Origin of the sequence: Burkholderia sp. CpTa8-5, assembly GCF_017815045.1 — a bacterium.
GTDB lineage: Bacteria > Pseudomonadota > Gammaproteobacteria > Burkholderiales > Burkholderiaceae > Burkholderia > Burkholderia sola.
Genome location: NZ_JAGIQD010000030.1, coordinates 1 through 57,671, shown reverse-complemented (window position 1 = coordinate 57,671; position 57,671 = coordinate 1). Strand labels below are relative to the sequence as shown.

Genomic DNA, 57,671 nt, shown 5'->3' with positions numbered 1-57,671 from the left:
ACGACCGGCACCTGCGCAAGCTGCGCGGCGCGCTGCACACGCAGCTCGACCGGATGGACGACGCGCTGCGGCGCTGGCTGCCGGCCGGCGTCGAATGGGTGCGGCCCGACGGCGGGTATTTCCTGTGGCTCGCGTTTCCCGACGCGATCGACGCGATGGAGCTGCATCGCCAGGCGATCGCACGCGGTATCAGCTTCGCACCGGGCCCGCTGTTTTCGGCCGCGCACGGCTTCGAGCGCTGCGTACGCGTGAACTTCGGCCATCCGTGGAGCCGCGACATCGAGCGCGCGATCCGCGTGCTCGGCGAACTGGTCGCGCAGCCGGCGATCCGCAAGGCAGGCTGATCGCGCAACGCGCGCTGCGCCGGCCACGTCACGGCCATGCAGACGATCCGTACGCGGGTTACATTGCAGGTCCCGCCGCCCCTTCCCGATTGCCCATGAGCCAATTGCCTTACCTCGATCACGACGCGCTGCTGAAACTGACGGCCGAAGCGGCGCACGTCACGCTGCCGTGCACGTGCACGAAGACCTCGCTCGCCGGCTGGACGACCCTGCCGCTGTCGCTGCCGGACACCCAACTGATCGAAGTGGCCACACTCATCCCGCCGGGCGAACCCGAGCCGACCTACGCGGAATATCATCCGGCCGGCACGCGCTACGCGTCGGACGACGCGCCGATCGCGCCGCGCCATTTCCCGTACAACCGCTGCGCCGTCAGCCGCTGTCGCGCGTGCGGCCGCCTGTTCCTGCGCTACCAGGAAGGCGGCGGCTACTTCATCGACCAGCGCATTCGCGCGCTCGATCCGGCGCTCGTCGTCGACGCATGACCTCGGCCACGGGCATGCGCGCATGCCCGGCCCACGCCGGCGCCCCGCCGGCCATCTGCTGCGCCTTTTTCGTTCCGATCTGCTGCTTGTCGCGCCGCATCGCGTTCCCTACGCTGTCTTCCGTTGCCTGACATCCGTCGCAACGCCTTCCCGCGCCGCGCGCCATTCGCCGTGGCGCCTCTCGCGTATCACGTCATGTATCGATATACCGATTTCGACCGGGCGCTCGTGCACAGCCGCGCCGCCCAGTTCCGCGACCAGCTCGAACGCTGGCAGCAAGGCACGCTCGGCGAGGACGCGTTCCGGCCGCTGCGCCTGCAGAACGGCTGGTACGTGCAGCGCCACGCGCCGATGCTGCGCGTCGCGGTGCCGTACGGCGAGTTGTCGAGCGCGCAGCTTCGCATGCTCGCGCGGATCGCGCGCGACTACGACGTACCCGACGACGCCGCCTACCGCGCCGCGTGCGACGCCCAGGCGTTGCTCGGCACGTTGCGCCTGCCGACCCGCAGCGCGCACTTCACGACGCGCACCAACGTGCAGTTCAACTGGATTCCGCTGGCGAAGGCGGCCGACGTGATGGACCTGCTCGCGACCGTCGACATGCACGGCATCCAGACGAGCGGCAATTGCATCCGCAACATTTCGTGCGACGAACGCGCGGGCGTCGCGCCGGACGAGATCGCCGATCCGCGCCCGTTCGCCGAAGTGATGCGCCAGTGGACGACGCTGCATCCGGAATTCGCGTTCCTGCCGCGCAAGTTCAAGATCGCGATCACGGGCGCGACCGAAGACCGCGCGGCGACCGACTGGCACGACGTCGGGCTGAAGCTCGTGCGCGACGACGCGGGCGCGCTCGGCTTTCGCGTGAGCGTGGGCGGCGGGATGGGCCGCACGCCGACGATCGCGATGCTGCTGCGCGCGTTCCTGCCGTGGGAGCACGTGATGAACTACGTCGAGGCGATCGTCCGCGTGTACAACCGCTACGGGCGGCGCGACAACAAGTACAAGGCGCGGATCAAGATCCTCGTGAAGACCGAAGGGCAACGCTACATCGACGACGTCGAGGAAGAGTTCCGCCAGATCGTCGTCCACGACGGCGGCCCGCACACGATCCCGCAGGCCGAATTCGATCGCGTCGCCGCGTCGTTCGTCCCGCCGCGGTTGAAGCCGCGCACGCTCGACCTCGCGGACGCGAACGCGCGCGTGTCCGCGCAGGCGAGCCGTCATCCGGCGTTCGCGCGCTGGCTCGCCCGCAATGTCGCCGATCATCGCGACCCGGCACTGCGCATCGTCACGCTGTCGTTCAAGCGCCGCCTGCAGGCGCCCGGCGACGCGTCGCCGGACCAGCTCGACGCGCTCGCCGATCTCGCCGACCGCTTCTCGGCCGGCGAGGCGCGCGTCACGCACACGCAGAACGTCGTGCTGCCGTGGGTACACGTCGACGACCTGTTCCTGCTGTGGAAAAACGCCCGCGCGATCGGGCTCGCGAGCGCGAATGTCGGGCTGCTGACCGACATGATCGCGTGTCCGGGCGGCGATTTCTGCGCGCTCGCGAACGCCCGCTCGATTCCGGTCGCCGACGCGATCGCCGAGCGCTTCGACGATCTCGACCTGCTGCACGACATCGGCGACATCGACCTGCACGTCAGCGGCTGCATCAACTCGTGCGGCCATCATCACAGCGGCCACCTCGGCATCCTCGGCGTCGACAAGGACGGCGCGGAGTGGTACCAGGTCACGCTCGGCGGGTCGGACGGCTCGATCGCAAGCGGCCCCGCGCGGCCGGGCAAGGTGATCGGCCCGTCGTTTTCGGCGGACGAGATCGTCGACGTCGTCGACGCGATCGTCAATGCGTATCTCGACGCGCGCGTCGACGCGAACGGCCGCTGCGAACGATTCATCGACACGGTGCGCCGCGTCGGAACGGAGCCGTTCAAGGCCGCCGCGAACGCCGCGCGTCATCAGGAAGAACCCGTATGAACCACGAGATCGCGAACGCAAACGAACGCATCCGGCTGCTGACGCCGGCCGACCATGCCGACGATACAAAGCAGCACGGCGCGACGACGCTGACGATCGGCAACGACGAGGCACTGCCGCCGCTCGCCGCGCGCATCGCGCAGGCCGAGCGCATCGACCTGCAGTTTCCGTCGTTCACCGACGGCCGCGCATACAGCCAGGCCTACCTGCTGCGCAAGCGCTACGGCTTCGCCGGCGACCTGCGCGCAACCGGCGACGTCCTGGTCGACCAGTTGCTGCTGATGGAACGCACGGGGTTTTCGAGCGCGGTGCTCGGCGACGACACCGACCTCACGGCCGCACGGCGGCAGCTCGACCGGTTTCCGGGCTTCTATCAGCGCGATGCGAGAACGACGATGCCGCCGCAGGACGCGGCAGCGCAGCCCGGAAAATGAAACGGGCGGCTCGCTGGCCGCCCGTACGATGAACCGGAAGCAAAACCGGCCGGCGCCCGCCGTCACGCGGGCGCCGCCGGCGTTCAGCGCGCCGCCGCCGGCTTGCCGAACCCGCCGAGGATCTTCTTCTCGAGCGCGATGTAATCGCGGCCGAAGTGGTGATCGCCCTGCGTCTTGATCACGTCGGCACCCGTGTTCGCGAGCGCCGGGCACATCGTGTCCGTCTCTTCCGCGCCATAGAAGCACTGCACGAGCGCCGGCGGCACCTTCGCGATTTCCGGCGCGACCTTCAGCGCCTTGTCGCTCGCGGGCATGCCGAGCCAGCCCGTCACGCGGATCTGGAAATCGGCCGACGGCGCGAAGCCGAGCAGCGACATCACCGCGACCTTGTCGCGCAGGTCGGCCGGCAGCCGGTTGTACGCGAACGGCATCACGTCGGCACCGAACGAGTAGCCGACCAGCGCCACGCGGTTCGCATGCCAGCGCGCCGTGTAGGTGCGCATCACGCGGGCCAGATCGCGGCTCACCTGCGCGGGCGGCTTCTCGCTCCAGAAGTAACGCAGCGCGTCGATGCCGACCACCGACACGCCGTCGCGCTGCAGCGCCTCGGCGATCGTCTTGTCGAGATCGCGCCAGCCGCCGTCGCCCGAGATCACGATCGCGAGCCGGTCGCTGCCGCCCTTGGCGGGCAGTTCGACGAGCGGCAGGTCCGACACGTCGAGTTCGTCGCTGCTGCTGGTGTCGCGCAGGTGCGACGTGACGAGCGATACGAGCTTCGCGGTGTCGCCCGCGGCAGCCGTTTCGACGAAACCCGGCATCGCGCGGCGCACGATCGTCGAATCGGGCGGGCACGGCTTGAAGCGCGGATCGAGCTTCGCGGCCGGACCGACCGCGACGACGCCGGCGATCGTGTTCTCCGGCGCCATCGACAGGATCTGCTTCGCGATCGCGCCGCCCTGGCCCACGCCCGCGACGATCGGCGTGAAATAGCGCGACGACTGCGCAAGCCGTTCGAGTTGATGGCTGACCGCCTCGGCGTCGCCGTCGAGGTGGTGGCAGGCCTCCTGCTTCGCGGCGAGATTCGCCGCGTAACGCCCGGAATCGACGCCGACCGTCATCGCGCCGGCTTTCGCGAGCGCGTCGGCCGCCTGCTGATCGGCGGCATGCCAGCCGGCCTCACGCGAGAACAGCACGACGAAACCGCGCAGCGGCCCGCTCGGCCGGGTCACGGTCACGGGCCCGTAGCGGCCGCCGGAGACGGTTTCGGCTTTCACTGCGGCCGGCTGCGCGGCGCACGCGGCGCCGGCCAGCATCATTCCCGCGCAGGCGGCTGCCGCCCGCGCGATTAACTTCTTCGACATCATGAACGCCGACCTCCAGCCAGCAATGACAGATCCGCGAGCGTGACGAACACGCCGACCGAGCCCGAGGCCGCGAGATAACGCGGCTCCCAGTGCGGTTCGAACTTGCTCTTGAAAGCGCGCAAGCCGCGGAAGTTGTAGAAGCGGCCACCGAAGCGCCAGACCATCAGGCCGAGCCGGTGGAACGGCGACGGCATCTTCGCCGCCCCCATCCCCGAGAACGGCGCGATGCCCAGGCTCAGCTTGCGGAACCCCGCTTCCTTCAGATGCAGCGCGAGCTGCGTAAACAGATACTCCATCGCGTACGGCGATGCGTCGGGCAGATGGCGCATCACGCCGACCGTCGCCTCGGTGTTGAGGTCGGTCGTCATGAACGTGACGAACGCGATCGGCTTGTCGGCCTGACGCACCAGCATCACCGACTGCGTCGACAGATAGCCGTCGTGGAACGCGGCCACCGAGAAGCTCTTCTCGCGCGCATCGCGGCTGTCGAGCCAGCCGTCGGAGATGTCGCGCAGCGCCGGCAGCGCGGCCGGCACGTCGCCCGGCGCGATCACCTCGACCGTCAGCGCATCCTTGTCGCCGCGGCGCAGCGCGTAGCGCAGGTGCGACCGGTTCGATCCCTTCAGGTCGAACTGGTCGAGCGCGATATGCGCTTCCTCGCCGAGCTTCATCAGCGTGAGCCCCGCGTCGAGATACAGCGGCAACGCGTTCGCGCGCACCTGGTAGAACGCCGCGCGGCCGCTGTGCGCGTGTGCGAGCGCGATGAACTTGCTGATCAGCGCCGGCCACTCTTCACGCGGGCCGACCGGGTCGTGCAGCGCGGCCCACGTGCGGCCGTTCTTCGCGTACATCAGGAACGCGCGACGCGATTCGGAAAACAGGAACGACTTGTCGCCCATCAGCGCGAGGCCCGCGTCGCTGCACTCCTGCGCGCGAATGATCTGCTCCGCGTCGATCAGGTCCTGCTCCGCGGGTTTCACGAAACGCCCGGGCGCCGGGCGCAGCAGTTGCCACAGCGCGAACAGCGCGACGAACACGCCGGACGCGAGCGTCGCGCGCAGCGCCCGCGGCGCGCGCGCATCGAACGAGAAATGCGACCACAGATCGCGCGTGTACGGCACGTCGCGAAACGCGAAGAACAGCACCCACACGGCCAGCATCAGCACCATCGCCACCGACACGAACCAGCTCACCGTGAAGCGCTCGGCGAGCAGCGACGAATGACGGTTGAACCGGCGACGGCTGACGAGCAGCAGCACGAGCAGCGTGCCGAGGACGCCGGCCTCGACGAACGCGAGGCCCTTGGCCAGCGACAGCGCGAGGCTCGCGAGCGTCAACGCGAAGGTCATCCACCACGCGCCGTCGAGCCGGCGCAGCAGCCCGCGCGCGACGAACAGCAGCGCGACGCCGAGCACGCTGCAGATCACCTGCGAGCCTTCGAGCACCCACAGCGGCACGATGTGGCGCAGGATCGCGATCCGGTGCCAGAACGCGGGCGTCGCGCTCGAGATCACCAGCATCCCGCCGACCGCGAACGTCACGAGGCTCAGGAACACCGGCGCGAGCTGCGACACGCGCACGGCCTGCCGCGTCACGAGCCGGCGCCGCAGCGCGCGGCCCTCGAAACCGGCCAGCAGGCCGGCCGACAGCACGAGCGGCACGCCGAAGTAGATCGCGCGATACGCGATCAACGCGGCGACCATCGCGTGCGCGGGCACTTCGCGACCGAGCGTGAAGACCATCGCCGCCTCGAACACGCCGATCCCGCCCGGCGTATGGCCGATCATCCCGAGCAGCAACGCGGCCGCGTAAACGGTAATGAAGGTCGGGAAGCCGACGGGCGCCGCCGGCAGCAGCACCCACAGCGTGAGGCCTGCGGCAACGACGTCGAGCACCGCGTAGACGACCTGCGCGACGAGATCGCGCCGCGCCGGCACGTCGAACGACAGCCATTTGAAGCGCGTGACGACCGGGCGTGCGGTGTTGCCGCACAGCACGACCAGCGCGGCGAGCGCGACGAGCAACGCGGCGCCCGTCCACGTGAGCACGCCGGGCGCGACGTGCAGCATCGCGGCGAGCGCCTCCGGCACGCAGACCATGCCGACCGCCGTCATCAGCACCATCGCGAGCGCCAGCGTGCCGCTCGTGAACACCGTCATCCGGCCGATCTGGGCGGGCGTGACGCCCGACACGCCGTACACGCGGGCGCGCACCGCGCCGCCCGTCAGCGCGCCGAAGCCGGTCGCGTTGCCGAGCGCGGAACCGGCAATCGCGCCGATCCACAACGCGACGCGCGGCACCTTGGCCGCGACATAGCGCAGGCCAACGGCATCGCGGGCGACGAGCGCGAGGTAGCTGAGGGCCGTCGCGGCGAGCGACGCGCCCCACTCGCCGACGGACATGTGACGCAACTGGCGGATCACCGAGCGGTAGTCGACGGATTCCGACAGATGCTGGAAAACCACGATCAGCAGCAGGCCGATGCCGAGCGCGAGCAGCGGCGACAGCACGCGCTCGTGGCGGATCAGCGCCCGGGCACGGGCGATCACCGCCTCGGCACGGCCGGGCGAACCAGGGTGGCGGGAAGACATAACGTGTTCAGTGGTGGTGCATAGCGTGTCGCGGCGCGGGTTGGCCGGGCGGCGACCTGCTGGTTGTTCTGCATGGGCGGCCGGCCGAAGACGGGCGTGGCGCCTGGATCAGAACTTACGAGTATACGGAACTTATATTACAGAATCTTTCACGTCGCCTTTGTGCGGATTTGTGGTTTCTCGCGCATCGAAACGCATAAAGAAACCGTGCGTCCCACGAACGCAAGGTGCGCATCATACCGGCAACGGAGGTAGTTTTTTCATCGGATGAATGACTTGTGATGCATTTCGGTGGAATTTACCGCGCCGAGCCCACCGGGTGAGGACGAAAACGCGAGGGCGCGGCGCGGTGCGGAATGGCGGCGGGCCGATTCGCTGCGCCCCTCCGCGGCGCACCGCCGGTACGGACATACGCCACCGCGCGTTACTTCGCCCGCTCATGCTCCCCCATCCCGATCGCCTTGTAGTCGTATGTCGGGTAGAACTCCGTGCGGTACGCGCCCCAGGCCGTATCCTCGAGCACACGATTGACCTCGCGCACCCGCGACGCCGGCAGCCGCAGCACGACGATCTGCCCGATTCCCATCGTCACCGTCCAGCTCACCACCTCGACGCCCGGCGGCGGAAACGCCTTGTAGAACCCCTGCTTCGCAAGCTGCGCATTCAACTCGGCGAGCGGGCGCGACTGGTCGTGTTTCAGGAACACGGTCAGCAGCACCGCGTTGTCGGGCGTTGCGACAGCCGTGCCGGCCGGCACCGTCGACGTCTGGCCGATGGCCGCTGCGCTGCACACCGCGGCGGCCGCCAGCGCGGCGGCAATCACGAACGTTCGAATCGGAAAATGCGGGAATACGGTCATCACGCGACTCCATGGCTTCGTGGGGGGAGCCGCCATCATGCGCCGCCGGACCCATTGCTGCAGCGAGCGGCCGACGCGCTTACGCCGCACCCGCGCCTTCGCGCTCGCGCAGCACGTCGATGAACGCGCGCAGCTTGGCCGGCATGTGCTTGCGATTCACGTAGTACAGCCACATCGGCGGCAGCGTGCGGCACGCGCCCGGCAGCACCTCGACGAGCGTGCCGTCGCGCAGGTCCTGCTCGATCCGCTCGCGCACGAACGCGAACGCGATGCCGACACCGGCGCGCGCCGCGTCGATCACCGCATCGTCGTCGTTCGTCACGAACACGCCGTCCGGATCGAGATCGACGTCGCGTCGCCCGTCGCGCAGCAGCCATTTATGCAGGCGTCCGCTTTCCGAGAACCGGAAACGGACGCACGCATGATGCTCGAGCTGCGCAATCGATTCCGGCGCACCGTACCGCGCCAGATAGCCGGGCGACGCGACCAGTGCACACGTCAGCGCAGGCGCGATCCGCACGCCGATCATGCCCGGCTGCAATCGATCGGCCAGGCGAATCCCCGCGTCGAAGCCGTCCTTCGCGATGTCGACGAGTTCGTTCTCGTAGCGAATTTCGAGCCGGACTTTCGGATAGCGCTCGCGGAACGTGGCGAGCACCGGCGCGATCACGAGCAAGCGCGCGAGCGGCAGCGCGGTCACGCGCAACAGCCCGTTCGGCTCGCTGCGCGCATCCTTCAGTTCGTCCCGTGCCTGCATGACCTGCCGGTATGCCGGCTCGGTCTGCCGCCGGTAGCGTTGGCCGGCTTCGGTGAGGCTCACGCCGCGCGTGCTGCGGTTGAACAGCTTCACGTTCAGCTCGCCCTCGAGCTGCCCGATCGCCAGGCTGACGGCCGCCGGCGTCAGGCCGAGCGCGGCGGCGGCCCGCGTGAAGTTGCCGGCCGTCGCGACGGTCACGAACACGTGCAGGCCGGCCATCGGATCGCGTCTGCTCATCGTCTGTTCATCATTAGAAAAACTTGAAACTGCTTCGAGCGGAATACGGATTCTCCCATATACCGCAACTGCCTACACTGGCGCTGTCGTCCCTCGGAGCCTCGCATGAACCCGCTCACTGCCTCACTTCCGCTGCCGCTCGCCGTCGCCCGCCGCACGATTGACGCTGCGCTCGCGCATGCCGCGTCGCTGCAGGTGGCCGGCGTCGCGATCGCCGTCGTCGATGCCGGCGCGAACCTGCTCGCGTTCGTGCGCACCGACGACTGTTTTCTCGGCGCGATCGACCTCGCGCAGCGCAAGGCGCTGACGTCCGTCCGCTTTCGCACGTCGACCGGTGCGCTGGGTGCGATGTCGAGCGACGGTCCGCTGCGCGGCATCGAACACAGTCACGGCGGGCTGGTCACGTTCGGCGGCGGCGAGCCGCTCGTCGACGGCGACGGGCGCTGCGTCGGCGCGATCGGCATCTCGGGCGGCAGCGTCGACGAAGACGCCGCGATCGCGCAGCACTGCCGCGACCTTTTTCAGGCAACCCTTCACTCCACGAGGTAAGCACATGACACGGAAACGCATCTTCATCACCGGCGCGGGCACCGGCTTCGGCCGCGAAGTCGCGCTGCGGCTCGCCGAACGCGGCCACGACGTGACGGCCGGCGTGCGCACGGCCGTCGAGATCGACGCCCTGACGGACGCCGCCGCGCAGCGCGACACCGCGTTGCGCGCGGTGAAGCTCGACGTCACGTCGGCCTACGATCGCGCGCGCGCCGCCGAACTCGACATCGACGTGCTCGTGAACAACGCGGGCGTCGGCGAAGCCGGCGCGCTCGTCGACCTGCCGATCGAGATCGTGCGCGAGCTGTTCGACGTGAACGTGTTCGGGCCGCTCGAACTCACGCAGCAGATCGCACGCGGGATGCTCGCGCGCAAACGCGGCAAGATCGTGTTCGTGTCGTCGATCGCGGGGTTGATCACGGGGCCGTTCACCGGCGCGTACTGCGCGTCGAAGCACGCGGTCGAATCGGTGGCCGAGGCGATGCACGCGGAGCTGGCGCCGCACGGCATCCGCGTCGCGGTCGTGAACCCGGGCCCGTATCGCACCGGCTTCAACGACCGGATGATGGAAACGACGCGGCGCTGGCACGATCCGGCCGTGCATACCGTGACGCCCGAGCGGTTGACGTTCCCGCTCGAACAGCACGACCCCGAGGAAATGATCGCGAAGATGGTCGACGTGATCGACAGCGACGGCGGCGCGTTCCGCAACCTGCTGCCGGCCTCGTCGGAAGCGTTCGTGCGCGCCGAGCAGGCGCGTGCGTGGGAACGGCAGCAATAAGAAACGCCAATGAGATGAAAGGCCGGGGGCTGTTTGAATGTGTCAGGGTCCTCAAACAGCTCCCACTACATGAGCCCCTGACTTCTCCCTCCCTCGGCGAGAAGGTAGTCGGTGACTGGGCCCGCGAACACGGCTGTGCCCGTGATCTTGCTGGACATGCACTCGTCGCCTGCTCAGGGCTGAAATTGTCGCTCGCAATCGAACGTCAATCCGTAATGGTCACTTCGACACGACGATTTCTCGCCCTTCCGGACGCGGTAACGTTGTCCGCCAGCGAATCGGCATCGCCATTTCCCTCGACGATGATGCGCGGCGCCGGCACGCCTGCCGCAGCGAGAATCTGGGCGACGTGCCGGGCACGTGCTTCGGAAAGCGCGTAGTTGGATGCTTGACGTGCCGAACTGATCGGTGTGCTGTCCGCATATCCTGCCACTCGGACGGTCGCGTCCTTGGTCACGGTCGCGATTTCCCGGCCTGCCGAAGCCGCGACCGAAGCGCCCCACGGCGCCACCGTTGCGTCGCCGGGCCCAAACATTCCGCTGAATCGGAGCGTCACGGCGTGGCGCCCGGCGTCGCGAATCAGTTCGACATTCCCTGCCGCGACTTCATCGCGCAGCCGCAGTTCCAGATTGCGAACCAGTGCATCGAGCGTCGACGCCGGTCGCCTCGATTTCGCGTGAACCCACCGGTCCACCGCGGCGTAGCCCCCGGCCCCCAGCAATAACGCGACGGCGAGACCTCCGGCGAACCTCGCTCGCGATCGACGCACCGAAACGGGACGTACCCACGGATCGACCGTCTGTCGCTGACGTTTCGGCGGCTTGCTGACGCGATTCACGCCGTGTCCCCCCGTCGTGACCACGTCGTGTACGTGTTCGCGAATGACCTGCAGGCGCTTTTGCCCCCCGGCTTCAAACCGGTAGCGCCCACGAAAGCCGAGATCGAGTACGTTCTGGTATAGCTCGATCAGATCGAGGTTCGCACGCGGATCGCGCATTGCCTCGTCGATCAGTCGGAAAACACGGTCGCCGCCCTGACGATCATGTCCGAACGCACTCGCCAGGCAGTTGTCCTGCCATTCGACGCCGGTTGCTTCGCCCTTTCCCCAAGACGTCTGCATCGCCGCCTCGTCGAGCGCGGAGCACAGACAATAGCTTGCGGAACGGACATGCTCGGGTCGGACCGGGAGCGCATTGCAGATCCAGGTAAAGAGGCGAACTTCGTGCCCCAGCCATCGACGCCGCTGTGCGATCGCATCGGCATCGAGCGTTTCCGGCGTATCGGCCAACGCCTGCAACAGGACGCGCGACGCTTCGAGTAGCGGGTTGATCGCTTGCCGGGCAGCCTCGAGACGTGCGGCAACAGGCAACGACGCCACAGCCCTTGCGTCGCCCTGCGGACAAGATGTCGAAAGAGTCATCGATCGATTCCTTCCGATTCAGCGGGAGGCGCTTTCCGTGCTCACCGGCAACATGCCTCGCGGCAACCCCGGCGGCGGGCCGCTGTCCGGCAGGTTGAACGTCGACATCGTGCTGGGGCACCGGAACGTCTTCAGCACGTCGCTCGTGAGCGGATTCGCGACGCTCCCGGCGCTCACGACGTCGAGCGCCGCTTGTCGACCGTCGAAACTGAACGCGATGCGCGTACGGCCCGGCGTCGCCGTGTCCACCACGCGACCTTTCTGGAGCAGGCGCATCAACGCCCACGGTCCGTCCGCTGCGATCGTCGACGTGTCCGGCCGAATCCGCGGGCTGGCCGTGATTTCCGTGTGGACGCCACCGCGCGGCCCCGGCCACGTGACCGTGAAAGGCGCGACCGGACCGTGTTGATAGAGCGCAGTCTGTCCGTCGATGTCGAGCGACAGACTCATGATCGTCGGGTCAAGCTCGGGAATCCGGATGTCGACCTTCCATGTCAGTTGCTTGTGGCCGGGATCGTTGAAAAAGACATCGCGAATGGCCTTCGCATGCTCGAACGGCTCCAGGTCCGGCCCCCGCATGGGTTCGGTTGCGCCAGGCAGCGTCCGGTAGCGCCACGGCTTCGCGGCCGTGTCGACGAACGGGGCAAGCGTTTTCGTGAAGAAGTCGTCGATCAAGCCGCCCTGCGCAAATATCCGCGTGAAATCATCGATGCCGACGTCCCGCGTGCTGTCCGGTGAAAACGGATAGTTGCCCTCGACGATCAGCCGGCACGTATCGCCGACCACCGCCTGCATCTGGCGCGACAGCAGGTGGCCAATCCCCTGATTGACTTCGCGCGAGCCGTCGGCCGAGAGCTGCAGCAATACCGCGCGGAACGGCGCGGGCATCGTGTCGGCCGTCATTTTCAATTTCGCGGCGACGTCGCTCGCCGGTGGCATGCTGTTGTTCGACAACGCATTGTCGGCGACGGTGAGCGCCGTGTAATAGTCGTTCAGCAGGTTGGTGACGCCATCCAGCCCCGTCTTGTCCGCCCGCGCGGCGACAGGCTGCGTATCGGACTGCGCATCCACGCTCCCCGTCACGACCTCGCGCAGCGCCGCGAAGTGATTGTCGACGAGTTCCCGTTCAACGCGCTCCGACGCCCGAATACCCGACGCCTTGTCCGCCTTCTGATTGAGCTGGTCGGCGGCCCGCTGCAGCAGCGAACCGTCCGACGCAGCGAGCGGCTGCGTGAGCGTCGTCTCGCGCACGGCCGCGCGGGCCAGCCGCACGAGCGGCGAATCGGGCGCCGCGAAGCTGCGCAGCACCTTCAGATTGAACGCAAGGCTCGTACCGCTCACGGTGCGAATGTCGTCGAGAAACGCGTCCCATTGCTGCGCATATTCCATCAGGTATTCGCGGCGGACCGCGTCGGTCAACGCATCGTCCGCGCCGGTCGCGCTGCTCACGATCTCAGCCGTTTTTTTTTGAGCCGAATCCGACGAACCCGCCAGATACGAGCGCCCCATCACCCACGCATCGTCGTCTCGCGCGATTTGCACGAATTCCGGTAATCGCTTGTCGAACAGATTCCGATAGCCTTCGAACGTGAAGAGCCCCGACACGCCGCGCGACAACGGTGCATCGCTCGCTCGCGTGAACACCGTGCCGGCCTGCGGGCCGATCGCGCGCAGCAACGTAAATTCGTCGGGCGCCTCCTTGAGCATGGCTGCCTTCGCGCGCTGGTAAAGGCGATCGGTTGCGTTGCTGCCGTCGAGAAACGCGCGCGCCTGCTGCACCAGCGCATCGTTGCGGATGAGCGGCGACTGCACCACGCGCGCTCCGGAGAAAAGCTGCTGCACGTGGTCGATCATCGACACACGTCCACCGAAAACCGCCGCGCTGTCGGTCTTCGCCCAGTCGTCGAGCACCCATGCCTTGACGTCATCCGCGTTGAACTTCGCCTTGTCGTACAGCATCAGGTAGACGCGCAGCGCATCGTAGGCGGCCTTCGGGTCCTTGCTGGCGATCGCCCGGGACATGACGTCTTCCAGGCGGTGCACGATCTGCGGCAGCAACAGGTTGTCCTCCAGCACGTCATACGCATGGCGGCTTTCGGTGGCAATGTCCGCCGACGTGTAGAGACCGTAGCGCCACGTGCTGTCCGGATTCGACAGGTCCAGACCGGGGAAGGTCGGCAGATCGCGCGCGTCGGTCAGCGTGTCCGGTACGGCCTCCGGTTTGGGTGCCTTGTAGAGCTGGGTGACGCGCGCCGCAAGCGCCTGCACCTTGCGGTCAACCGCATCGAGATAGTCGCTGTTGTGGCCGAAGCTCGCGCGGAGTCCGATTGCCAGCCACACGAACAACACCAGCGCCAATGTGTGGCCGATCAGGCGCGAGAGGCGGTAACGATATTCCCAGCGCAGGTTGGGGCTCACCAGATGCGCTTCAGGGAACACGACGCGAGTCAGGAGATCGTGCAAGAAGAAACCCTGATTGCCCTCGGCGCGCGCGGGTGAAACGGGCGCGTGTTTCTGAGTCGACAGAAGACGTTGAACGACTGTGTTGCGCTTCGCAACGAGCTCGCCATCCCGTTGCCGCGCACTCGTGAAATACACGCCGCGCAACGTCGAATGGAGCTGGGTGTCGTCGTAACGCGAATCGAGGAACACGCGGTCGATCATCTCGAGCAGCGGTCCGAGCAGCGCGGCGAACTCCTCGGGCAACGCGGCAAGCGATCGGCGCTTGTGCGATTCGTATTCGTCCTGCAAATGCGTATCGATCGAAGCGCTGAGCCGTTGCGCAAGTTCGGCGAGTTCCGTATGGCAGCGCGCGCGCAGCCCTTGCTTCGCAACGGTTTCCTTGCCATACGGAAGCGCGAAGCCCCATGCCTGCGCCCGCCCCTCGGCTGTCAGCGCGCCGAAATACTCGGCGAAGCCTGTCAGACGATCCATCTTCGTGACGACCACATAAACAGGAAAACGAATACCCAGCTCCTGCCTCAGTTCCGCCAGCCGCGCGCGCAACGCGGCAGCCTCCGCCACGCGCGCCTGTTCGTCGGCGCTTGCCAACGTCGCAAGATCGATCGTCAGCAACGCGCCGTTGATCGGTGCGCGAGGACGATGCCGGCGCAGCATGCCCAGAAATCCGAGCCACTCCGCACGATCCACCTTCTGTCGGCGTTCGCCCGTACCCGGGCCAGGCGACACGACATGGCCGCTGGCCATCGACGTTGCAGCGGCTTTCGAGTGCGACGCCTCGTTCTGCTTCTCATCTTCTCCAGCACCATCCGCAGCCGGCTCGGCATCGGCGCCGGCCTTGCCCGGAACGCGGGTTGCGGGCTTTCCCGTTTCCTCAGTGGGCGCGCCGACGTCATCAGCCGTCGACGTGCCATGACGCGTGTAATAGCCGGCCGTGTCGATCAATACAGCTTCGTTGGTCAACCACCAGTCCACCGCGGTGGCGTCGCCGACAGGCGTCCCGGCCGCGCGCTGCATCTGCTCGGCAACGGGAAACGCCAACCCGCCGTTCATCAGTACGCTCGTCTTGCCGGCCCCTTGCGAACCGAGCGTGATGTACCAAGGCAACTCGTACAAATAGCGCTTGCCCTGGAATAGCTTGCCAAGACCCCGCGCGCCGGTACGCATCGATTGCAGGCGCACGAGCGCGCTCGTCACGATCCCTTCGATTTTCCGCAGGCGGGAGGCAGCAGGCGACTCATTCTTGCGGCGATCCATGCGCAGCATCTTCTTCATGAACGCATCGTCTTCGCGCATTTTTTGCCACACGCGGACGATCCAGAAGAGGACAAAAGCCGCCACGATCAGTGCGATCGAGGTGAGTCGGGCCGACACGGGCTCGAACGGCGTTGCATGGCCAAGCGACAGCAGCGGCCCCGCATACCAGATCAGCAGGCACAGCAACGCGACAAACACGACGCTCGTCGACAAGCCCACGAGCCAGAGCAGCACGCCGGCGAGCAACAGCGCGATCAGCAGCACGCGCATGCCGGCGCCGGCGAGCGGCTTGAGCCCGCCGAACGCGAAAAACGGGCCGACGAACCAGATCACCAGTGCGACGACAATCAGTGCGAGGAACGCGAGGAACTGGCGCGAGGCCAGAAACGACAGGAACTGGAACTTCTTCATGTGTTATTCCGGAAACGGATCTGGCTTAGCGCGCGACGTCGATCTCGACGCGCCGGTTTTGTGCGCGCCCCTGCGCGGTGCGGTTGTCGCCAACCGGATCGGCATCGCCCTTGCCGACGGCTTCGAGCCGGTTCGCCGGCACCCCGGCGGTTTGCAGCATCTGCATGACCTGGGTGGCGCGCTCTTCCGACAGCACCTGATTCGATGCGAAATGCCTGCTGCGAATCGGCACGTTGTCCGTGTAGCCGATGATCGTTACCTTGCCGGGCACCTTGGCGATCTCTATGGCGATCTTTGAAATCAGCGGATTCATCGATGCCTGAACAGAAGCGCCGCCGGGCTTGAACATCGCGTCGCCGCGGAACGTGACGGCGCTGTGGCGGGCATCTTCATCGACGCTGACGGTGCCGGCAGCGATTTCATCCTTGAGCAATTGCTTGAGGTGCAACTGTGGCGGCGACGCAGGCGGCGGCGTCATACGGGCGATGTCGGCAATCTGCTTCTGGACGTCGGCGCTGCGACTGAACAGCTCGTATTTGAACCATCCGAACAGGCCGAGCAGGATGACCGACAGGACCGTGACGGTGATCCATACCGGAAAATCGGTGAACGACAAGCGTTTGCCTGTCGCGGTCGATTTCCAGTGGGGCGATAACGGCAGCGGCACGGGATCGCGCTGCGATGTAATCACGTTGTAGAGCCGCTGGCGAATCGCGTCGTGCTTGCGCTTGCCGTCGGTCACGTCTCGGTAGCGACCTTCGAAACCGAGACTGAGGACGCGGTAGATCACTTGAAGGAGGTCCCGGTGCTCATCCGGATCCTCCAGCAAGCGGCCGATCAGAAGATAGACCTTGTCGCCGCCCTTGAGATCTCCGTGGAAAGTGGTTGCAAGACCGCCATTGATCCATTCGATCGCCGATGAGCCATTCTTGCCCCATGCGGTTTGCGCTACCGCTTCGTCGAGTGCCGTACACAGACAGTAGCTCGCGCCAATCATGTGATCGCGTCGAATATTGGCCCGTTCGCATAGTCTCTCGAACGCGCGGACCTCTTCCACGAGAAGCGTACGTAACAACACGGTTGCATCTTTCGATTCGAACGTTTCGGGCATGTCGGCCTGCGCACGCAGCAAGACGCGCGATGCCTCAAGCAACGGGTTCGGTGCGGCCAGAATTGCATTCAGTCGCTGCGACTCCACTTCTCCCGGCGGGATGACGTAAGTCTTCAGGTTTCGATCGGGGTCGACGGTATCGGCAAACGTTGGAGCATCGACGGGAACCGATACGTCCTGCTTCTGGCCACCCAGATATTTCGCACGATCCATCATCCGATCCTCGCAACGGTATTGCTGACTAGCGCACATCCACACTCGGTGCGATGCCCGTGCAAAGCCACTCGAATTCCACCGACCATCAGCGTCGGGTGAGCTTCGATAATCCTGTTTACTCCGTGCAGACGACCATCCGGATAACGTTGGGGACAATCAACCAGATCGTGAAGTCGCGCGACAGGCTTGCCGCTGACCGTGTGTGTGGCGGAGCCTGTAATGATCCGGCCTCCGTGATCGGTGCCGTCTCCTAATACTGCAATGGGAATAGACATAATTTTTCCTCGCTGCACGTTTTTCATCGTTATCGGGATTTCTTGGCTCGCGGCCATCGCAATCGCAGAAGCAACATGAGCAACAATGAATATCCAAGCAAGAGTCGTGGACTGGCCAGCCAGCTGCATCTGTCAAATAAGCTCGGCGCTGCTCTTAGAGCCTCCCCGGAAATGAACTCGCTCAATTTAAATTTGGCTCTCCTGTCTCCCGCACGATGATCCGCATAGCTTTCGTCACTATCGAATCTAATGCCATCGGCCAATGCACGAAATTGATCTGGAAATCTGCCGCGCAGGGCCAATTCAGCGACAACAGCCATATCACGAGTTGCTGTCTCGTCTATGGCGGTGGTACGCAGCATGACCATATCGCGTCGACCAAGTGTCAGACTGTTGTAGTACGTTTTAGGCTCGGGTCGCCCAATAGCCTGCAGTGCTGGCTCGCCTACTTTGTTCACGTCAAGGCTTCCATCGAGGAATGGGAAAACCATATATGCCCAATCGACCCGGTGACGGGATGCATCCCATGACGGATGATCAACCCAAAAGACGTCGGAGACGACGTGGAATGGCATCTTGCCGGTTTCATTTTCTCGTATTACCAGCCTCACACTTTCAAGATCAAACGTGGCATTATCGTTTATAAATTCGTTCGCCGGGATATATCCCGGCCTTTTCACAACGAGTTGTGCCGTCCAACTTCCGTCCTCAGGGCCGATCGATGCATGTAGCGTATCGATTTTGCCAACGCTCTCGCCTCGCTTTCCTGGAGAAAGTGATCGAGCAGCCTTACCTGGCGGAAGATAGCGGTATCCGGGAGGCAATTCGATACTTGCAGAACCATCTAACCGGATAAGCGCCGGTCCGTACTGCCATCCTGCAACATGGCCTTTTCCTGACATCGACTCGTTTTCACGTATTGATTGCACCCTGAGAATGGACATCGAATCATCGTTCTCCGGGGTGACATTCTCAGTTTCCTCATAAATTTCACTCAATACGGATGATCGATATGAATTGAGATCGGAAGCATGGGAAGAATCATTCAGATTGCAACCGAGCACAATGAAAAGCAACGCAAAGCACAGCCAAACTCTCATGATGTATTTTCCCACCCTGAAGGCGACCTGCAGTTGACGAGGCACTTCCTTGAGCAGAATCCCGTGTAGCCAATTTCAGTTTCCAGTCACAACGCATCAATCAAACATTTTCAAACAGGTTCCATTGGAATTTTCTCCGGATTGCGTGACGCATCGCGCAGATACGGATCAAAAAAATCTACCTGGCACGCAGCCTCAATTTCCGTCGGCCATTCCGGAATCTTGCTTGTACGCATCGCGAACCATCGTCCCAGCGATCCCACAAAGAAAACAGGAGAAAGCAATATCTGTCCGATAGGTTGACCATTCAGCGAAAAGAACATATACCTGAGACCGACCTTATATTTTTCACGTCGCTTGGCAATATCGTGGCACCAGTAGACATCGCGATAGACCGAAGCCGGGCCTTCCTCCATGTATCGACGGATGAATTCCCAGCCGTGCTTCAACTGATCCACCAACATCGTGTCGCCGGGCAAAGCAAATGTCTCTCGGACCGTTTCTCCATCCATGTCGAGTACATGGGCGCGAACATCCCAATTTTGCCAACCGGCCATTCGTTCACAACGACCGAGAGTGAAAAATATATCGTCCCACTTAGCTTCCATCACCGTTCCATTTCGCCGGAACACATACACCATTCTATTTTTATAATTAAATCTTATCGGGAAATGCGTCCATGAAAATGACTCTTTCAAAAGCAGCCATATCATCAGCATCCAGTACGGGATAGATACCCCCAAAAAGATCAACAGCCCCAAAAACTCCACCCCAACCGTCAAAATAAGCGGAATAAAAAATGAATAAATCGGGACCATCACACCAATTAAACAGACAGCCGTCATCGCCCCCCCTATAAATAAACCATCGATCAACATACTCCAGATATGTTGAATTAATTTTCACAACTGAGATGTTATAAAACGGCAGAATATCGATTCGCATCTTTTGGCGAAATTGATTGGATCGCTCCTCATCTGTCAGCTTTCGATTGACGCGATATTTTTTTGCATAGAGTCCCGTGTAGTCCATGTCAGTTCTCGCTTGCAGTCACTAGGCCGCGCATTTTGTTTCCGAATCTAGATAGTGCCTTCTAAGTCAAGCTGCCACTTCACATCGGCTCCATCGGAATTTTCTCGGGGTTGCGCGACGCATCACGAAGATACGGATCAAAAGGATCCACCTGGCACGCAGCCTCAATTTCAGCAGGCCATACCGGAATCTTGCTCGTGCGCATCGCGAACCATCGGCCCAACGACGCCACAAAGAAAACGGGAGAGAGCAATATCTGGCCGATAGGCTGACCATTTAGCGAAAAGAACATGTACCTGAGGCCAACCCTGTATTTTTCACGCCGCTCTGCAATATCGTGGCACCAGTAGACGTCGCGATAGACCGAGGCCGGACCTTCCTCCATGTATCGCCGGATGAACTCCCAACTGTGCTTCAACTGATCCGCTAGCATTGTGTCGCCGGGCAGAGCGAATGTCTCTCGTACCGTTTCTCCATCTGCATCGAGTATATGGCCGCGAATATCCCAATTTTGCCGACCAGCCATTCGCTCACAACGCCCAAGGGTAAAAAATATATCACTCCATTTCGCTTTCAAAATCGAACCATTCGGCTTAAAAATATACACCATACGATTTCTATAATTAAATCTAATTGGAAAATGTGTCAACCCAAATGACTCCTTGAACAGCCCCCACATAAGGAGCAGCCACAATGGAGCCACAAAAGGAAGAGCAAAAAACATGAAACTAAAATCCGATATTTTCGGAATTAAATGCACCGGCGAGAGCATGTACAACGGCATTGCAATCACGCTCGCAGTTATTGAAAAAAAATACAGACATATAGCCGTCATGAATCCCCGATGAATAAACCAACGATCAACACATTCGAGATACGTCGAATTCATTCTGACCACGGAAATGTTGTAGAACGGTGAAATATCGAGCGACATTCCTTGACAGAGCCGATTGGACCTCTCCTCATCAGTCAGTTTTCGATTGATACGGTATTTCTTCGCATAAAGTCCCGTGTAGTCCATGTCACCCCCCAGTCGCGATCACCAAGTCGCTCATTTCAGCATCTACATTTTGATAGCGGTCTTTCGCGTCCAAGACTCCCCAGTAGCAACGCTTCAGCCACTTGTCGATCTTGTCGTCCTGCAGAAATGTGGCAATCACGCCCGATCCAACGAAAACCAAAATCGCAAAAATCGACCAAAGTACAGAACCGACTGCGATCAGGAGTGCGGCAGCCATTCCCGAAAACGCCGAAACAAAAAGTGCTCCCGATAGCGCGAAGTTTTTCTGCTGATAAGCTTCAAACGCATTCTTCCCATCCCAAAATGCGTTAATTCCAGCAGCCAAGATTCCCAGACCTTTCGATACAACCCCGAACACACGTCCGACGACCTCCAACATCACGGCACGCCCTCTTAGCAAAGTCGTCTCAGCCAAACTGCCAGCAGCCCTCGCTATGGAGTCGGCCACCGTGGAGCCCAACGCGATCACTGCGCTGCCCAACCGGAACTGACTCTCCAGCATGTCGCCTTTCATCGAACCCGCCAGATCTTTCGACACCTTTTGATATGCAGCCCACTGAAATAGTCCCGCTAGCATGTTGCCGACAAACGGTATCGCTTTACCCGCGGTTGCTACCCTCTGCGACAGATTGATCCGTTCCCGCCAAGCCGACAGATTCAGTCTCTCGATCTCCTCGGCGGAACGAATTGAGTTCGCGAGCCATTTGGCCTGTTCGGTCTTGCTCCGTCCTTTTGGCATGCCTTTGATCGACTCCTCGTCGATCATCACCAGGAACTTCGACGAGACGACCGTACTCATCGGCTCCCCCCGAATCTGGAGACGGCGCAAGGCGAGCGACACCTCTCTCTGGAGAGCATTTTTGCCAATATCCTTACTGCCCGATGATTGCAAGAGTTGACGGATAAGCGACGCGCGATATGTCTTGTACGAGCCAGTCAACGCGACCGGCACGACCGCTCGGCCGCTAATCACGCCGCACGCGACCAGGGCATGACGAACCGGCCCATCCGCCGCACTTTGCAGCACCTGGGTGATCGACCCGCCGAGCGATGCCAGCAATTTACCCAGCACCTCCGGCGCCTGCTTGGCTACACCATCGATGGAATTGTTGAACGCCAGCATCAGACCGTCCCAGCCGACAGCCTGCCACGTGACCTCTGGCTTGAGGCTTTCCGAAAATTTCCTCTTGTTGCTTTCAAGATTCAGAACGATGCCGCGCAACACGATATTCTTGTCATCGGAAATCACGCCGTTAAGCCAGCGCCCATACAACTGCGCGCAAGGCTTGAATTGCTCCGTGCCTTGGATGCACGCGGTGAGAATGCGAGCGTAGACGAGCCCAACTTCGGCCGAAGTGTCGTCGTGTGTGCACTCCAGATAGTTCCGCATCTGGTTGCTTGTCATCCACTGAACGTGAGACGCTGCCAACGGATGCAGCGTCTCGTCGCGGAACCGACCATACTCTTTGTTGAACTCACCCTGCCATTTACCACGCGCATCTTCGTCGTAGTCGAGCGCATACTTCGCCCACGATTTCGATGAAACTTTGCGTAGATCCGCCACCGTGGTATCAGGAAGTTTCGGTGGATTGGCCACGTAAGTGATACGCCCAAGCCCATCCGGAACGTAATGTCCGTCTTCCTCAAGTTCGTCGCCCGCCACAATCTCATTCATCTCCGCCCGATCGGCGACTGCACCCTGAAGGCTCAGAATTGCGGTAGAGACGCTCAGTTTTCTGGATCGGTCGGCAACGGCCATAAAGCTGTCATGAAGCTCGATGGTTCGAGCGCCGATCTCTGCAGCCATGCTTGCTGGATCATCTACGACCAGCATGGCAGCAGGTTGTGGCCCCAGTGACGAGGCGGCGCGCAACAGGCCGTCTGTTGTCGATGCCCGGGAGTTGAACCCGTAGGGTGAAAAAGCAAAGGTTTCGACCTTTGCTTTCGGCGAATACTCCGCCACAACGGATGCCACGTCGTTCAAGGTCTCGGCGTGAGATGCCTTACGGTTTCCCATCCACTTTTTCACATCGAATACGCGCATGTGGCGGCTACGATACCCCTCGTCCTGATGGAGTTGAAGCACGCGCATCGTCCATTCCGCATCGGAATAGCCAACCCAGATTCGCCTCGCGCTAGTTGGGTTTTTTACCGTAATGCAGGCCGCGATTTCCCGATGCCCTGTCTTGTCGCAAGGTTCACGGCCCACGGCATAAGCACCATTCAACGGCACGCCCACCGGCACCTTCATCAGATAGCCATGCTTGGTAATCCAGTACTTCTCCCACACCCCGCGTTCGTCGTACACGTATAGGAAGCCACTGCGCAATGTCCGGCCCGTATAGGCGGCCGCTCCTTTCAACGGAAGATTCTTTCCCCCATCACTATCAACGGGATGCAGATTGTCAGGCAGCTTTGGTGCGCCAGAATCGGGATGCATGACTGCTGCGCGAATCGGGAGAATTGCAAGGCCTGATTTTCGGCAAAACTCGCAGTCGCCCAATGCAGTCTCTTTTGCCTTAGCCAATGATGTCGATGAAGAACTTGCGTTGGTCACGGTGCCTCCTGCTTCTGGCTAATCCGTTCGATGTCTGCGATCAAGTTGTTCCATTCTTTCTCCGAGAACAATGCCGTCGCTTGTGCGTAGAGTCCGGGCGTTGCGACCGCATCTCGGAGATGAGGCACCAGCTTCGGGTGGTTGCTGAAACCGCGGCCGAGAAGGTAACCGTGCCGCGCAAAAGCCACGCAGTCGTGCGCATTCACCAGACCGAACTCGCTCTGAGCCACGCCCAGCCATTGATTTATCTCCTGACTGCGGCGCCACATCCTCTTTATGTCTAGGGGTTCCGGCATTGTCGCGAGCGCATCATTGACCAGCCCCACGTTGGTCAACGCAATCGATTGGAACTCGTCGAGCTTGCTCCACCGGGCTTCCGGTCTGCCGCTGAACTCGAGTTCATACCAGAGGCCCTGAAAGGGCAGCCACCAGCGACTCGCGCCGTCGCAAAGCGAGGCAAGATGCGGAAGTGGCAACACCCACAGCAGATGAACGAACACGGCAGGGTCTGCAAAGCGCAGCAGCGCACGCGAGTCATCGTCCAATGTGATGACGACGTGGCGAGCCAATTGACGCGCTTGGGCCTCGGCACTCAATTCGCTGCAGATCAACATCGCCGCCCCGACCTCTGCAGAGTCACTGATCAGATACTGCTCGACCCGTTCACGCTGGGTATCATCAAGCTCCTTGAGGCGAAGCACTGCCGGGAGCAAATGGCGTTCATTTGCAAGCCAGTCAGGCATGACATCATGCCAAGGCAAATCTTCCGCCCAATCCTGAATGAGGAGACGATCAGCGAGCAGATGCGTACTGACCGACATTGCATCGGAAAGTGAGTAGCTTTGCATGCGTCCCTCACGAAAGCGGCACGATCGCCGCATGCTGAGCCGCCGCTTTGACCGTACTCAGCTCACAGACCTTTAGTTCGGCGGCCGGCACATCTGCCGGCGAACTTTTCGGTCCCGGCATCTGGTGAGTTGCGGCATAGGACTGCCACTGTCCCGGCGTGCCGTTGGTAATACCGGAATGATTGAGCGTGATGAAGCTCTTCCCGCCACGTAGCGATAGTTCCTCTTCGGCCCAGATTTCAATCCGCGTCGCGGTCTGCCGGATCCTGATTTTCGCCATCAGGTTAATGGCGTCCTTGAGGGCTTCGATGTCGATTGAGCCAGCGCCGGCAATAAGTTTGATCCCCGCCTCGTAGACAAATATCCGCAATTTTTCCTTGACGGTTGCAAACAGCGATCGTCCAGTCGCAATGCCAAGATGTTCGCCCGTCGTCAACGCCAAGTGCTCACCGCTTGCGACGTGCGTGCTACGCGCTGTTGTTGTCTGGATGCCGGCCGGACTGGCAAGCGTCAGGTGTGGCTCGACAAACTCCGGAAACGGGGCATCGTCTGACGTTGCTCCACCTCGTATCGCATCGTTCTGAACGCTCAACGCGGCCGCTATCTCACTTTGATCGCCGTTCGCGTCCTGCGCAAAGTTTTGCTGAGCCAGCTCAGTCAAACGTTCATGGGTGTCGCGCGCGTCCGTGAGTCGCTGGACCGTCTCACCCATATCCTTGGCACGCCCCGGCGTATCCAGCCGTGCCTCGGTCGTAATCAGCATTCCCATCGCCGAGCGCACCACGCCCCACAGGCTCGTTACTAATTCGAAGCCCCGACCACGCTCATCCTGCCGCCCCGCATTCCCGGCAATGCGCGTGATATACCCCAGATTCAACTGCGAGGCGCCTTCGTCACTCGACAGGTGCGCCTGAATTTTTCCGTTCGTATCGTCGAAGGCGAGCGTATTCGCCCGACGACCGCCGATCTCCCTGCTGCGATAGCCGGCCAGTGCCTGATTCTCCGGCAATGCGAACGGCGGCATGTTGAATGCATTGGCCGCACTCCCCATGATGATCGGCAAGTCCGGATCGCCATTGACGAAAGCGACTTCGACCTCATGGCCTCGGCGCGGTAGAAAAATTCCGCCGAACTGATCGCCATGCCACGCGCCGGCCACGCGCACCCAGCAACTTGAACGCTCGTCGTTATTGCCAAGCCGGTCCCACAGAAACTGGAGCTTCACCCGGCCATAGGCATCGGTCCAGATTTCCTGATTTTCCGGACACGTCACGATGGCATATTCAACGCCCGTCATGCGCGGCTTCGCAATCGTACGCAGCAACCGGAATGGCTCATTGGTCGGCTGCACCGTAAAATCAGCTTCGCAACTGTATCGCTGGCCGGAACCCGACGCTTCGCCAATCTCCTCGATCGTCAGCTTGCAGGAGATCACCGCATACTCGCGATTCGCCGCATCCTGCGGATAGTGCGACAGCACGAATGTCTGGCCGGTCACCACGCCACGCAGGTTGCCTTTGCCGTAAGCCCTCAACCCCTGACAACGCCAAGCCTCCATCTGCACCAGCGTCAGGTACTCCGCTTCCGTGCGCGGCTCGTTGTGATCGCCCGAGAGTCCAGCCGCACCAGCTTGCGGCTGCGCGTAATCGCCCCATGTGTATTGCTCCTGGTGGGCGAGCCCCGTGTCGCGAGGATCTTCGCGCGTCACCTTCAGATCCGCACGCGGCAACGTATAGTCGTAGTCGACGCTCGTCACCGCACCTGTGGTCAGCGCATGGGAGACCGAGAAATCCTGAATGTGCTCCTCGTCAAGCCGCCGACCAGTCGGCGGCTCGTAGCGAAGCGCAACATAAGCGTCACCAAGCGGTTTGAGCGCGCCCATCGAGTCACATAGCACGAGCCGATGCTTGCCTTCGCTATGCTCGAAGAAGTAGTAGATACCCCACTCTTCCCACAGACGCTGCAGGAACACCCAGTCGCTTTCGAGGTGCTGGCGTTGAATGTCCCGCTTGGGCCATGCCTTGTTCGGCCGCGGTGTCGTGAGCCGTTTTTCGACCGGGAACGGATAGGACGAGAGCACCGCATCAGTGATCTCGATCACGGACATGCCCTGGAAGATACGACAGTCGCAATTCTTGGTTGCATGCCAGAGCCACGGCCGCAGTGTGAGCGCATACACGATCGAACTACCATCCTCGCGCACGATCGTCGCGTGGCTGACGATACCGGTGATCTCGCGTGCGCCCGCACCGAGATTGGCCATGCCAGCATTGCCGGCCAAGCCGGGGATGAAGCGGCCCTTGCCCTCGAGCTGAATCGATACGGTCACTTCCGTGCCGATCAGCTCGTCGAGTTCGACGTTCGCCGCGACGCTCTGCGAAAACCCGAGTGAATCCGGTGTTTTCAACTCAAGCGTGTACTCGAACAGTTCTCCAATGGTTTCGTCACCAGTGAGTTTTACGGGCGTCAGGATCGACTGCCCGCCGCACAGCGGTAGCGCAGCACCGGAAACCGACAATGTCCGGCTCACATCAAATAAAGCCATTCCGGCATCTCCATTGAATCACTTGATTCACCGACGAGCTATAACTATGCGGGTCTCTTCGTTGCCACTGGCGCCAACGCCCGCACCACCGCGCAGGTCAACTGTCTAGCCCAGCCTCGAATTTCTTTATCTACTGCCTTTCATCGCATCGCTTCCGGCACGACGGACTTCGCACAAGCGACCATAGCTTTTCCTATCCTTTTAAGGTCAGGCGATTCGTCGTGCTCGAGCGAATGCCCCACCTTCGACATTGCCGTATAGCTACCTCGCTGAGCAGCCAGAAGAATTTCTGGCGACATAGATCCAGAGAACCTGCCCCCCAGACCAGTCGCAGCCAAATCATTCGAGAATTCCAAATAGACCGGACCTATCTGGTGAGACACCAACCATTCCTTCAATTGCAGCACTCGGTAAAACAATGCAAGATTGTTTCCGCGACGGATAACATCTCTGTACTTCGCATATACGAACCATCGAGCCTGCCAATTGCCCTTTCGGGCCGCCAGCATGACACCGTCCCACGTAGCGTCATTCACCTTGCCAGAGCCAGACTCGGCCATGAAATTCTCCACGGCGCTTTTGTCCGGAACTGCGCCAAATTCCGCAGGTGTTTTGCAACGAAAATTCTCGAATGAATCGCCCGATTCGGCAAACACGACGACATCCTCTGATATGCGATCCGTGAGTCTGCTCCAGCGCAAGCGCACATCGTCTTGCGGCCATTCTTTCGGCAACGGCCCAAGCCACGCCAGTGGATCGTCATTATTTTCCGCTATTTCTCTATAAATACTCAGCTGCGTCTGGACTATTTGGTTCTTCTCGGCTTCTTCGATCGCAGCTTCCTGCCCACGCCTCTTGCGCGATTCTGGCGCATCGAAACCGTCAATATGTCTCGAATCATTCATCTTGACGCAACGTTCGAAGTCGGCGTTCCAGCATCGCGGCTCAACGTAATAGTCCAGGCGACGATTGACAGTTTCAAGCACATACTCCGTCGCGTCGGATTCGGAAACGACGCGAGCGTTACCGTTCTCATCAGTCACCCCACCGATCAGAGTCCGCCCGCCGATCGTCATCCATTTATAAGGTTCGCTTACCAACGGCATCCGACAATCTTCGTCCTGACAGAGCCTGATCATCGAGTCTGACGCTGCCAACACCCCGCTTGCGAGAACCGACAAAATCAACGCCGGAATACTTCTTTTCAAGAGAAAAATATTGCGCATATACGAGATTTATCCAAAAATTAACGGTCGCTGACTACGCGCGCACGCCCCACAACTCAAGCCTCAACAACGGAAACTCCCCCGCGACATGCAACGCAACGCCGCCATGCCGCACGACTTCCTCCCAAAGCGGCCCGCCCTGAGTCAATTCGTAATAGATGTAGCCCGCGTTGAATGGAATCTGCCGCGGGGGCACCGGCAACGCTTCGAGGCCAATACCCGGCAAGTGACTGCGCACGAGGCTCGGCAGCTTGTCCGACGGCCCCGCCTTCGCCTGCGCGAGAAACTGCTGCTTCAGCGCATCCGCAGGCATTGCCGCATGCACGGCCAGCACCAGCGCGGTGAACCCTTGCATGTCGACCGGATCGACCACCGCGTTGCGCATGCCGTGACCGCGATCCTCGAGCGCGATGCTCTGCGCGCTGCGCACCAGCACGGCGTTGAGCAGCCGATGCGTGTCGTCGACAACCGGCTTCAGGCACACATGCGGCGTCGTATGCTGATACATCGGATGCGTTTCGAGCGGACGGCGCGTATCGGTGCGCAGATGCGTCGACAACTCGCCAGCCATGCCGATCAGCAGCGCGTATACGTCCGATGGCGATGTCGCCGGCACCCGCAGCAGATGCTGAAGCAGCGGCTCGTAGCGGTTGAGAATCTGCAACAGCAGGTAATCGGTAACAGTCGCCGCGCTCGCGGTGGTGTCATCGGTTCCGGCCAGGCGCTGCGCCAGCGCATTCGCGCGCAAGCGCGCGAGATCATGAATCTTTGTCACCCAACTCGTGAGCAGATCGCTCGCGCCGTAACCGGATACGGGCGGCACAAGCGTGTCGTCGAGCGCGATGCTGCCATCCGCGCGAATCGTCTTCACGCACGTGAGTGCGAGACCGATCCATGCATCGCCCAACTCCTTTTCAGGCAGCAGGCGCACTCGCAAGTTCGACAGTTGCACCGATTCGGGCGCAAGGCCGATCGAGTTCGTGTCACGCAGCTCCGTGTCGAACACCTGATAACGTGCGAGCGAATCGGGTGTGTTGTCGAAGGTGGTCTCCTCGCAATTCGGCAACCGGACAGGCACGGCCAGATAGATGACCTGATCCAGATGCTCCTGCCGAATCGTCAACGGCGGCGGCAACGGCGTGTTGCCCGGCGCATCGAACGGCGTGCCGTCGGCGAACACCCCGGCCGCCGACTTGACGACCACCTTGCCGAGCGCCAGCGCTTCATGGTCGAGCGCGTAGTGCGTGAAGCCGAAAAAGAACGGCGACAGCGGCGCCGCACGCTGATGCGCGTATTTCTCGAAATAGCGGTCCTGCTGCTGGAACAGCTGCGGGCGGAAGAACAGCCCTTCCTGCCAGGCGACCTTGGCGTACCAGCTCATGCGTGCCGTCCGTTTTGTTGCGCGACGTGTTTCATTTTTTCGCTTCCGTGATCTTGACGGCCTTGGCCTCGAGATCGATGGTCAGTTTCAGCTTCGGCGTGAACAGGCGGTACCACGCCTTGTCCGGTGCGGTCGGCATCACATAAACTGCTCGCCACACCGCATTCGGCAAGTCGCGATAAGCCGCGATCACGCCGATGGCCTTCGTGGCCGAATCGGGCCGGCGCACGAACGTCCGGTGCTCGCCAGGGCGCAACTGCAACTCGTCGCGTTTCACCACGTCGTCGGCCAGCACCGTTTTGTCCTGGGTCTGCAGCGTGAAAAAGTCGGCTGCCTCGAAGGCACCGTCGTTCTTCAGTTCGTAAACGCGCACGACGATCGGCGCAGCCCTTCCCCGGTCGTCCGGATTGACATCGGGCAGCGCGTTCACGCGCATATCGAGCCGAATCGGCTCCTTCGGCTTCGGCTCGCCACTGCTTGCGCAAGCGGAAAGCGCGAGCGCGCAGACAAGTGTGGCGACGGTCGGTATCGAGCGCATGCAGCTATGAACCCTTATTCCCAATGTGGGACGCCCCACAACCGACGGAGACGATTCCCCTGCACCGGTTGCGAGGCATCGATGCGATTACGCTTCCTTGTTGCCCTTGATGTCGAAGCTCGCGGTCACGGCGCCACCGCTGCCGCCCTGCGCGTTCTGCACGACGTACTCCTGCTTGACCTTCGCGAACGACAGCGACACCGATTCACGGCTCTTTTCCGCGTCGTTCTTGCTGCCCGACGGCTTCACGCGCGTGACGATCACGTCGCTCATCGTGAGCTTCAGGTATTCGAGCGGGTTGCCGCCGGCCTTGCGCATCACCAGCGTTGCCTGGTCGATGTGCTTGCCCGTGAGCGCGTACTTCATCAGGTTCGGGCTGGCGCGGTCGATGTTGTGCTCGAACGTCAGGTCCTTGACGGTGGCCTTGCCGGCGCCGCCGCCGCTACCGGCGTGCATCGTCGATTCCTGCTGGATGTCCCACTCCCAGGTCAGAACTTCGATTTCGTCCTTGTGCTTGTCGTCGAGCGATTCACCGTTGATGCCGTCGATCTTCAGGAAAATGTCTTGCGCCATGCGTAGTACTCCTCTTATTAAATGATTTGAAACCGGTCGATCATCGTCCACCAAAGGCGTTCGATGTCCGTCCCTGCTGGACCTACCGGATGATTAAGCCGCTTCCTTGATCGACGGCAGCTTCGTCACGAGCCGCAGCGAGACGGTCAGCCCTTCGAGCTGGAAGTGCGGACGCAGGAAGAATTTGGAGTTGTAGTAGCCAGGGTTGCCCTCGACCTCCTCGACCACCACTTCAGCGGCCGCAAGCGGCCGGCGCGCCTTCGTTTCCTGCGACGAGTTGGTCGGATCGGCGTCGACGTAATGCATGATCCATTCGTTCAGCCAGCGCTGCATGTCTTCGCGCTCCTTGAAAGCGCCGATCTTGTCGCGCACGATGCACTTCAGGTAATGCGCGAACCGCGAGCACGCGAACAGGTACGGCAGGCGCGCGGACAGGTTCGCGTTGGCCGTCGCGTCCGCATCGTGATACTCGGCCGGCTTCTGCAGCGATTGAGCGCCGATGAACGTCGCGTGATCGGTGTTCTTGCGGTGCACGAGCGGAATGAAGCCGTTCTTCGACAGCTCGGCCTCGCGTCGGTCCGAGATCGCGATTTCGGTCGGGCACTTCATGTCGACGCCGCCATCGTCGGTCGGGAACGTGTGGGTCGGCAGGTTCTCGACCGTGCCGCCCGATTCGACACCGCGAATCAGCGAGCACCAGCCGTACTGCTTGAACGAGCGGTTGACGTTGACGCCCATCGCGTACGCCGCGTTCGCCCAGCCATAGCGCCCATGGTCCGAACCGTTCGTGTCTTCCTCGAAATCGAATTCGTCGACCGGGTTGGTCTTCGCGCCATACGGCAAGCGCGCGAGGAATCGCGGCATTGCAAGCCCCACATAGCGCGCATCTTCGGTGTTGCGCATCGAGTTCCACGCGGTGTATTCGAGGTTCTGCGTGAAAATCTTCGTCAGGTCACGCGGGTTCGCGAGCTCCTGCCACGACTCCATCTGCAAAACTGACGGTGCGGCACCGGTGATGAACGGCGTGTGTGCGGCAGCCGAGACCTTCGCAATCGAGCCGAGCAGGTCGACGTCCGGTGGCGTATGGTCGAAGTAGTAGTCTGCGACGAGACACCCGTACGGTTCGCCGCCGAGCTGACCATATTCCTCTTCGTAGATCTGTTTGAAAAGCGGGCTCTGATCCCAGGCCAAGCCCTTGTAGCGACGCATCGTGCGATGCAGCTCGGCTTTCGAGACATCCATGAAGCGAATTTTCAGATGCTCGTCGGTTTCGGTGTTCGACACGAGGTGATTCAGGCCACGCCACGCGGATTCGAGCGCCTGGTAATCGTCGTGGTGCAGAATCAGGTTGATCTGCTCGGAGAGCTTGTGATCGATCTGCGCGATGATCGCCGCGATGCTCTTGTACGCATCGTCGCTGATCGTTGCCGTCTGAGCCAGCGCCTGCTCGGCGAGCGTCTGAACGGCCAGTTCGACGGCTTCGCGCGCGTCGTCGGTCTTGGGTCGGAATTCGCGCTCCAGCAGCTGAGTGAAATCGGATTCGGTATTCGTCTGCGCCACTGCGCCCCGTGCTTCCTGTTTCGCCATGATGGTCATCCTTTATCGGTTCGTCGGTCAGTTCGCGCCGTCTTGTGCGGCGGTTTCGTCCGCATGGCGCTCGGGCTTCGGCGCCGCGGCCAGCGACTTGAGCAGCGCCGGGTCCTGAAGCAGCTGCGTGACGAGCGCCTCGGCACCCGACTTGCCGTCCATGTAGGTCTGCAGATTGGCGAGCTGCGTGCGCGCTTGAAGCAGTTGGCGCAGCGGCTCGACCTTGCGCGCGATCGCGGCAGGCGAAAAATCCTCCATGCTCTCGAAGGTCATGTCGACCATCATCTGCCCGTCGCCCGTCAGCGTATTCGGCACGGCGAACGCGACACGCGGCCGGATCGCCTTCATGCGCTCGTCGAAATTGTCGATGTCGATTTCGAGAAAGCGCCGGTCCGATACCGCTGGCAGCGGCTCGGCCGGATGCTTGCCCGACAGATCGGCGAGCACGCCCATCACGAACGGCAGCTCGACCTTCTTCTCCGAGCCGTAGACCTCGACGTCGTACTCGATTTGCACACGCGGCGCACGGTTGCGCGCAATGAATTTCTGCGAACTGCTGGAAGCGGCCATGAATGAAACTCCTGAACAGTGGTGGTGGGACGGCGAGCTCAGCGAACCGGCTCGTCTGAATGAAGGGCGGTAGCGTCGAACGCGAGGGCCTGCCCCGGTGCGCCGGACGGATCGACCACGCCGATCGAAATACGCGACAGGGTCTGCTTCGCCTCGAAGGCCTCGAGCCACAGCGAGGACAAGCGGGGCAGCACGTACTGCTCGATGAACCCGATCAACACGCGTGCGCCGGTTTCCTGCACGAGACAGCGGCCGACGATGTAATCGACGACCGCGTCGTCGTACGTCAGCGCGATTTCATGGCCGTCGGCCATACGCTTGACGACCCGGCCCAGATGCAGGCGGACGATGCTGGCGAGCGCACCGTCGGCAAGTGGCCGGTAGGGCACGACGGTCACGCGCCCGAGGAATGCCGCCGGGAATGTGTTCAGGAGTTCAGGCGTCAGTGCTGCCCGCAGGCCGTCCTGATCCGGCGCAAGCGACGGATCGGCGCAAAGACTCGTGCTCAGTTCGGAACCGACGTTGCTCGTGAGCAGGATCGTCGTATTGCGGAAATCGATATAGCGGCCGTCGCCGTCTTCCATGTAGCCCTTGTCGAATACCTGGAAGAACATCTCGTGCACGTCGCGGTGGGCCTTCTCGATCTCGTCGAGCAGTACCACCGAATACGGACGGCGGCGCACCGCCTCGGTCAGCACTCCGCCCTCGCCGTAGCCGACATAACCCGGGGGCGCGCCCTTCAGGCCCGAGACGGTGTGTGCCTCCTGATACTCGCTCATGTTGATCGTGATCAGATTCTGTTCACCACCGTACAGCGCTTCGGCGAGCGCCAGCGCGGTTTCCGTCTTGCCGACGCCAGAGGGGCCGGCGAGCAGAAACACCCCGAGTGGTTTCTTCGGATCCGTGAGACCTGCGCGTGCAGTCTGCACACGTTCGCCAATTTGACGCAGCGCATCGGCCTGGCCGATCACGCGTGCCTCGAGCGTGTCGGGCAACGTGCGCACCGCGGCGACCTCGTCGGTCAACATCCGGCCGACAGGGATGCCGGTCCAGTCGGACACGATTACCGCGACGATCGCCTCGTCGACTTCGGGAAAGACGAGCGGCGCATCGTCTTGCAGCGCCGCGAGCGCGCGTTCGAGTTCGCGCAGCTTCGGAAGCGCTGCCGCATCGTCCTGCGGGGTTTCGCCGTCGTGGGGTTCAATGGCTTCGCGTGCGGCGAGCAGCGCCTGTGCGGCAGCCGCCTGAGCGCGCCAGCGATGTTCGATTGCCGACTCTTCGCTCGCCAACGTATCGATGCGCGCGCGCACGGCCGTCAGCGCCCTGTCGGTATCCAGGCCGATACGGGCTTCCTGCACCAGCAACGCTTCCTCGGCACGTGCGGCCGCGAAGCGGTGGCGCACATCGTCCAGTTCACGCGGCGCAGCATGCTGCGACAGCGACACACGCGCGCAGGCGGTGTCAAGCAGGCTGATGGCCTTGTCCGGCAGCTGACGCGACGGAATGTAACGGTGCGAGAGCGTCACCGCCGCGCGGATCGCTTCGTCGAGCACCACGACACCATGATGCCGCGAAAACGTTTGCACGAGCCCGCGTACCATATCGACCGCGGCAGCCTCGGACGGCTCCGCGACCTGCAGCACCTGGAAGCGTCGGGTAAGCGCCGGATCTTTCTCGATGTGGCGTTTGTACTCCGCCCAGGTCGTCGCGCCGATCGTACGGATCGTGCCACGCGCAAGCGCGGGCTTCAGCAGATTGGCGGCATCGCCCGTACCCGCCTGACCGCCCGCGCCGATCAGCGTGTGAATCTCGTCGATGAAGAGGATCACCGGCGCCGGGGATTTTGCAGCGGCTTCGAGCAGCCCTTTGAGGCGCGCTTCGAACTCCCCTTTCATGCTGGCGCCAGCGAGCAATGCGCCAACGTCGAGCGACAGCAGTCGCACGTCGGCCAGCTTCGGCGGCACATCGCCCGATGCAATTGCCCGGGCAAGCCCTTCCACGACGGCCGTCTTGCCGACGCCGGCCTCCCCCGTTATCAGCGGGTTGTTCTGCCGACGGCGCAACAGGACGTCGATCATCGTGCGAATCTCGAGTTCACGGCCGATGACCGGATCGATCTCGCCCGCGCGAGCGCGCGCTGTCAGGTCTGCGCAGTACTGGTCGAGCGAACCGCCCTTCGATACGACCGGAATTGCACCGGACGCTTCGCCCGGCGTTGCCGCCGAAAAGTCGCTGTGATCGTATGGCGCATCGGCGGCTTCCGGCGAGCCGTCGATCCATGCGGGCAATTTGTCGCCCAGCCCGTCGACAGGAATCTTGCTGAACGCGACAGAGATTGACAGCAGAACGCGCCGCAACTCGGGGGTCGAAACAAGCGCAGCGACGAGCCACGCGCCGCGCACTCGCCGATCGCCGTGACTCAGCGTCGCGAGCACCCACGCGCGTTCGATCGCCGTCTCGATGTGCCACGAGAAATCGCCGATCGAACTGGCACCGGCCGGCAGCGCGGCCAACGCGGTTGCGAAATCCCGATCCAGTGCGTCGCGATCGATGCCAGCGTGCCGCACGATGCGATGCAGGTCACTATCGGGTTGCTGCAGGAGCTGATGCAACCAGTGGACGAGCTCCACGTACGGATTGCCGCGCAGCTTGCAGAACCGTGTCGCCGATTCGATGCTGCGGTAGAGCTGAACCCCGAGCTTGCCGAACAGCGCCTGGCGTGAAATCGTCATGCGAACCTTCTTGTTGTTGATTCGATATGTTCCCGGCTCTGGCCGGAGCGATCAGGAATCCTGTTCATGCGGCATTGGCCTGCTGCCGCATTTCGCACATAAATAATGTGCAAGCCTCTCAGGCCGAACATTATTTCAATTAACTTTCTCCGCCGTCAATCCACTCAAACGGGCAAGCACCCAGCCAATCAAAGCTATTCCGCGTTCGTCCCACGTACCGAACGAGAGAGGCAACCACCCAAATGACAAACCCACTAACCAATTGATTAAATTGATAAAATACGAAATTAAACGTGAACGAAATTTTTTACAATCACCCGCCAACCCCAACTATCCCAATATTCGACGCGCGTAATCCATGCATCACATGAATTTATCATTTTGAGATTTCATCTCGATAATATTTTCAAATTGATCGGCCCATTTAAAATCGTCCAATTACGTACATCCATGAGTAAAATGCGCAATCCGCCATCACTGACTCTTCCATGCGCTCATTCCGCTTGCCGTGGCACCGTCGACTCGACACCTCGCTTGCCGAGCCCGAGTTGCGTAACGCGCCGCGCGGTCCCGACAAGCAGGAGGACGGCGCAGCCGCACTCCCGTTCGAATCGTCGGGTCTCGCTGGCCGCGGTCAGTCGATCCTTGATCTGATTGGCAGCCACGGTATCAGCGGAAACGGCGTCCGCGAGAAGCTCGGCGGCGGATCGCTTGCGACGCCGGCCCCTGAACGCACCGACGACCTCGTCGAAACGCTTCACGCGCAGTACTGGCGCGCGCTAACGGACCCGCACACCGCCCTGTCCGACTCATGGCGCGAACAGCTCGACTCCCCTGCGACGCCTGTCGCGTCAGTGATGCCCGATTTGCACGACGTACAGCTGACACCGGCAAATCCAGCCAGCGCTGGTTCCATCGAAGTGCTGCTATCTGGCAAACACAATCTCGAGGACGCGTTCGGACAGCTTGAGCAGAGTTTGATGCCCGATCTGGAAGTCGAATCCGTTCCGGAAGTGTTACGCCTCTTTGCGCCGGCCGAATTCCATGCGGCGCAAGCGCACCGCGCACCGCCTCTGCCGCCCGCGCTCACCCGGCGTGAGCATCACGCGCTGTCGGTCGACAGCCCGCTGTCCGCGCCTGTACGCGAGAGCGAAGCATGAAGATGCCATTTGCAGCCGCAGAGCCGTCCAGTCACGCCCCGAACAACGAATCGCGGGGATTTCGGTCTCTTCGAGCTGGCCCGCGCGTAATTTGGCTCGTGTGTGGCGGCCACCACTACCGGAGAATCGGGCGATGACCGAGCGCAAACAGCGTCCAGTGCGGGGCGACTCGGCCGTTCCCCGCCCACCGAGGCAGGCAAACGCGCGCCTGATGCCGACCCTGCTGGACCGGCTGCGGGACGACGCACCGCTTCGACTCGTCGAAGCGCCCGAAGAATACGCCGTCACGCGCAAGCAGATGCGCGATATCGTCCAGCGCGATCTCGCCTATCTGCTGAACACGACGAGCATCGAAGACCAGATCGAGCGCGCGCACTATCCGCAGGCGGCCGCGTCCACCGTCAATTTCGGCGTGCCGCCGCTCGCCGGCACTTTTCTCGCGTCGCGCCAATGGAACGACATCGAGCAGATGATCCGGCGGGCCATCACCGATTTCGAGCCGCGGCTGATCGCCGATTCGCTGGTGGTGTCGCCCCGTCAAGGTGACGACGCCAGCGGTCATCACAATGTGCTCGCGTTCGACGTGCGCGGCCTGGTTCACATGGATCCGTATCCGCTCGAATTCATGGTGCAGAGCTCGCTCGATCTCGAGACGAGCGAGATCCAGATCACCGGCATGCGCGCCGGGTAGGCACGGCACAACGACACAACGAGACCTTTCCTATGGACCCGCGGCTACTCGACTATTACAACCAGGAACTTGTCTACATGCGCGAACTCGCCACCGAGTTCGCACAGGCGCATCCGAAAATCGCGCGCCGGCTCGGCATGCAGGCCGGCGAAGTGGCAGACCCCTACGTCGAGCGCCTGATCGAGTCGTTCTGCTTCATGGCCGCGCGCATGCAGCTCAAGCTCGATGCGGAGTTTCCGCGCTTCACCGGGCGGCTACTGGAAGTGATCTACCCGAATTACGTCGCGCCCACGCCGTCGATCGCGGTCGCGCGCCTGTATCCCGGCCAGGCCGAAGGCAATCTGGCCGCAGGCTACCGTATCGCGCGCGGCACGTCGTTCAAGGCGCGGATTCCCGATGGCGAAAAAACCGCCTGCCAGTTTACGAGTGGCCAGGACGTCACGCTCTGGCCGCTCACGATCACCGATGCGCGCCTGACGGGCATTCCGCCCGACATCCCGGCGCTCGACCGCTATGTTCCACCCGACCGACAGGTGCGCGGCGCATTACGGCTGCGGCTGGCGACGACAGGCGACATGCTCATCGCCGATCTGAAGGGGCTCGATCGGCTGCCCGTGTATCTGGCCGGCGACGAACAGGTCGCCTCTCACCTGTTCGAGCTGCTGCACGTCGCCGGCGTCGCGTCCGTGATTGCCGCGCCGGGCGAGTTCGGCGTACCGGGGGGCGCTCCCGCCGCCGTGACGCACGGCGCAATCGAACACGAGGGCTTGCGCACCGATCAGAACTTGCTGCCACTGACCTGGACGAAGTTTCACGGCCATAACCTGCTGCACGAATACTTCGCGTGCCCCGCACGATTCTGGTTCTTCGCACTCAACGGTCTGGCGCAAGGGCTGTCTCGCGTGAACGGTCGCGAGGTCGAAATCGTCGTGCTGCTCGACCGAGCGCCGGGCCAACTCGCGAACCTCGTCGATGCGTCGCGTTTCGCGCTGTTCTGCACCCCCGTCATCAATCTCTTCAAACGGCACACCGACCGCATCGAGATTTCTCCCCGCGAGACCGAGTCTCATCTGGTGCCCGCCCGGCTCGCACCGCTCGATTACGAAGTGTTCTCGGTCGAGACCGTGCATGGACAGGTCGCTGCAACCTCGAACGAACTGGAATTCCGTCCGCTCTATCAGACACTGAACAACGACGAAGGCAATCACGGCCGGTATTTCTCGACACGGCGCGAACGACGGATCGTGTCGGATTCAGCGCGCCGTTACGGCACACGGACGCCCTACGTCGGCACCGAAGTGTTCCTCTCGCTGGTCGATCAGAACGAGGCGCCTTATGGCGAGAACATTCGTTTTCTGTCGGTCGCCGCGCTGCTGACGAACCGCGATCTCGCCACGCTCGTGCCGCGCAATGGCGTGCGCGACCTCACAACCGACGCGTCCACGCCAGTCGAAAGTATTGGCCTCATTCGCCCGCCGAGTCCGCCGAAAGCGCCGTATGCGGAACGAGAAATGGCGTGGCGCCTGATCCGCCAGCTCAACTTCAACTACCTGCCGCTCGAAGGTCTCGATCATCGTGACGGGGGGCAGGGAATACGTGACCTGCTGCGCCTGACCGTGTCGAACGACAACGATGAACAGCTGCGGCAGATCGAAAGCCTCGTCGGCGTCAATACTCGCGCGGTCACGCGCAAGCTGCCGGGCACCGGCCCGATGACGTTCGGGCGTGGCATCGAGTGTGCGGTCACGGTCGACGAGACCGGTTTCTCCGGTGTGAGCCCCTATCTGTTCGGTACGATTCTCGAGCACTGGCTGGCGCGGCATGTATCGATCAACAGCTTCACTCAGACCGAATTGCATTCGATGCAGCGCGGCCGTATCGCACGCTGGCCCGTGCGCACCGGGACCCGCGGAGTGCTGTGATGGAACGCGCTACCTTGCCGGCACTCGTGCGCGACAGCACGCTCTCGCCCGACCTGCTGGAGAGTCTTCAAATGGAGCCGTGGCGCTTCGGGTTCCTGTCACTGCTGCGGCGCATCGGCGCGAATCCCGCGGTCGACCCCGTCGGCACTGCCCGCCGACCACGGTCGGAGCCGTTCCGGCTCGGACAACAACCGAGTCTCGCTTTCGCGCCGCGCGAAATCGCCAGCGTCCAGGAAGCGGCGGGACGGCTCAAGGTACGGCTCTTCGGTCTCGGCATGCTCGGTCCGAACGGGTCCCTGCCGATCCATGTGACCGAATGGGCGCGTGAACGCGAAGAGAGCCGTCGCGACACGACGACGGTCGACTTCTTCGACATCTTCCATCACCGGTTCCTGACGCTGTTCTATCGTGCGTGGGCATCGGCACAGTCGACAGCCGGCCTCGACCGGAAAGACGACGAGCGGTTTTCGTTCTACGTTGCGAGCCTCACGGGCCACGACACCGCGGAAATCGCGCGGCGCCCCCTGCCCTCGCACGCGCGATTGGCGGCGTCCGCGCATCTCGTCCGGGAGTCGCGCGACGCGGACGGCCTGCGCGCCACACTCGAGCACTACTTCGGCGTGCCGGTCGCGATCGACGAGCACGTGTTCCACTGGATCGCAATCGATGCGGCCGATCAGGGACGCATGGGCCGGCCTGGCCCCGCCGCGACGATGGGGCAAGCCGCGATGCTCGGTCGAGTGGCACCGGACCGTCAGCACCGGTTCCGCATCGTGATCGGCCCCATCGATCTCGACGCGTATTTGCGCTTCACACCGCAGGGCGAGGATCTGCCGCGCCTCGTCGAATGGGTGCGGGCATTCGTCGGCTACGAACTGGAATGGGAACTTGAACTGCGCATCAAGCCCGAAAGCGCGCCGCCGGCCGTGATGGGCGGCCGCCAACGCATCGGATGGTCCGGGTGGCTTGGCCGCCCGAACCCCGACCGGCCGATTACCGGCATGCGGTTCGAACCCGAGCGTTACGTACGGCATTTCGAACGGCGCACGGCTGAATCCGACAATCGACCATGAGCAAAAAGCAATCAACCCGACGGTCCGTATCCGGTCAAGGTACCGCGAAGGACACGCCGCATCGCGACTGGCTCGCGCCCGTGAGCGATTCCATGCCCTGCGGCCCCGACCTCGAATACGACCACGATTTCGTCGTGCTGTTCGCGCGTGCGGCGCCCAGGCAGGATGTGCAGTACGGCGCGTTCGTCGGCGCACCCGATCCCATCAACTGGAGCGAGCTCGAGCGCGACTGCCGACGGCTCATGGTGCGGACGAAAGACATTCGGGTCGCCGTGCTATATACGCGGTGTCGCACGCGGCTCGCCGGTGCCGCAGGTCTCGCGGATGGCACGAAACTGCTGGCCGCGTGGCTCGATGCATTTGCCGAACACGTCCATCCCCAGCCCGATATCGACGGTGGGCACGGCGCCGCAAGTGAAGTACGGATGAATGCGATACAGGCCCTCGCCGATCCGGAAGGACTGCTCGCAGACGTGCGCGAGATCGTGCTTTCGAAGTCGACGCTGGCGCGACTGCAGGTGCGCGATGTCGAGCGTGCTTTTGCGCACCCTCGCCCCGCCGATGCGCTCGCGCCCGAGTCCGTTACGCAGCAGTTGCTGGATGTGCGCGCGGTGCAGCCAGAGGTGATGACGGGTTTCGATGATGCGATTGCGCATCTCGCTGCAGTCGATGCGTGGTGCGCCCGTCATCTCGAAGGATATCTGCCCGATCTGGCGTCACTCACTCGGCTGCTCGGCAAGCTGAGTGTCACGGTGTCGGCGAACACCCCCGAACAGATGGAAGAAGCCCCCGATCCTGCTCGAGTCCACGACGCATCCTCAGAGAGCGATGCGTCGGTGCAACTAGAACCGGCGAATGACAAAACGGTTGCTGCCAACGACCACATCACGGCCCGACCGACATCCTCACCCGCAGACCGCCAGGCCGCGCTCACTCTGATTCGTACGGCGCGAACATGGTTCGAGACCCACGAACCCAGCAGCCCGATTCCCGTATTGCTCAAGCGTGCGGAGCGGTTCGTCGGCAAGCCTTACGCTGAGGTCGTCACGGCAATTCCGGCCGAGCTTCTGGCGCAGTGGGAAGAAACCAGCGGTTCATGACCATGGCCTCCTCGTCAGCGAAACATCGTATAGGCTCATCGAGCGCGCGACGGATTAATCGCCCCGCCATTCATGTGGTTAGCGTTTCCAAGCTGACGGCGGAGCGGCAAGCGCCCCAAGACGCCCGTCGCTCGCCCGGTCAATACACGTCCCGCATATAGCGCCGTGCCTTCGAAAGCCGCGCGACGTAATCGTTCGCGGCTTCGTCCGACATGCCGCCGTGCGTGGCGACGATCGCCTTCAGCGCCGTATCGACGTCCTTCGCCATCCGCGCGGCGTCGCCGCACACGTAGAAGTGCGCGCCTTCCTCCAGCCATGCGAACAGCTCGGCGCCCTGCTCGCGCATCCGGTCCTGCACGTAGACCTTGTCGGCCTGGTCGCGCGAGAACGCGAGATCGAGCCGCGTGAGGAACCCGCTGTCGCGCATCGCGCTCAGCTCGTCGCCGTAGTAGAAGTCGGTCTGCGCGTGCTGCTCGCCGAAGAACAGCCAGTTGCGCCCGCGCGCGCCGCGCGCCTGCCGCTCGTGCAGGAAGCCGCGGAACGGCGCGACGCCGGTGCCGGGACCGACCATCACGATCGGCACGTCGCCGTTCACCGGCGGCCGGAAATGCGCGGACTTCTGCACGAACACGGGCACGCGGCCGTCGTCCGCGCGATCGGCGAGGAACGTCGACGCGACGCCTTTGCGCGCGCGCCGGCCGTTGTGATAGCGCACGGCAGACACGGTCAGGTGAATCTCGCCCGCGTGCGCGCTCGGGCTCGACGCGATCGAATACAGGCGCGGCTGCATGCGCTTGAGCATGCCGACCAGCTCCGCGCCCGACAGCTCGACCGGGTATTCGTGCAGCACGTCCGCAAGCTGTTGCCCCCACAACCATTGCTTGAGGTCGGCCTTGCGATCGTCGCCGAGCAGCGACTTCAGCGCGCCGTTCGCGCTGCGCGACGCGATGAAGGCCAGCGTGTCCGGATGCGGGCGCGTGATGTCGAAGTGGCGCGCGAGCGCGTCGCCGAGCCGGATATCGCCGACGCCCGGCACCGACACGGGTGCATCGGCCTTCAGCGCGGTGACGGACAGCAGTTCGTCGACCAGCTCCGGGCAGTTGGTCGGCCACACGCCGAGCGCATCGCCGGTTTCGTATTCGAGGTTCGCGCCCTGGGTCGACAGCGACACGTAGCGCGTGTCCTTCGCGGCGCCCGGCCGGTTCAGCCGCAGGTTCGCGACGAGTTTCGACGGCGCCGGATGCGCTTTCGTCGGCAGCAGCCCCGACGGGCTCAATCCACCGGCCGGCACCGCGTGCAGCGCGGCATCGGCCTCCTTGATCCGCGCGACGACGCGCTCGAGCCATTGATCGGCATCGTGCTGGAATTCGACGTCGCAATCGACGCGCGCGCACAGGCGCGCCGCGCCGAGTTCCGCGAGCCGCGCGTCGAGCCGGCGGCCGTGGCCGCAGAACTGGTCGTAGTTGCGGTCGCCGAACGCGAGCACCGCGAAATGCACGCCGTCGAGGCGCGCGGCGCTGCCGCCCTGCAACGCGTCCCAGAACTCGCTGCCGTTGTCGGGCGCATCGCCGTCGCCGAACGTGCTCGTCATCAGCAGCACGTATTGCGCGCCGGCCAGCGACGCGACCGGATAGTCGGACATGCACGCGGTGCGGATCTCGAAGCCCGCGTTCATCAGCTTGGTCGCGTAATCGTCGGTCAACGATTCGATGTTGCCGGTCTGCGACGCCCACAACAACGTGACCTTCGGGCGCGGGCGCACGATGCGCACGCCGCCGGCCGCCGCAGCGTCGGGCGGCAGCGCGGGCGCGGCACGCTCCGCGGCGTGCGCGGGCAGCGAGCGGCTGAACAGCCCCGCGAGCATGCCGTCGAGCCAGAACCGCACGGGCGGCGTCAACGGCGCGCCGGCCGGCAGCACGGGCACGCTGCCTTCGCGACGGCCGGCGCTCGCCTTCAACCCGCTGACGAGGCCGGCCACGTACAGCCGCTCGGTGTCGGTCAGCGGCGGTGGCGCGAAATCGGCGACGCCGAGCGCGGCCGCGAAAGTGTCGATGTCTGCCATGTCGGATTCCTGTGAGGCCGTGATCGGCGCTATCGCGGGCACGGACGCGGGCGGTGCATCGTCCTCGCGTGCGTCGGTGCGCGCCGTGTCGTCGGCGGTCGACGCGAACGCGTCCGTGTCGACGCGCGTCAGCGCGACCGCGCAGTATTTCAGTTCGGGTTGCTGCGATTCCGCGTCGATCGCGTCGTTCGTCACCGCGTTAATGCACAGGTCGTCGCCGTACACGTCGTTCCAGTGCATCGGCGCGAAACAGTTGCCGCGCCGCACGCGGTCGGTCACGACGGCCGGCAGCACCGCGCGGCCGCGCGCCGAACGGATCTCGACGCTGTCCTTCGCGGCGATGCCGAGCGCGCTCGCATCGTCCGGGTGCAGTTCGACGAACGGGCGCGGGTTGAGCTTGTTCAGCATCGCGACCTTGCCCGTCTTCGTCATCGTGTGCCACTGATGCTGCAGCCGCCCGGTGTTCAGCACGATCGGGAACGTGTCGTCGGGCAGCTCGGCCGGATCGACGTGCGGCCGCGCAAAAAAGCGCGCCTTGCCCGACGGCGTGGGGAACACGATGCGCGGCGCGTCGTTGCCGACGGCTGCCGGGCGCAGCGCCTGGTTCACGCCGTCGTTCAGGTAGCGGATCGGGTGCCGCTCGCGCGCGGTGCCCGGCGCGACCGGCCACTGCACGGGCCCGTCGCGCAACGCCGCATGGCTCGCGCCGCGCAAGTCGTAGCCCGTCGCCGGATTCGAGAAGCGGACGATCTCGTCGAACACGTCGGCCGCCGACGCATAGTCGAACGCATCGCCGAAGCCCATCGCGCGCGCGACTTCCGCGACGATGCGCCAGTCGGGCAGCGCGTCGCCGGGCGGCGCGACCGCCGCGCGCATCAGCGTCATGTTGCGCTCGGAATTGATCATCACGCCGTCGCCCTCCGCCCACAGCGCGCCGGGCAGCAGGATGTCCGCGTAGCGGTTGGTCTCGGTGTCGAGGAAGGCATCCTGCGCGATCACGAGCTCGGCGGCCTGCAACCCGGCGATCACGTTCTGCCGGTTCGGCACCGTGGCGACCGGGTTCGTGCAGACGATCCAGCATGCCTTGATGTCGCCAGCCGCCATCCGCTCGAACAGGTCGATCGTGCCGTTGCCGGTGTCCTTGCGCAGCGTGCCGGCCGGCACGCGCCACAGGTTCTCGACGAAGCGGCGGTCGTCATCGGACGCCGCCGAGCGCTGGCCCGGCAGCCCCGGCCCCATGTAGCCCATCTCGCGTCCCCCCATCGCGTTCGGCTGGCCGGTCAGCGAGAACGGCCCGCTGCCGGTGCGGCAGATCTTGCCCGTGGCGAGATGCAGGTTGCAGATCGCGTTGGTGTTCCACACGCCGTGCGTGCTCTGGTTGAGCCCCATCGTCCAGCAACTCATCCATTCCTGCGCGTCGCCGATCCATTGCGCGGCCGTGCGGATGTCGGCTTCCGCGAGCCCCGTGATCTCGGCGACGCGCTCGGGCGTGTAGTCGGCGAGGAACGCGGGCATCGCGTCCCAGCCTTCGGTGTACGTATCGATGAACGCGGCGTCGGTGCGCCCGTTCGCATGCAGCAGATGCAAGAGCCCGTTGGTCAGCGCGAGATCGGTGCCCGGCCGGATCTGCAGGAACAGGTCGGCCTTGTCGGCGGTGCCGGTGCGGCGCGGATCGACGACGATCAGCTTCGCGCCGGCCTTCACGCGATCCATCATCCGCAGGAACAGGATCGGATGACAGTCGGCCATGTTCGCGCCGATCACGAAGAACAGGTTCGCGCGATCGAAATCCTCGTACGACCCGGGCGGGCCGTCCGCGCCGAGCGACTGCTTGTAGCCGGTGCTCGCGCTCGCCATGCACAGCCGCGAATTCGACTCGATGTTGTTGGTGCCGACGAAGCCCTTCGCGAGCTTGTTGACGAGGTACTGCGCCTCGATCGACATCTGCCCCGACACGTAGAACGACAGCGCATCGGGCCCGTGCGTATCGAGCACCGCCCGCAGCCGCCGCGCGGTCTCGGCGATCGCGTCGCGCGCCGGCAGCGGCACGAGGTCGTCCTCGCGGGCGCGGCGCACGAACGCACGGTCGAGCCGCCCCGAGCGGCGCAGCGCGACGTGCGCGGACGAACCCTTCGTGCACAGCCGCCCGAAGTTGGTCGGATGGTCGGCGTCGCCGGACACCTTGACGACTTCGCCATCCTCGACGTGCAGCACCATCCCGCAGCCGACGCCGCAGTACGGGCACACGCTCTTGACGGGGGTGGCGGTCATGCGTGCTCCGGGGCGCTCAGGCCGCAATCCATACGAAGCCGTCCTCGACCCGCGACGGATACGCGCTCACCGATTTATCGGGCGCTTCCAGGCATTCGCCGGTGCGCAGGTCGAAGTGCTGCTTGTACAACGGCGACGCGACGACGACGCGCTCGCCGAGGCTGCCGATCAGCCCGCGCGACATCACGGCGGCCTGCGACACGGGATCGACGTTGTCGATCGCGAACACGCCGCCTTCCTCGGCATGCGCGACGTGAAACACGGCGACCTGCTCGCCGTTGACGAGCGCGCATACGCCGGTGTTCGGCACGATGTCGTCGAGCGGGCACACGCGGGTCCAGGACAGCGGAAGACGATCGTTCATGATGAGCTCCTTGGAAAAGACGCTGGTGTCGGTCAGAGTCAAACGGTTGCGGGTTCGGCGACGACGGGAATCGACACGGGTTTCCCGCCCCCGCGCTCGCCGGGCGTCGCGGGCCGGATCTGGCCGCGCGTCTCGACGAACTCGATGGTCGTATCCGGCGCGTCGCTGTTCACGAAGTGGCGGAAGCGCTTGCGCGTGTCGGGATCGGTGACGGCGCGCTTCCATTCGCACTCGTAGGTGTCGACCACGTGCTGCATGTCGGCTTCGAGCTCGGCCGCGATCCCGAGCTTGTCGTGCACGACGACGCCGGCCAGATAATCGAGGCCGCCTTCGAGGTTGTCGCGCCACACGCTGGTGCGTTGCAGCCGGTCCGCCGTGCGCACGTAGAACATCAGGAAGCGGTCGATATAGCGGATCAGCGTGTCGCGATCGAGATCGGACGCGAGCAGTTCCGCGTGGCGCGGCTTCATCCCGCCGTTGCCGCACACGTACAGGTTCCAGCCCTTCTCGGTCGCGATGACGCCGACGTCCTTGCCCTGCGCTTCCGCGCACTCGCGCGTGCAGCCGGACACGCCGAACTTGATCTTGTGCGGCGCGCGCAGCCCCTTGTAGCGATTTTCCAGGTCGATCGCGAGGCCGACCGAATCGTCGACGCCGTAGCGGCACCACGTCGACCCGACGCACGACTTCACCGTGCGCAGCGCCTTGCCGTACGCGTGCCCCGATTCGAAGCCGGCCGCGATCAGCTCCTCCCAGATCGACGGCAGTTGCTCGACGCGCGCGCCGAACAGGTCGACGCGCTGGCCGCCGGTGATCTTCGTGTAGAGGCCATATTTTTTCGCGACCTGGCCGACCGCGATCAGCCCTTCCGGCGTGACTTCGCCGCCCGGCATGCGCGGCACGACCGAATACGTGCCGTCGCGCTGGATGTTCGCGAGGTAGTAGTCGTTCGAATCCTGCAGGCCCGCGTGCTCCTTCTTCAGCACGAACTCGTTGAAGCACGACGCGAGGATGCCCGCGACGGCCGGCTTGCACACGTCGCAGCCGAGCCCGCGGCCGTGCTTGTGCAGCAATGCGTCGAACGTCGTGATGCGCTCGACGCGGATCAGGTGGAACAGCTCCTGGCGCGAATACGGGAAGTGCTCGCACAGATGGTTGTTGACCGCGAGGCCCTGCTTCTTCATCTCGGCCTTCATGATCTGCGTGACGAGCGGCACGCAGCCGCCGCACGACGTGCCGGCGCCCGTGCACGTCTTCAGCGCGCCGAGGCTCGTCGCGCCGTCTGCGACGGCCGCGCAGATCTGCGACTTCGACACGTTGTTGCATGAGCAGATCTGCGCGCCTTCCGGCAGCGCATCGACGCCGATCGCCGGCTTCGCCGCGCCGTCCGACGACGGCAGGATCAGGAATTCCGGCGACTCGGGCAACTCGATGCGGTTCAGCATCATCTGCAGCAGCATGCCGTACTCGGCCGCATCGCCGACCATCACCGCGCCGTGCAGGAACTTGCCGCAGTCGGACACCACGAGCTTCTTGTAGACCTGGCGGCGCTCGTCCGCGTACTGGTAGGTGCGGCTGCCGGCCGTCGTGCCGTGCGCGTCGCCGATGCTCGCGACGTCGACGCCCATCAGCTTCAGCTTGGTGCTCATGTCGGCGCCGGCGAACGCGGCGTCCGCCGCTTCGTCCGCGTCGCCCGCGAGCTGCTTCGCGACCACGCGCGCCATGTCGTAGCCGGGCGCGACGAGGCCGTACACCATGCCGTTCCAGGCCGCGCATTCGCCGATCGCATAGATGTCGGCGTCGCTCGTACGGCACGCGTCGTCGATCGCGATGCCGCCGCGCGGGCCGATCTCGAGCCCGCACGCGCGGGCCAGTTCGTCCCGGGGACGGATGCCGGCCGAGAACACGATCATGTCGGTGTCGAGATGCGAGCCGTCGGCGAACGCCATCCGGTGCGCGCCTTCGTCGCCGTCGACGATTTCGAGCGTGTTCTTGCCGGTATGCACGGTCACGCCGAGCGCCTCGATCTTCGCGCGCAGCATCCGGCCGCCGCCGTCGTCGACCTGCACGGCCATCAGGCGCGGCGCGAATTCGACGACGTGCGTTTCAAGCCCCATGTCGCGCAGCGCCTTCGCGCATTCGAGGCCGAGCAGCCCGCCGCCGATCACGACGCCGCGCTTCGCGTGCGCGCCGCACGCCTGCATCGCTTCGAGATCCTCGATCGTCCGGTACACGAAGCAGCCCGCGCGATCGCGGCCCGGCACCGGCGGCACGAACGGACGCGAGCCGGTGGCGAGCACCAGCTTGTCGTACGCGAGCGTTTCGCCCGACGCGAGCGTGACCGTATGCGCGGCGCGGTCGATCGATGCGACTTGCGCGTTCAGGCGCAGGTCGAATTGCGGATGGCGCGCGAAGAAGCCGGGTTCGACGAGCGACAGCTCGTCCGCCGACTTGCCGGCGAAGAATTCCGACAGATGCACGCGATCGTAGGCCGGGCGCGGCTCCTCGCCGAGCACGGTGACCTGCAGCGCGCCGGCCACGCCGGCTTGCGCCGAGACGCATTCGAGGAGCTTGTGGCCGACCATGCCGTGGCCGATGACGATGAGTTTCATGATGACGGTTCCTTCGGTCGATCAGTTCGCGGCGCTCGCGGCGGCCAGCGCGCGATCGCGCAGCTCGGCTTCGCGCGCCTTGTGTTCTTCGCTGAAGCGCACGGCCATCGCGCACAACGCGGTCGCGGTCACGGCAAGGCCGAGCAGGCTCAACGTGTGCTGCACGTCGCCGACGCCCTTCAGCAGGAAAGCCGCGGCGACCGCGCCGACGTTGCCGCCCGCGCCGACGATGCCCGCGACGCCGCCGAGCGCCTTGCGGTCGATGAACGGCACCAGCGCGTAGGTCGCGCCGCACGCCATGTGCGTGAAGAGGCCGAAGGTGAGCATCGCGACGAGCGCGATGCCGATGCCTTGCGCATGCGAGAACCAGATCAGCCCGAGCCCTTCGCCGATGATCAGCGCGCACAGCAGCGTCGCGCGCACGTCGAGACTGCGGCGTGCGGCGATCTTGTCGGACAGCCAGCCGCCGAGCGCGCGGGCGAACAGCGCGAGCAGCCCGAACATCCCGACCGCGAAGCCGGCGTCCTTCAGCGACAGCTTGAAATGATCGACGTAGTACAGCGCGGCGATGTTGTGGATGAACACCTCGACGCCGAAGCACGCGCCGTACGTGACGAACAGCATCCACACGCGGTAGTTGCCGCAGGCCGCGAAGAAGCTCGCCCAGCCGCCCTTCTTGCCGCTGTCGATCGTTACGCCCTGCTTGCGCAGCGCGACGAAATCGCCTTGCGGGCAGTCCTGCGTGAAACGCCAGTACGCCCACGCCATCACGAGCATCGCCACGCCCGGCACGACCAGCGCGATGCGCCACGACGAATCCTCGCCGAAGCCGAGCATCAGGCCCGCGGCGACGAGCAGCGGCATCAGCGCCTGCGTCGCGCCCGCGCCGGCATTGCCCCAGCCGGCCGTCGTCGCGTTCGCGGTGCCGACCACGTTCGGCGCGAACATCACCGACGTGTGGTACTGCGTGATCACGAAGCCCGCGCCGATCGCGCCGATGCCGAGCCGGCAGATCAGGAACCACAGGTAGTCGTGCGTGAACGACACGGCGAACACGGGAATCGCGCCGAGCAGCAGCAGCCCGGCATACACGCGGCGCGGGCCGAAGCGGTCGCACATCGGGCCGACCAGCAGCCGCACGGCGATCGTCGCGGCGACCGCGGCGATGTTGATGTTCGCGACTTGCGCCGCCGTGAGATGGAATTCGCGCGCGATCAGCGGCATCAGCGGCGCGCACGCGAACCACGCGAAGAAGCATACGAAGAACGCCATCCACGTCAGATGGAACGCGCGCATCGGCGCGGTGCGGAGGCTGAAGAGATCGATACGGGTAGCTTTGTCGGTCATGTCGTCCGCCCAAACGAAAAACGGCGTCCTGCGCACCCGGTCTCGTCGAGACCCGATGCGTAGGACGCCGTTGCCCATGAAGCCCGTTGCCGGGCGCGTCAGTATTCGGTACTGCGGGCGAATCGCCGTTGATCCGCCCGAACCAGCTTACGCAAACGCCGTGCCATATCGGCACGAATCCGGCCGAAAGCCTCGTCGCACAAGGCTTGCCGGACAGCACGCGGCGCGAGGCGACGCATCGCGCGCTCTCCGTCGCGATGCACCGAGGCACAGATGTGGTGCGCTGCAGCACTGTCGCCGTGCGACATCGCGGTGCGCGCGGACGGCGCACGATGCACACCGATGCGACATGGCGACGGCCTATGTGAGGCATGCGCATGCACGCGTGCGGCCATCGCGCAGTGCATCGCGGCATGCGCTGACCGCGCGTTGCACCGGTTGGCCCGGATATTGCTGAACGCTATGCATCACCGGCAACGGCGCCGGTGGGCAGTCCCCGCAAAACCCTGCCCGCCTTTCACGGCGGGTCCGACAGGACAACGGCGTCCCCCCGTGCACGGCACGGCCGGATGCCGGTGCGTTTCGACCGCCCGCCGCCGCCGCGCAACAACGCGACATCAGACCGCCGCAGCGATGCGATGCGGCACAGGAATACGACAATGACGACAGGCAAAGTCACGCTGCTGGGCGCCGGCCCCGGCGACCCCGATCTCCTCACGCTGAAGGCGGTAAAGGCGCTGGCCGCCGCCGACGTGCTGCTGCTCGACGATCTCGTCGCGCCCGGCATTGTCGGACTCGCGCCGCAGGCGCGCGTGATCCGCGTCGGCAAGCGCGGCGGCTGCCGCTCCACGCCGCAGGCGTTCATCGAGAAGCTGATGCGTCGCTACGCGCTGCGCGGCGCGCACGTGGTGCGCGTGAAGGGCGGCGACGCGCTGCTGTTCGGGCGCGCCGGCGAAGAGCTCGCGACGCTGCGCGCGGCCGCGATTCCGGTCGAGATCGTCAACGGCATCTCGTCGGGATTCGCCGCCGCCGCGAGCCTCGGCATCTCGCTCACGCACCGCGAGCACTGCCAGGGCGTCACGTTCGTCACCGCGCACCGCCAGGACCATGGCGAACCCGACTGGGCACGGCTCGCGGCGACCGGCACCACGCTCGCGATCTACATGGGGATGAGCCGCGTCGACAGCATCGCGGCCGGCCTGCTCGCCGCGCTCCCCGCGTCGACGCCGGCGGCGGCCGTGCAATGGGCCGGCACGCCCGACGAGCGCCGCTGGACCGGCACGCTCGGCACGCTCGCGCGCGGCGTCGAAGCGGCGCGGCTCGGCAGCCCGGCCGTGATCCTCGTCGGCGGCGCGATCGGCGAAGCGGCCGCGCAGGATGCGGACGCGGCAGCCGACGCGGCGCTTGCGCGGGCCGCCTGACATGCGCGGCATCGCGCGGCCTCAGCCGCTCCCCGTTTCCTTTCGCGCCGGCCGCGCGTGCGGCCTGCCTGCATCGCTCGCCGGTTGCACCGGCGCATCACTGCTCCTGTTGCGCGCCTCATGAGTTCGTCCGCCCCCGCCCGCCTGCGCGTGCTGCTCGTCACCGATACCGACAAGCCGATCGGCGAACTCGGCGACGCGCTCGCGCGCCTCGGCTACGAGATGCTGAACGACGTCGCGACGCCCGCGCGCCTGCCGGCAGCCGTCGAGGAGCAACGCCCCGACGTCGTGATCATCGATACCGATTCGCCGTCGCGCGACACGCTCGAGCAACTCGCGGTCATGCATGCAACCGCGCCGCGCCCCGTGCTGATGTTCAGCCACGACGCCGACCAGGAACTGATCCGCGCGGCGGTCGGCGCGGGCGTCAGCGCATATCTCGTCGAAGGGTTGTCGGCCGAGCGCCTCGCGCCGATTCTCGAAGTCGCGCTCGCGCGCTTCTCGCACGACGACGCGCTGCGCCGCCGGCTGGCCGACGTCGAGCGCGAACTCGAGGAGCGCAAGCTGATCGACCGCGCGAAACGCGTGCTGATGGACCAGCGCAAGCTGTCCGAACACGACGCCTATGCGGCGCTGCGCAAGCGCGCGATGGATCAGGGCCTGCGCATCGTCGACGTCGCGCGACAATTGCTCGACGCGTCACCCCAGTCATGAGTCCAATGAATACCTCTCCTCCCGCCGCGCCGGAACGCGCGCATCTTCGCCTCGGGTTCGTCGCGCTCAGCGACGCGGCCCCGCTGATCGTCGCGCAACGCCTGAACCTCGGTGCGCGTCATGGCCTCACGCTCGAATTAAGCCGCCAGCCGTCGTGGGCGGCCGTGCGCGACAAGCTGCTCAGCGGCGAGCTCGACGCCGCGCATGCGCTGTATGGGCTCGTCTGCGGGCTGCAGCTCGGCATCGGCGGCCCGCAGGCCGACATGGCCGCGCTGATGGTGCTGAACCGCAACGGCCAGGCGATCACGTTGTCGCGCGGCCTCGCCGACGCTTACCGTGAGACCGGCAGCGTGCGCGCCGCGTTCGCGACGCTCGGCCGCAAGCCGCTGCTCGCGCAAACTTTCCCGACCGGCACGCACGCGATGTGGCTGAACGCATGGCTCGCGTCGCACGGCGTCGATCCGCTGCGCGACGTGCGCAGCGTCGTGATTCCGCCGCCCGAGATGGTCGCGGCACTCGCGGGCGGCGAGCTCGACGGCTTCTGCGCGGGCGAGCCGTGGCACGCGGTGGCCGAAGCGTGCGGCGCAGGCCGCACCGTCGCCGTCACGAGCGAGATCTGGCCCGATCACCCGGAGAAGGTGCTCGCGACCCGGCGCGATTTCGTCGCACTGTATCCGGCCGCCTCACGTGCGCTGGTCCGCACGCTCGTCGACGCATGCGCGTGGCTCGACAGCGCCGCGCACCGCCGCGAGGCGGCCGACTGGCTCGCGTCGCCCGACGCGCTGGGCGTGCCGGCCCGGCTGATCGCGCCGCGCCTGCTCGGCGACTACGGCGCGGGGCCGTTTGCGACGCCGCCGCTGCCGATCCGCTTTCACGACGGCGGCGCGGTGAACCGGCCCGACCCGCGCGAGGGCCAGTGGTTCCTGTCGCAATACCGGCGCTGGGGCATGCTCGACGGTTCGCACGACGACGCGGGCATCGCCGCGGCGATCGCGCAGACCGCGTTGTATGATGCTGCGGTCGCCGAAGGCGGCGCGGCGGGTCTGTCGCTGGCGTAGCGCGTAGCCGTAGCGCGCACCGCGCAGTGCAGCCGGTACCCGCCGGCGCCCCGGAGGCGGCGCGGCCGCCGACCGCCGGCCGCTCGTGCCGCTCGGGCGACACCGCGTTGCCACCTCATCCCCGCTCCGAATCAATGCCGAAACCAACGCGCGCGCCGCTCGACGTGCTGCTCACCGAAATCCGCGCGTGCCGTGCATGCGAAGCCGACCTGCCGCTCGGCCCGCGCCCGGTCGTGCGCGCGCATCGCGACGCACGCATCCTGATCGTCGGGCAGGCGCCGGGCGCGCGCGTCCATGCGAGCGGCATCCCGTGGGACGACGCGAGCGGCATGCGGCTGCGCGACTGGCTCGGCGTCGACGCCGACACCTTCTACGACGAGACGCGCTTCGCGATCGTGCCGATGGGCTTCTGCTACCCGGGCCGCGGCGCGAGCGGCGACAACCCGCCGCGCCCCGAATGCGCGCCGCTGTGGATCGACCGGCTGCTGGCCGAACTGCCGTCGATCCGGCTCACGCTGCTGATCGGCCAGTACGCGCAGCGGCATTTCCTGCGCGGCGCGCGCAAGGCGACGCTGACCGACACCGTGCATGCGTGGCGCGACTACGGCCCCGCGATCCTGCCGCTGCCGCATCCGTCGCCGCGCAACCAGGCATGGTTCAAGCGCCATCCGTGGTTCGACGCCGACGTCGTGCCCGAACTGCGGCGCCGGGTCGCGCCGCTCGCGACGGGCTGACCAGGTAGGCGCGGGGCCGCGCCCGTCCCCGTCGCGCCCGGTTCGCTGTACCATCGCGGCTCCACCGCGTCACGAACAGCACAATCCTTCATGCCCTCCACCGCCCCGCCGCGCCTGTACGGGATGCCCGAACGCAGCGACCGGCTCGATTTCTACATCCGCGACCAGGCGTCGCGCCAGGCGATCACCGAGCCGCACCGGCACGCGTATTTCCAGATCCAGTTCAATCTCGGCGGCGACACCGAGCAGCGCATCGGCGGCGTCACGCGACCGTTTCCGCGCGGCGCGCTCGCGTTCGTGCTGCCGCACCGCGAGCACCTGATTCCGCACCCGGAAGGCGCGCATTTCATCGTGATCAACTTCAGCCAGGCGTTCCTGCGCGCCGATCTCGACGTCGATCCGCTCGATCTCGAGGACGTGCCCGCGCACCGCTTCCCCGAGCTGACGCCGTTCCGCTTCCAGGAGCACGTCGATTTCATCCTGACCGGCGATACGTACGACGAAGCGCGCCGCCTCGCGCTGTGCATGCTCGACGCCGATCGCGTGCGCACGTTCGGCTCGACCACGTTGCTGCGCGGCTACCTGCTGCAACTGATCGGGCTCGTCTGCACGCAGTACGCGGGCGCGCTCGACAAGCTCGCGCAACGCGGCGCCCAGCGCGCCGGCCGGCGCGACGCGCTGGCCCGCGTGCTGCGCCACGTGCGGGCGAACCTGACCCGGGAGGACCTGACGCTCGCCGCGACCGCCGAAGCCGCGTTTCTGTCGCCGAACTACCTCGCGCACCTGGTGCGCAAGGAAACCGGCAGCACCTTCACCGATCTCGTGACCGAGCGCCGGATCGCGCTCGCGCAGTCGCTGCTGGCCCATACCAGCCGGCGCATCGCGGACATCGCACGCTCGGTCGGCTTTCGCGACGAAGGCTATTTCGCACGGCGCTTTCGTGCGCGGGTCGGCGTGTCGCCGAAGGCGTACCGCGACGCGAACGCCGCGCTGCCCGCCGCCGACGACGCGCAGCCGGCCGCCGACGCGTAGTTTTGTCCCGGTAAAACGCAGTTGCGTCGCATCCGCGCGCACGCGCGTCGGGTATCGTTGCACGCATGCCGGCCGACGCGCCGGTCGTCCGTCTTCCTACCGAACGAGGCCAATCCGATGTCCGCCTATGTCATCGACGCCGCCGAGCGTCCTTCCGTCGAAGTCGAACAGTCGTCCGCGCGCTTTCCGGTGCGCCGCGTCTTCTGCGTCGGCCGCAACTACGCCGACCACGCCCGCGAAATGGGCGCCGACCCCGACCGCGAACCGCCGTTCTTCTTCACGAAGCCGGCCGACGCGATCGTCCCGGCCAGCGGCACGGTCGCCTATCCGCCGCTGACGAACGACCTCCACCATGAAATCGAGCTGGTCGTCGCGATCGGCAAGGACGGCCGGTCGATCGACCCGGCCGACGCGCTGTCGCACGTGTGGGGCTACGGCGTCGGCGTCGACCTCACGCGCCGCGACCTGCAGGCCGAAGCGAAGAAGCTGAGCCGGCCGTGGGACTGGGCGAAGGGTTTCGACGCATCGGGCCCGGTGACCGCGCTGCGCGCGGCGACGGCCACCGGCCACCCGGCGACCGGCCGCATCTGGCTCGCGGTCAACGGCGACACGCGCCAGCAAGGCGACCTCGCCGACATGATCTGGCCCGTGCCCGACGTCATCGCGTACGTGTCGCGCTCGGTCGAGCTGAAGGCCGGCGACCTGATCTTCACCGGCACGCCGGCCGGCGTCGGCGCGCTGCAGCCGGGCGATCGCGTGACGGGCGGCGTCGACGGCATCGCGACGTTCGAATTCGTGGTCGGCGCGAAGCCGTAACGCGACATGCGCGGCGGCCGCGTGCCCGGGCCGCCGTGCGAGATTCTGATGCCGGTCAGTCGTAGCGGCGCAGGAACGCGTCGGCGACGGCGGGCGGATTCAGCGCTTTCGCCGATGCGTTTTCCAGCGCCTCGGCCGCGTCGTCGTCGCTGATCGACACGAACAGCGTGATGGCCGCCCTGTCGTCACCCGTGCCGAACACGCCGTCGCGATCGAGCAGCCGCAATGCCGCGATCATGTCGACGTGCAGTTGCCGGGAAAATTCGCTGAAGCGCGATTGGACGAACTGCGGGCTCAGCACTTCGTCGGCGAGCCTGCCGCAGATCGCGTTGAACGGCGACGCCTCGGCCGCCGCGTACGCCCATTCGGACACGCCCCACACGAACCACGGATCGTCGTCCGCCACCGCCTGTTGCGCGCGGATTCGGCGCAGCCCTTCGACAGAATTGGCGGCCGGCACCACCGTCATCGCGCCGCTGTCGGTGTACAGCGCAAACGCATAGAAATGCTCGTCCGGGTGCAACGCCCGCAGCGCCCTGAAGGTCGCCCTCGCGGCGTCGGCAATGTCCCGCTGGAAATCAGAAAAGTCGCTCATCGCATCCTCGTCCAGTCGCCCTTTGCGCTCGCCGGGACACGCGGCGCGCGGATCATGCGTCGTCTCCCGGCATGCGGCGGATTGTCCGTCATTCGGCCGCGCGCCGGTACCGGGGCGCACCCGCGCTCACCGCCCGGCGTCCTGCCCGTCGAACGCCCGCACGCACACGGCGGCCGCCAGCGCGATCGCCGCCGACAGCAGCATCATCGCGAGCGGCAGGTAGCCGGCATTGCGCGGGGTCAGCAGCGCGCCTGTCAGCGACGACAGCGCGGCGCCGCCGCCGATCGTCATCGCGCCGGCCAGCCCCGACGCGCTGCCTGCCAGCTCCGGGCGCACCGACACCGCGCCCGCATGGGCGCCTGGATTGCTCAGCCCGTTGCCGATGCCGACCAGCACGCACGGACCGAACCATGCGAGCGCGTGCGTCGCGCCGCCGGACACGAGCGCGAGGCCGGTCAGCGGACCCGCACACGCCGCGACCCGCCCGCACAGGATCGTCGTGGCCAGCGCGTAGCGGCGCGCGACCCGCGCGGCCAGCAAGCTGCCACCCACGAAACCGGCCGTGATCGTCCCCATGTAGAAGCCGATCTCCGCCGGCGCGATGCCGAACAGCGTTTTCGCGGCGAGCGGCGCGCCGGCCAGGAAGGCATAGAACGTGCCCGTCGAAAACGCCATGCACAGCGCATAGGCCCAGAAACGGCGCGCACGCAGCAGCGCCGGATACGCACGAAGCTGCTGCGCGAAGCTCGACGGCCGGCGCGTATGGGTTTCGACGAGATCGAACGCGCACCAGCCGAACAGCGCACTGCCGACGGCGCCGAGCAGCCAGAAGCTCGCGCGCCACCCGACCGTCTGATCGAGCACGCCGCCGAGCGTCGGGCCGAGCATCGGCGCGAACGCGGCGGCCATCGCCGCATAGCCGATCCGGCTCGCCGCGCGCGCCCCGCCGCCGGTATCGCGGATCGCCGCCATCGACACCGGATAGACCGACGTGATCGCCGCCTGCATCATCCGACAGCCGAGAAATACGCGAATATCGGTCGCCATCGCGCAGCCGAGCGAACCGAGCGCGAATATCGCGACGCTCGTCAGCACGATCGGCCGCCGCCCGAACCGGTCGGACAGCGGCCCCGTCACGCATTCGAGCGACGCGGCCACCGCCGCATAACCACCGAGCGACAGCGCGACGAGCGCATAGTCGGTGTGCAGGTCGCGCACGATCGCCGGCAGCGACGGCAGGAACAGGCTCAGCGGCAGCACCGACAACGCGCACAACAGGATCAACGTTGCGTGTCGCGGCGACGCCGGATCGGAAGCGGTCGACAGGTTCGATGACAAGCGGATGCCCTCCCGCGCACGGGCCGCACGGCCGTGCGCAACAATCGGGATAGGGGCGGTCAGGTAACCTGACCGATCCCCTCCCACACCACCCGGCATGCGGGTCCGCACCGGGCGGTT

45 protein-coding genes (1 of these 45 running past the window's edge) are annotated in these 57,671 nt (G+C 64.6%); 17 read left to right on the top strand and 28 right to left on the bottom strand.

What is annotated here, in order from left to right; translation table 11 throughout:
* The 4 genes from J8I35_RS29775 to J8I35_RS29760 form a co-directional block, all read left to right on the top strand.
* Positions 1-344: the 3' portion of a PLP-dependent aminotransferase family protein gene (locus tag J8I35_RS29775; protein ID WP_209928455.1), read on the top strand. 1,090 nt of this gene lie to the left of the window's left edge; only the last 344 of its 1,434 coding nucleotides appear in the window; its start codon lies off the left edge, out of view; the stop codon is at positions 342-344.
* A gap of 95 nt (positions 345-439) precedes the next feature.
* Complete coding sequence (locus J8I35_RS29770; RefSeq protein WP_050012718.1) at positions 440-829, top strand: hypothetical protein; 390 nt, start codon at positions 440-442, stop codon at positions 827-829.
* Positions 830-1,024: 195 nt separating this feature from the next.
* Positions 1,025-2,809, top strand: coding sequence for a nitrite/sulfite reductase (locus tag J8I35_RS29765; protein ID WP_209928454.1), 1,785 nt, complete (start codon positions 1,025-1,027; stop codon positions 2,807-2,809).
* The gene (locus J8I35_RS29760; RefSeq protein WP_209928452.1) at positions 2,806-3,243 is read left to right on the top strand and encodes a DUF934 domain-containing protein; all 438 of its coding nucleotides are present in this window, start codon (positions 2,806-2,808) and stop codon (positions 3,241-3,243) included. Before J8I35_RS29765 ends, J8I35_RS29760 begins: the two co-directional genes overlap by 4 nt.
* A gap of 83 nt (positions 3,244-3,326) precedes the next feature.
* On the opposite strand, the gene J8I35_RS29755 is transcribed toward J8I35_RS29760, so the two are convergent.
* The 4 genes from J8I35_RS29755 to J8I35_RS29740 form a co-directional block, all read right to left on the bottom strand.
* Positions 3,327-4,607 (bottom strand): AcvB/VirJ family lysyl-phosphatidylglycerol hydrolase, encoded by a 1,281-nt coding sequence (locus J8I35_RS29755; RefSeq protein WP_124680957.1) that lies wholly within the window; start codon positions 4,605-4,607, stop codon positions 3,327-3,329.
* Positions 4,604-7,198 carry a bifunctional lysylphosphatidylglycerol flippase/synthetase MprF gene (gene mprF, locus J8I35_RS29750; RefSeq protein ID WP_050012723.1) on the bottom strand — a complete coding sequence of 865 codons (2,595 nt, stop codon included), beginning with the start codon at positions 7,196-7,198 and terminating at the stop codon, positions 4,604-4,606. Before mprF ends, J8I35_RS29755 begins: the two co-directional genes overlap by 4 nt.
* 424 nt (positions 7,199-7,622) lie before the next feature.
* Positions 7,623-8,057 (bottom strand): hypothetical protein, encoded by a 435-nt coding sequence (locus J8I35_RS29745; RefSeq protein WP_124554896.1) that lies wholly within the window; start codon positions 8,055-8,057, stop codon positions 7,623-7,625.
* 79 nt (positions 8,058-8,136) lie between these two features.
* Positions 8,137-9,051: a LysR family transcriptional regulator gene (locus tag J8I35_RS29740; protein ID WP_209928450.1), complete on the bottom strand. Its 915-nt coding sequence runs from the start codon at positions 9,049-9,051 to the stop codon at positions 8,137-8,139.
* A gap of 105 nt (positions 9,052-9,156) precedes the next feature.
* Between J8I35_RS29740 and J8I35_RS29735 the strand changes: the two genes are divergently transcribed.
* Together J8I35_RS29735 and J8I35_RS29730 are read left to right on the top strand one after the other, a co-directional pair.
* Positions 9,157-9,600, top strand: coding sequence for a heme-binding protein (locus J8I35_RS29735; protein ID WP_209928447.1), 444 nt, complete (start codon positions 9,157-9,159; stop codon positions 9,598-9,600).
* Between the two features lie 4 nt (positions 9,601-9,604).
* Complete coding sequence (locus J8I35_RS29730) at positions 9,605-10,381, top strand: SDR family oxidoreductase (protein WP_050012727.1); 777 nt, start codon at positions 9,605-9,607, stop codon at positions 10,379-10,381.
* Positions 10,382-10,586: 205 nt separating this feature from the next.
* Here J8I35_RS29730 and icmH read toward each other — a convergent pair whose 3' ends face one another.
* The 18 genes from icmH to tssH all read right to left on the bottom strand — a co-directional run bounded on the left by icmH (position 10,587) and on the right by tssH (position 35,241).
* Entirely contained in the window at positions 10,587-11,801 is a 1,215-nt protein-coding gene (gene icmH / locus J8I35_RS29725; protein WP_209928443.1) for a type IVB secretion system protein IcmH/DotU, read from the bottom strand.
* Positions 11,802-11,819: 18 nt separating this feature from the next.
* Entirely contained in the window at positions 11,820-15,929 is a 4,110-nt protein-coding gene (gene tssM / locus J8I35_RS29720) for a type VI secretion system membrane subunit TssM (protein ID WP_209928441.1), read from the bottom strand.
* A gap of 25 nt (positions 15,930-15,954) precedes the next feature.
* Positions 15,955-17,256 carry a type VI secretion system protein TssL, long form gene (tssL, locus tag J8I35_RS29715; protein ID WP_209928436.1) on the bottom strand — a complete coding sequence of 434 codons (1,302 nt, stop codon included), beginning with the start codon at positions 17,254-17,256 and terminating at the stop codon, positions 15,955-15,957.
* A complete protein-coding gene (locus J8I35_RS29710) occupies positions 17,253-17,531 on the bottom strand; it encodes a PAAR domain-containing protein (RefSeq protein ID WP_209928480.1) in 279 nt (92 codons plus the stop codon). The genes tssL and J8I35_RS29710 overlap by 4 nt, the downstream gene beginning before the upstream one ends.
* Before the next feature lie 29 nt (positions 17,532-17,560).
* Entirely contained in the window at positions 17,561-18,631 is a 1,071-nt protein-coding gene (locus J8I35_RS29705) for a DUF2167 domain-containing protein (RefSeq protein ID WP_209928434.1), read from the bottom strand.
* Positions 18,632-18,741: 110 nt separating this feature from the next.
* Positions 18,742-19,344, bottom strand: coding sequence for a DUF6708 domain-containing protein (locus tag J8I35_RS29700; RefSeq protein WP_348522290.1), 603 nt, complete (start codon positions 19,342-19,344; stop codon positions 18,742-18,744).
* Positions 19,286-19,663, bottom strand: a complete 378-nt coding sequence (locus J8I35_RS29695) for a hypothetical protein (RefSeq protein WP_209928431.1) — start codon at positions 19,661-19,663, stop codon at positions 19,286-19,288. The genes J8I35_RS29700 and J8I35_RS29695 overlap by 59 nt, the downstream gene beginning before the upstream one ends.
* A 79-nt stretch (positions 19,664-19,742) precedes the next feature.
* The gene (locus tag J8I35_RS29690) at positions 19,743-20,684 is read right to left on the bottom strand and encodes a DUF6708 domain-containing protein (protein ID WP_209928427.1); all 942 of its coding nucleotides are present in this window, start codon (positions 20,682-20,684) and stop codon (positions 19,743-19,745) included.
* A 1-nt stretch (position 20,685) separates the two neighbouring features.
* The gene (locus J8I35_RS29685) at positions 20,686-23,241 is read right to left on the bottom strand and encodes a T6SS effector BTH_I2691 family protein (RefSeq protein ID WP_209928425.1); all 2,556 of its coding nucleotides are present in this window, start codon (positions 23,239-23,241) and stop codon (positions 20,686-20,688) included.
* Complete coding sequence (locus tag J8I35_RS29680; protein WP_209928423.1) at positions 23,238-24,089, bottom strand: DUF4123 domain-containing protein; 852 nt, start codon at positions 24,087-24,089, stop codon at positions 23,238-23,240. The genes J8I35_RS29685 and J8I35_RS29680 overlap by 4 nt, the downstream gene beginning before the upstream one ends.
* Before the next feature lie 7 nt (positions 24,090-24,096).
* Complete coding sequence (gene tssI, locus J8I35_RS29675; RefSeq protein ID WP_209928421.1) at positions 24,097-26,634, bottom strand: type VI secretion system Vgr family protein; 2,538 nt, start codon at positions 26,632-26,634, stop codon at positions 24,097-24,099.
* A 140-nt stretch (positions 26,635-26,774) separates the two neighbouring features.
* Positions 26,775-27,860, bottom strand: coding sequence for a hypothetical protein (locus J8I35_RS29670; RefSeq protein ID WP_209928419.1), 1,086 nt, complete (start codon positions 27,858-27,860; stop codon positions 26,775-26,777).
* Positions 27,861-27,894: 34 nt separating this feature from the next.
* Positions 27,895-29,241: a type VI secretion system baseplate subunit TssK gene (gene tssK, locus J8I35_RS29665; protein ID WP_209928416.1), complete on the bottom strand. Its 1,347-nt coding sequence runs from the start codon at positions 29,239-29,241 to the stop codon at positions 27,895-27,897.
* Positions 29,242-29,272: 31 nt separating this feature from the next.
* Positions 29,273-29,779 (bottom strand): type VI secretion system lipoprotein TssJ, encoded by a 507-nt coding sequence (gene tssJ, locus J8I35_RS29660; protein WP_209928411.1) that lies wholly within the window; start codon positions 29,777-29,779, stop codon positions 29,273-29,275.
* Positions 29,780-29,866: 87 nt separating this feature from the next.
* Positions 29,867-30,352, bottom strand: a complete 486-nt coding sequence (locus J8I35_RS29655; protein ID WP_050012734.1) for an Hcp family type VI secretion system effector — start codon at positions 30,350-30,352, stop codon at positions 29,867-29,869.
* Between the two features lie 93 nt (positions 30,353-30,445).
* Positions 30,446-31,939: a type VI secretion system contractile sheath large subunit gene (gene tssC, locus J8I35_RS29650; protein WP_124639598.1), complete on the bottom strand. Its 1,494-nt coding sequence runs from the start codon at positions 31,937-31,939 to the stop codon at positions 30,446-30,448.
* Positions 31,940-31,966: 27 nt separating this feature from the next.
* Positions 31,967-32,509: a type VI secretion system contractile sheath small subunit gene (gene tssB, locus J8I35_RS29645; protein WP_050012736.1), complete on the bottom strand. Its 543-nt coding sequence runs from the start codon at positions 32,507-32,509 to the stop codon at positions 31,967-31,969.
* A 38-nt stretch (positions 32,510-32,547) separates the two neighbouring features.
* Positions 32,548-35,241, bottom strand: a complete 2,694-nt coding sequence (gene tssH / locus J8I35_RS29640; protein ID WP_209928409.1) for a type VI secretion system ATPase TssH — start codon at positions 35,239-35,241, stop codon at positions 32,548-32,550.
* Positions 35,242-35,729: 488 nt separating this feature from the next.
* Between tssH and J8I35_RS29635 the strand changes: the two genes are divergently transcribed.
* The 5 genes from J8I35_RS29635 to J8I35_RS29615 all read left to right on the top strand — a co-directional run bounded on the left by J8I35_RS29635 (position 35,730) and on the right by J8I35_RS29615 (position 41,187).
* On the top strand, positions 35,730-36,401 hold the full coding sequence (locus J8I35_RS29635; protein ID WP_050012738.1) for a TagK domain-containing protein: 672 nt from the start codon (positions 35,730-35,732) through the stop codon (positions 36,399-36,401).
* 133 nt (positions 36,402-36,534) lie between these two features.
* Positions 36,535-37,092: a type VI secretion system baseplate subunit TssE gene (gene tssE / locus J8I35_RS29630; protein WP_209928407.1), complete on the top strand. Its 558-nt coding sequence runs from the start codon at positions 36,535-36,537 to the stop codon at positions 37,090-37,092.
* A 32-nt stretch (positions 37,093-37,124) separates the two neighbouring features.
* Positions 37,125-39,014 (top strand): type VI secretion system baseplate subunit TssF, encoded by a 1,890-nt coding sequence (gene tssF, locus J8I35_RS29625; protein ID WP_124680966.1) that lies wholly within the window; start codon positions 37,125-37,127, stop codon positions 39,012-39,014.
* Positions 39,014-40,087, top strand: coding sequence for a type VI secretion system baseplate subunit TssG (gene tssG, locus J8I35_RS29620; RefSeq protein ID WP_209928405.1), 1,074 nt, complete (start codon positions 39,014-39,016; stop codon positions 40,085-40,087). The genes tssF and tssG overlap by 1 nt, the downstream gene beginning before the upstream one ends.
* Positions 40,084-41,187, top strand: a complete 1,104-nt coding sequence (locus tag J8I35_RS29615) for a type VI secretion system ImpA family N-terminal domain-containing protein (protein WP_209928403.1) — start codon at positions 40,084-40,086, stop codon at positions 41,185-41,187. Before tssG ends, J8I35_RS29615 begins: the two co-directional genes overlap by 4 nt.
* A gap of 139 nt (positions 41,188-41,326) precedes the next feature.
* Here J8I35_RS29615 and J8I35_RS29610 read toward each other — a convergent pair whose 3' ends face one another.
* From J8I35_RS29610 to J8I35_RS29595, 4 genes are read right to left on the bottom strand one after another with little or no spacing between them, the layout of a single operon-like run.
* Positions 41,327-45,520: a bifunctional nitrate reductase/sulfite reductase flavoprotein subunit alpha gene (locus J8I35_RS29610; protein ID WP_209928399.1), complete on the bottom strand. Its 4,194-nt coding sequence runs from the start codon at positions 45,518-45,520 to the stop codon at positions 41,327-41,329.
* A gap of 16 nt (positions 45,521-45,536) precedes the next feature.
* Positions 45,537-45,884 (bottom strand): nitrite reductase small subunit NirD, encoded by a 348-nt coding sequence (nirD, locus tag J8I35_RS29605; RefSeq protein WP_209928396.1) that lies wholly within the window; start codon positions 45,882-45,884, stop codon positions 45,537-45,539.
* A 38-nt stretch (positions 45,885-45,922) separates the two neighbouring features.
* A complete protein-coding gene (nirB, locus tag J8I35_RS29600; protein WP_209928393.1) occupies positions 45,923-48,496 on the bottom strand; it encodes a nitrite reductase large subunit NirB in 2,574 nt (857 codons plus the stop codon).
* A gap of 21 nt (positions 48,497-48,517) precedes the next feature.
* The gene (locus tag J8I35_RS29595) at positions 48,518-49,843 is read right to left on the bottom strand and encodes an MFS transporter (RefSeq protein ID WP_050012746.1); all 1,326 of its coding nucleotides are present in this window, start codon (positions 49,841-49,843) and stop codon (positions 48,518-48,520) included.
* Between the two features lie 659 nt (positions 49,844-50,502).
* Here J8I35_RS29595 and cobA point away from each other — a divergent pair.
* The 6 genes from cobA (at position 50,503) to J8I35_RS29565 (ending at position 55,618) form a co-directional block, all read left to right on the top strand.
* On the top strand, positions 50,503-51,264 hold the full coding sequence (cobA, locus tag J8I35_RS29590; RefSeq protein ID WP_050012868.1) for a uroporphyrinogen-III C-methyltransferase: 762 nt from the start codon (positions 50,503-50,505) through the stop codon (positions 51,262-51,264).
* Between the two features lie 120 nt (positions 51,265-51,384).
* Positions 51,385-51,978, top strand: coding sequence for an ANTAR domain-containing protein (locus J8I35_RS29585; protein ID WP_050012747.1), 594 nt, complete (start codon positions 51,385-51,387; stop codon positions 51,976-51,978).
* A gap of 5 nt (positions 51,979-51,983) precedes the next feature.
* On the top strand, positions 51,984-53,036 hold the full coding sequence (locus J8I35_RS29580) for a CmpA/NrtA family ABC transporter substrate-binding protein (RefSeq protein WP_050012748.1): 1,053 nt from the start codon (positions 51,984-51,986) through the stop codon (positions 53,034-53,036).
* Between the two features lie 134 nt (positions 53,037-53,170).
* On the top strand, positions 53,171-53,770 hold the full coding sequence (locus J8I35_RS29575; RefSeq protein ID WP_050012749.1) for a uracil-DNA glycosylase family protein: 600 nt from the start codon (positions 53,171-53,173) through the stop codon (positions 53,768-53,770).
* 90 nt (positions 53,771-53,860) lie between these two features.
* Positions 53,861-54,802 carry a helix-turn-helix transcriptional regulator gene (locus tag J8I35_RS29570; protein ID WP_050012750.1) on the top strand — a complete coding sequence of 314 codons (942 nt, stop codon included), beginning with the start codon at positions 53,861-53,863 and terminating at the stop codon, positions 54,800-54,802.
* A gap of 117 nt (positions 54,803-54,919) precedes the next feature.
* Complete coding sequence (locus tag J8I35_RS29565; protein ID WP_050012751.1) at positions 54,920-55,618, top strand: fumarylacetoacetate hydrolase family protein; 699 nt, start codon at positions 54,920-54,922, stop codon at positions 55,616-55,618.
* A gap of 55 nt (positions 55,619-55,673) precedes the next feature.
* On the opposite strand, the gene J8I35_RS29560 is transcribed toward J8I35_RS29565, so the two are convergent.
* Together J8I35_RS29560 and J8I35_RS29555 are read right to left on the bottom strand one after the other, a co-directional pair.
* On the bottom strand, positions 55,674-56,213 hold the full coding sequence (locus J8I35_RS29560) for a DUF4303 domain-containing protein (protein WP_050012752.1): 540 nt from the start codon (positions 56,211-56,213) through the stop codon (positions 55,674-55,676).
* A 126-nt stretch (positions 56,214-56,339) separates the two neighbouring features.
* A complete protein-coding gene (locus tag J8I35_RS29555; protein WP_209928388.1) occupies positions 56,340-57,551 on the bottom strand; it encodes an MFS transporter in 1,212 nt (403 codons plus the stop codon).
* Positions 57,552-57,671 lie beyond the last annotated feature (120 nt).

What these genes read in the sequence shown, in the direction of transcription:
- J8I35_RS29770 (WP_050012718.1), top strand. Translation starts at nt 440, where the DNA reads ATGAGCCAATTGCCTTACCTCGATCACGACGCGCTGCTGAAACTGACG.
- J8I35_RS29765 (WP_209928454.1), top strand. Translation starts at nt 1,025, where the DNA reads ATGTATCGATATACCGATTTCGACCGGGCGCTCGTGCACAGCCGCGCC.
- J8I35_RS29760 (WP_209928452.1), top strand. Translation starts at nt 2,806, where the DNA reads ATGAACCACGAGATCGCGAACGCAAACGAACGCATCCGGCTGCTGACG.
- J8I35_RS29755 (WP_124680957.1), bottom strand. Translation starts at nt 4,607, where the DNA reads ATGATGTCGAAGAAGTTAATCGCGCGGGCGGCAGCCGCCTGCGCGGGA.
- mprF (WP_050012723.1), bottom strand. Translation starts at nt 7,198, where the DNA reads ATGTCTTCCCGCCACCCTGGTTCGCCCGGCCGTGCCGAGGCGGTGATC.
- J8I35_RS29745 (WP_124554896.1), bottom strand. Translation starts at nt 8,057, where the DNA reads ATGACCGTATTCCCGCATTTTCCGATTCGAACGTTCGTGATTGCCGCC.
- J8I35_RS29740 (WP_209928450.1), bottom strand. Translation starts at nt 9,051, where the DNA reads ATGAGCAGACGCGATCCGATGGCCGGCCTGCACGTGTTCGTGACCGTC.
- J8I35_RS29735 (WP_209928447.1), top strand. Translation starts at nt 9,157, where the DNA reads ATGAACCCGCTCACTGCCTCACTTCCGCTGCCGCTCGCCGTCGCCCGC.
- J8I35_RS29730 (WP_050012727.1), top strand. Translation starts at nt 9,605, where the DNA reads ATGACACGGAAACGCATCTTCATCACCGGCGCGGGCACCGGCTTCGGC.
- icmH (WP_209928443.1), bottom strand. Translation starts at nt 11,801, where the DNA reads ATGACTCTTTCGACATCTTGTCCGCAGGGCGACGCAAGGGCTGTGGCG.
- tssM (WP_209928441.1), bottom strand. Translation starts at nt 15,929, where the DNA reads ATGAAGAAGTTCCAGTTCCTGTCGTTTCTGGCCTCGCGCCAGTTCCTC.
- tssL (WP_209928436.1), bottom strand. Translation starts at nt 17,256, where the DNA reads ATGATGGATCGTGCGAAATATCTGGGTGGCCAGAAGCAGGACGTATCG.
- J8I35_RS29710 (WP_209928480.1), bottom strand. Translation starts at nt 17,531, where the DNA reads ATGTCTATTCCCATTGCAGTATTAGGAGACGGCACCGATCACGGAGGC.
- J8I35_RS29705 (WP_209928434.1), bottom strand. Translation starts at nt 18,631, where the DNA reads ATGAGAGTTTGGCTGTGCTTTGCGTTGCTTTTCATTGTGCTCGGTTGC.
- J8I35_RS29700 (WP_348522290.1), bottom strand. Translation starts at nt 19,344, where the DNA reads ATGATATGGCTGCTTTTGAAAGAGTCATTTTCATGGACGCATTTCCCG.
- J8I35_RS29695 (WP_209928431.1), bottom strand. Translation starts at nt 19,663, where the DNA reads ATGGACTACACGGGACTCTATGCAAAAAAATATCGCGTCAATCGAAAG.
- J8I35_RS29690 (WP_209928427.1), bottom strand. Translation starts at nt 20,684, where the DNA reads ATGGACTACACGGGACTTTATGCGAAGAAATACCGTATCAATCGAAAA.
- J8I35_RS29680 (WP_209928423.1), bottom strand. Translation starts at nt 24,089, where the DNA reads ATGCAAAGCTACTCACTTTCCGATGCAATGTCGGTCAGTACGCATCTG.
- tssI (WP_209928421.1), bottom strand. Translation starts at nt 26,634, where the DNA reads ATGGCTTTATTTGATGTGAGCCGGACATTGTCGGTTTCCGGTGCTGCG.
- J8I35_RS29670 (WP_209928419.1), bottom strand. Translation starts at nt 27,860, where the DNA reads ATGCGCAATATTTTTCTCTTGAAAAGAAGTATTCCGGCGTTGATTTTG.
- tssK (WP_209928416.1), bottom strand. Translation starts at nt 29,241, where the DNA reads ATGAGCTGGTACGCCAAGGTCGCCTGGCAGGAAGGGCTGTTCTTCCGC.
- tssJ (WP_209928411.1), bottom strand. Translation starts at nt 29,779, where the DNA reads ATGCGCTCGATACCGACCGTCGCCACACTTGTCTGCGCGCTCGCGCTT.
- J8I35_RS29655 (WP_050012734.1), bottom strand. Translation starts at nt 30,352, where the DNA reads ATGGCGCAAGACATTTTCCTGAAGATCGACGGCATCAACGGTGAATCG.
- tssC (WP_124639598.1), bottom strand. Translation starts at nt 31,939, where the DNA reads ATGGCGAAACAGGAAGCACGGGGCGCAGTGGCGCAGACGAATACCGAA.
- tssB (WP_050012736.1), bottom strand. Translation starts at nt 32,509, where the DNA reads ATGGCCGCTTCCAGCAGTTCGCAGAAATTCATTGCGCGCAACCGTGCG.
- tssH (WP_209928409.1), bottom strand. Translation starts at nt 35,241, where the DNA reads ATGACGATTTCACGCCAGGCGCTGTTCGGCAAGCTCGGGGTTCAGCTC.
- J8I35_RS29635 (WP_050012738.1), top strand. Translation starts at nt 35,730, where the DNA reads ATGCGCTCATTCCGCTTGCCGTGGCACCGTCGACTCGACACCTCGCTT.
- tssE (WP_209928407.1), top strand. Translation starts at nt 36,535, where the DNA reads ATGACCGAGCGCAAACAGCGTCCAGTGCGGGGCGACTCGGCCGTTCCC.
- tssF (WP_124680966.1), top strand. Translation starts at nt 37,125, where the DNA reads ATGGACCCGCGGCTACTCGACTATTACAACCAGGAACTTGTCTACATG.
- tssG (WP_209928405.1), top strand. Translation starts at nt 39,014, where the DNA reads ATGGAACGCGCTACCTTGCCGGCACTCGTGCGCGACAGCACGCTCTCG.
- J8I35_RS29615 (WP_209928403.1), top strand. Translation starts at nt 40,084, where the DNA reads ATGAGCAAAAAGCAATCAACCCGACGGTCCGTATCCGGTCAAGGTACC.
- J8I35_RS29610 (WP_209928399.1), bottom strand. Translation starts at nt 45,520, where the DNA reads ATGACCGCCACCCCCGTCAAGAGCGTGTGCCCGTACTGCGGCGTCGGC.
- nirD (WP_209928396.1), bottom strand. Translation starts at nt 45,884, where the DNA reads ATGAACGATCGTCTTCCGCTGTCCTGGACCCGCGTGTGCCCGCTCGAC.
- nirB (WP_209928393.1), bottom strand. Translation starts at nt 48,496, where the DNA reads ATGAAACTCATCGTCATCGGCCACGGCATGGTCGGCCACAAGCTCCTC.
- J8I35_RS29595 (WP_050012746.1), bottom strand. Translation starts at nt 49,843, where the DNA reads ATGACCGACAAAGCTACCCGTATCGATCTCTTCAGCCTCCGCACCGCG.
- cobA (WP_050012868.1), top strand. Translation starts at nt 50,503, where the DNA reads ATGACGACAGGCAAAGTCACGCTGCTGGGCGCCGGCCCCGGCGACCCC.
- J8I35_RS29585 (WP_050012747.1), top strand. Translation starts at nt 51,385, where the DNA reads ATGAGTTCGTCCGCCCCCGCCCGCCTGCGCGTGCTGCTCGTCACCGAT.
- J8I35_RS29580 (WP_050012748.1), top strand. Translation starts at nt 51,984, where the DNA reads ATGAATACCTCTCCTCCCGCCGCGCCGGAACGCGCGCATCTTCGCCTC.
- J8I35_RS29575 (WP_050012749.1), top strand. Translation starts at nt 53,171, where the DNA reads ATGCCGAAACCAACGCGCGCGCCGCTCGACGTGCTGCTCACCGAAATC.
- J8I35_RS29570 (WP_050012750.1), top strand. Translation starts at nt 53,861, where the DNA reads ATGCCCTCCACCGCCCCGCCGCGCCTGTACGGGATGCCCGAACGCAGC.
- J8I35_RS29565 (WP_050012751.1), top strand. Translation starts at nt 54,920, where the DNA reads ATGTCCGCCTATGTCATCGACGCCGCCGAGCGTCCTTCCGTCGAAGTC.
- J8I35_RS29560 (WP_050012752.1), bottom strand. Translation starts at nt 56,213, where the DNA reads ATGAGCGACTTTTCTGATTTCCAGCGGGACATTGCCGACGCCGCGAGG.